Annotated in this window: 59 protein-coding genes and 3 other annotated features (2 of these 62 running past the window's edge); of the genes, 52 read left to right on the top strand and 7 right to left on the bottom strand. The window is 37.5% G+C overall.

Annotation, left to right across the window (positions count from 1 at the left end; all coding sequences use genetic code 11):
• From LT143_RS06035 to LT143_RS06025, 3 genes are all read left to right on the top strand, one after another.
• Positions 1 to 448: the 3' portion of a metal-dependent hydrolase gene (locus LT143_RS06035; RefSeq protein WP_246941189.1), read on the top strand. Its footprint begins 230 nt before the window's first position; the window shows 448 of its 678 coding nt (coding positions 231–678); its start codon lies off the left edge, out of view; its stop codon occupies positions 446 to 448.
• Between the two features lie 91 nt (positions 449 to 539).
• Complete coding sequence (locus LT143_RS06030; RefSeq protein ID WP_246941185.1) at positions 540 to 794, top strand: hypothetical protein; 255 nt, start codon at positions 540 to 542, stop codon at positions 792 to 794.
• Positions 795 to 864: 70 nt separating this feature from the next.
• Entirely contained in the window at positions 865 to 2,178 is a 1,314-nt protein-coding gene (locus LT143_RS06025; RefSeq protein WP_246941182.1) for a DRTGG domain-containing protein, read from the top strand.
• A 68-nt stretch (positions 2,179 to 2,246) separates the two neighbouring features.
• On the opposite strand, the gene LT143_RS06020 is transcribed toward LT143_RS06025, so the two are convergent.
• Positions 2,247 to 2,546 (bottom strand): YtpI family protein, encoded by a 300-nt coding sequence (locus tag LT143_RS06020; protein WP_246941179.1) that lies wholly within the window; start codon positions 2,544 to 2,546, stop codon positions 2,247 to 2,249.
• Positions 2,547 to 2,811: 265 nt separating this feature from the next.
• On the opposite strand from LT143_RS06020, the gene LT143_RS06015 reads away from it, so the two are divergent.
• Positions 2,812 to 3,750, top strand: a complete 939-nt coding sequence (locus tag LT143_RS06015) for a DHH family phosphoesterase (RefSeq protein WP_246941176.1) — start codon at positions 2,812 to 2,814, stop codon at positions 3,748 to 3,750.
• Between the two features lie 65 nt (positions 3,751 to 3,815).
• Here LT143_RS06015 and LT143_RS06010 read toward each other — a convergent pair whose 3' ends face one another.
• The 3 genes from LT143_RS06010 to LT143_RS06000 all read right to left on the bottom strand — a co-directional run bounded on the left by LT143_RS06010 (position 3,816) and on the right by LT143_RS06000 (position 4,969).
• A complete protein-coding gene (locus LT143_RS06010; RefSeq protein ID WP_246941173.1) occupies positions 3,816 to 4,010 on the bottom strand; it encodes a YtzJ family protein in 195 nt (64 codons plus the stop codon).
• Positions 4,011 to 4,118: 108 nt separating this feature from the next.
• Complete coding sequence (gene ytrI / locus LT143_RS06005) at positions 4,119 to 4,631, bottom strand: sporulation membrane protein YtrI (protein ID WP_246941171.1); 513 nt, start codon at positions 4,629 to 4,631, stop codon at positions 4,119 to 4,121.
• A complete protein-coding gene (locus LT143_RS06000) occupies positions 4,628 to 4,969 on the bottom strand; it encodes a YtrH family sporulation protein (RefSeq protein ID WP_246941167.1) in 342 nt (113 codons plus the stop codon). Before LT143_RS06000 ends, ytrI begins: the two co-directional genes overlap by 4 nt.
• A 461-nt stretch (positions 4,970 to 5,430) precedes the next feature.
• Here LT143_RS06000 and dnaE point away from each other — a divergent pair, with 461 nt between their 5' ends.
• The 10 genes from dnaE to LT143_RS05950 all read left to right on the top strand — a co-directional run bounded on the left by dnaE (position 5,431) and on the right by LT143_RS05950 (position 17,796).
• Complete coding sequence (gene dnaE / locus LT143_RS05995; protein ID WP_246941164.1) at positions 5,431 to 8,778, top strand: DNA polymerase III subunit alpha; 3,348 nt, start codon at positions 5,431 to 5,433, stop codon at positions 8,776 to 8,778.
• Between the two features lie 96 nt (positions 8,779 to 8,874).
• A complete protein-coding gene (gene ystJ / locus LT143_RS05990) occupies positions 8,875 to 10,116 on the top strand; it encodes an NADP-dependent malic enzyme (protein ID WP_246941161.1) in 1,242 nt (413 codons plus the stop codon).
• Positions 10,117 to 10,125: 9 nt separating this feature from the next.
• Positions 10,126 to 10,749 (top strand): FadR/GntR family transcriptional regulator, encoded by a 624-nt coding sequence (locus LT143_RS05985; RefSeq protein ID WP_246941158.1) that lies wholly within the window; start codon positions 10,126 to 10,128, stop codon positions 10,747 to 10,749.
• A 69-nt stretch (positions 10,750 to 10,818) separates the two neighbouring features.
• Positions 10,819 to 11,682, top strand: coding sequence for an acetyl-CoA carboxylase, carboxyltransferase subunit beta (accD, locus tag LT143_RS05980; RefSeq protein WP_246941155.1), 864 nt, complete (start codon positions 10,819 to 10,821; stop codon positions 11,680 to 11,682).
• Positions 11,676 to 12,653 carry an acetyl-CoA carboxylase carboxyl transferase subunit alpha gene (gene accA, locus LT143_RS05975; protein WP_246941152.1) on the top strand — a complete coding sequence of 326 codons (978 nt, stop codon included), beginning with the start codon at positions 11,676 to 11,678 and terminating at the stop codon, positions 12,651 to 12,653. Before accD ends, accA begins: the two co-directional genes overlap by 7 nt.
• Before the next feature lie 319 nt (positions 12,654 to 12,972).
• Positions 12,973 to 13,932 carry a 6-phosphofructokinase gene (pfkA, locus tag LT143_RS05970; RefSeq protein WP_246941149.1) on the top strand — a complete coding sequence of 320 codons (960 nt, stop codon included), beginning with the start codon at positions 12,973 to 12,975 and terminating at the stop codon, positions 13,930 to 13,932.
• Positions 13,933 to 13,965: 33 nt separating this feature from the next.
• Positions 13,966 to 15,720, top strand: a complete 1,755-nt coding sequence (pyk, locus tag LT143_RS05965) for a pyruvate kinase (RefSeq protein ID WP_246941146.1) — start codon at positions 13,966 to 13,968, stop codon at positions 15,718 to 15,720.
• A gap of 290 nt (positions 15,721 to 16,010) precedes the next feature.
• A complete protein-coding gene (locus tag LT143_RS05960; protein WP_246941143.1) occupies positions 16,011 to 16,400 on the top strand; it encodes an FxsA family protein in 390 nt (129 codons plus the stop codon).
• A gap of 41 nt (positions 16,401 to 16,441) precedes the next feature.
• Positions 16,442 to 16,699, top strand: coding sequence for a hypothetical protein (locus LT143_RS05955; RefSeq protein ID WP_246941140.1), 258 nt, complete (start codon positions 16,442 to 16,444; stop codon positions 16,697 to 16,699).
• Between the two features lie 125 nt (positions 16,700 to 16,824).
• Positions 16,825 to 17,796, top strand: a complete 972-nt coding sequence (locus LT143_RS05950; RefSeq protein ID WP_246941137.1) for a nuclease-related domain-containing protein — start codon at positions 16,825 to 16,827, stop codon at positions 17,794 to 17,796.
• A 44-nt stretch (positions 17,797 to 17,840) separates the two neighbouring features.
• Here the strand turns inward: LT143_RS05950 and ytvI are convergent, their stop codons facing one another.
• Positions 17,841 to 18,959 (bottom strand): sporulation integral membrane protein YtvI, encoded by a 1,119-nt coding sequence (gene ytvI / locus LT143_RS05945; RefSeq protein WP_246941134.1) that lies wholly within the window; start codon positions 18,957 to 18,959, stop codon positions 17,841 to 17,843.
• 479 nt (positions 18,960 to 19,438) lie between these two features.
• Here ytvI and LT143_RS05940 point away from each other — a divergent pair, with 479 nt between their 5' ends.
• From LT143_RS05940 to LT143_RS05795, 30 genes are all read left to right on the top strand, one after another.
• Positions 19,439 to 19,897, top strand: coding sequence for a DUF441 domain-containing protein (locus LT143_RS05940; RefSeq protein ID WP_246941131.1), 459 nt, complete (start codon positions 19,439 to 19,441; stop codon positions 19,895 to 19,897).
• A gap of 287 nt (positions 19,898 to 20,184) precedes the next feature.
• On the top strand, positions 20,185 to 21,303 hold the full coding sequence (citZ, locus tag LT143_RS05935) for a citrate synthase (RefSeq protein WP_246941128.1): 1,119 nt from the start codon (positions 20,185 to 20,187) through the stop codon (positions 21,301 to 21,303).
• Positions 21,304 to 21,382: 79 nt separating this feature from the next.
• On the top strand, positions 21,383 to 22,654 hold the full coding sequence (gene icd, locus LT143_RS05930; RefSeq protein ID WP_246941125.1) for an NADP-dependent isocitrate dehydrogenase: 1,272 nt from the start codon (positions 21,383 to 21,385) through the stop codon (positions 22,652 to 22,654).
• A 69-nt stretch (positions 22,655 to 22,723) separates the two neighbouring features.
• Entirely contained in the window at positions 22,724 to 23,662 is a 939-nt protein-coding gene (gene mdh, locus LT143_RS05925; RefSeq protein ID WP_246941122.1) for a malate dehydrogenase, read from the top strand.
• Between the two features lie 89 nt (positions 23,663 to 23,751).
• Positions 23,752 to 24,228: a MaoC/PaaZ C-terminal domain-containing protein gene (locus LT143_RS05920; RefSeq protein ID WP_246941119.1), complete on the top strand. Its 477-nt coding sequence runs from the start codon at positions 23,752 to 23,754 to the stop codon at positions 24,226 to 24,228.
• 227 nt (positions 24,229 to 24,455) lie between these two features.
• On the top strand, positions 24,456 to 25,244 hold the full coding sequence (locus LT143_RS05915; RefSeq protein ID WP_246941116.1) for a hypothetical protein: 789 nt from the start codon (positions 24,456 to 24,458) through the stop codon (positions 25,242 to 25,244).
• Between the two features lie 4 nt (positions 25,245 to 25,248).
• Positions 25,249 to 25,707 (top strand): hypothetical protein, encoded by a 459-nt coding sequence (locus LT143_RS05910; RefSeq protein WP_246941113.1) that lies wholly within the window; start codon positions 25,249 to 25,251, stop codon positions 25,705 to 25,707.
• 129 nt (positions 25,708 to 25,836) lie between these two features.
• On the top strand, positions 25,837 to 26,556 hold the full coding sequence (locus tag LT143_RS05905) for a response regulator transcription factor (RefSeq protein WP_246941110.1): 720 nt from the start codon (positions 25,837 to 25,839) through the stop codon (positions 26,554 to 26,556).
• Positions 26,549 to 28,300, top strand: coding sequence for a two-component system histidine kinase PnpS (gene pnpS, locus LT143_RS05900; RefSeq protein WP_246941107.1), 1,752 nt, complete (start codon positions 26,549 to 26,551; stop codon positions 28,298 to 28,300). The genes LT143_RS05905 and pnpS overlap by 8 nt, the downstream gene beginning before the upstream one ends.
• Positions 28,301 to 28,560: 260 nt before the next feature.
• Positions 28,561 to 31,191 carry a DNA polymerase I gene (gene polA / locus LT143_RS05895; protein WP_246941104.1) on the top strand — a complete coding sequence of 877 codons (2,631 nt, stop codon included), beginning with the start codon at positions 28,561 to 28,563 and terminating at the stop codon, positions 31,189 to 31,191.
• 17 nt (positions 31,192 to 31,208) lie between these two features.
• Positions 31,209 to 32,033 (top strand): DNA-formamidopyrimidine glycosylase, encoded by an 825-nt coding sequence (gene mutM / locus LT143_RS05890; RefSeq protein ID WP_246941101.1) that lies wholly within the window; start codon positions 31,209 to 31,211, stop codon positions 32,031 to 32,033.
• A 194-nt stretch (positions 32,034 to 32,227) separates the two neighbouring features.
• The gene (gene ytaF / locus LT143_RS05885) at positions 32,228 to 32,863 is read left to right on the top strand and encodes a sporulation membrane protein YtaF (RefSeq protein ID WP_246941099.1); all 636 of its coding nucleotides are present in this window, start codon (positions 32,228 to 32,230) and stop codon (positions 32,861 to 32,863) included.
• A gap of 11 nt (positions 32,864 to 32,874) precedes the next feature.
• Positions 32,875 to 33,474 (top strand): dephospho-CoA kinase, encoded by a 600-nt coding sequence (gene coaE / locus LT143_RS05880; RefSeq protein WP_246941097.1) that lies wholly within the window; start codon positions 32,875 to 32,877, stop codon positions 33,472 to 33,474.
• Positions 33,475 to 33,692: 218 nt separating this feature from the next.
• Positions 33,693 to 34,724 carry a glyceraldehyde-3-phosphate dehydrogenase gene (locus LT143_RS05875; protein ID WP_246941095.1) on the top strand — a complete coding sequence of 344 codons (1,032 nt, stop codon included), beginning with the start codon at positions 33,693 to 33,695 and terminating at the stop codon, positions 34,722 to 34,724.
• Between the two features lie 378 nt (positions 34,725 to 35,102).
• Complete coding sequence (gene speD / locus LT143_RS05870; RefSeq protein ID WP_246941093.1) at positions 35,103 to 35,483, top strand: adenosylmethionine decarboxylase; 381 nt, start codon at positions 35,103 to 35,105, stop codon at positions 35,481 to 35,483.
• 88 nt (positions 35,484 to 35,571) lie between these two features.
• Positions 35,572 to 35,955, top strand: coding sequence for a cytosolic protein (locus LT143_RS05865; RefSeq protein WP_246941090.1), 384 nt, complete (start codon positions 35,572 to 35,574; stop codon positions 35,953 to 35,955).
• Positions 35,956 to 36,062: 107 nt separating this feature from the next.
• Positions 36,063 to 36,521 (top strand): transcriptional regulator NrdR, encoded by a 459-nt coding sequence (gene nrdR / locus LT143_RS05860; protein ID WP_246941534.1) that lies wholly within the window; start codon positions 36,063 to 36,065, stop codon positions 36,519 to 36,521.
• 127 nt (positions 36,522 to 36,648) lie between these two features.
• A complete protein-coding gene (locus LT143_RS05855; RefSeq protein ID WP_246941087.1) occupies positions 36,649 to 38,049 on the top strand; it encodes a replication initiation and membrane attachment family protein in 1,401 nt (466 codons plus the stop codon).
• Between the two features lie 14 nt (positions 38,050 to 38,063).
• A complete protein-coding gene (gene dnaI / locus LT143_RS05850; protein WP_246941084.1) occupies positions 38,064 to 39,005 on the top strand; it encodes a primosomal protein DnaI in 942 nt (313 codons plus the stop codon).
• 127 nt (positions 39,006 to 39,132) lie between these two features.
• Complete coding sequence (locus LT143_RS05845; protein WP_246941081.1) at positions 39,133 to 39,972, top strand: putative sporulation protein YtxC; 840 nt, start codon at positions 39,133 to 39,135, stop codon at positions 39,970 to 39,972.
• Between the two features lie 121 nt (positions 39,973 to 40,093).
• Positions 40,094 to 40,325: a binding site (T-box leader), on the top strand.
• 296 nt (positions 40,326 to 40,621) lie between these two features.
• Positions 40,622 to 42,559, top strand: coding sequence for a threonine--tRNA ligase (gene thrS, locus LT143_RS05840; protein ID WP_246941078.1), 1,938 nt, complete (start codon positions 40,622 to 40,624; stop codon positions 42,557 to 42,559).
• A 57-nt stretch (positions 42,560 to 42,616) separates the two neighbouring features.
• Positions 42,617 to 42,760, top strand: a sequence feature (ribosomal protein L20 leader region).
• Positions 42,761 to 42,778: 18 nt separating this feature from the next.
• Positions 42,779 to 43,297: a translation initiation factor IF-3 gene (infC, locus tag LT143_RS05835; protein WP_246941532.1), complete on the top strand. Its 519-nt coding sequence runs from the start codon at positions 42,779 to 42,781 to the stop codon at positions 43,295 to 43,297.
• Positions 43,298 to 43,318: 21 nt separating this feature from the next.
• A complete protein-coding gene (gene rpmI / locus LT143_RS05830; RefSeq protein WP_149218201.1) occupies positions 43,319 to 43,516 on the top strand; it encodes a 50S ribosomal protein L35 in 198 nt (65 codons plus the stop codon).
• Positions 43,517 to 43,620: 104 nt separating this feature from the next.
• Positions 43,621 to 43,977, top strand: a complete 357-nt coding sequence (gene rplT, locus LT143_RS05825) for a 50S ribosomal protein L20 (protein ID WP_246941075.1) — start codon at positions 43,621 to 43,623, stop codon at positions 43,975 to 43,977.
• Between the two features lie 336 nt (positions 43,978 to 44,313).
• Positions 44,314 to 44,493, top strand: coding sequence for a hypothetical protein (locus LT143_RS05820; RefSeq protein ID WP_246941072.1), 180 nt, complete (start codon positions 44,314 to 44,316; stop codon positions 44,491 to 44,493).
• A gap of 63 nt (positions 44,494 to 44,556) precedes the next feature.
• Positions 44,557 to 44,826 (top strand): DUF1294 domain-containing protein, encoded by a 270-nt coding sequence (locus LT143_RS05815; protein ID WP_246941069.1) that lies wholly within the window; start codon positions 44,557 to 44,559, stop codon positions 44,824 to 44,826.
• Positions 44,827 to 44,894: 68 nt separating this feature from the next.
• Positions 44,895 to 45,470, top strand: coding sequence for a TVP38/TMEM64 family protein (locus LT143_RS05810; protein ID WP_246941066.1), 576 nt, complete (start codon positions 44,895 to 44,897; stop codon positions 45,468 to 45,470).
• A gap of 193 nt (positions 45,471 to 45,663) precedes the next feature.
• A complete protein-coding gene (locus LT143_RS05805; protein WP_246941064.1) occupies positions 45,664 to 46,395 on the top strand; it encodes a lysophospholipid acyltransferase family protein in 732 nt (243 codons plus the stop codon).
• Between the two features lie 91 nt (positions 46,396 to 46,486).
• Positions 46,487 to 46,981 (top strand): dUTP diphosphatase, encoded by a 495-nt coding sequence (locus LT143_RS05800; protein WP_246941060.1) that lies wholly within the window; start codon positions 46,487 to 46,489, stop codon positions 46,979 to 46,981.
• Between the two features lie 72 nt (positions 46,982 to 47,053).
• Positions 47,054 to 48,142, top strand: a complete 1,089-nt coding sequence (locus tag LT143_RS05795; protein ID WP_246941057.1) for a M42 family metallopeptidase — start codon at positions 47,054 to 47,056, stop codon at positions 48,140 to 48,142.
• 226 nt (positions 48,143 to 48,368) lie between these two features.
• On the opposite strand, the gene LT143_RS05790 is transcribed toward LT143_RS05795, so the two are convergent.
• Entirely contained in the window at positions 48,369 to 49,541 is a 1,173-nt protein-coding gene (locus LT143_RS05790) for an FAD-dependent oxidoreductase (RefSeq protein ID WP_246941054.1), read from the bottom strand.
• Between the two features lie 223 nt (positions 49,542 to 49,764).
• Here LT143_RS05790 and LT143_RS05785 point away from each other — a divergent pair, with 223 nt between their 5' ends.
• On the top strand, positions 49,765 to 50,118 hold the full coding sequence (locus tag LT143_RS05785; protein ID WP_246941051.1) for a hypothetical protein: 354 nt from the start codon (positions 49,765 to 49,767) through the stop codon (positions 50,116 to 50,118).
• A 176-nt stretch (positions 50,119 to 50,294) separates the two neighbouring features.
• Complete coding sequence (locus LT143_RS05780; RefSeq protein WP_246941048.1) at positions 50,295 to 50,603, top strand: DUF3784 domain-containing protein; 309 nt, start codon at positions 50,295 to 50,297, stop codon at positions 50,601 to 50,603.
• 55 nt (positions 50,604 to 50,658) lie between these two features.
• Here the strand turns inward: LT143_RS05780 and sspI are convergent, their stop codons facing one another.
• Positions 50,659 to 50,865: a small acid-soluble spore protein SspI gene (sspI, locus tag LT143_RS05775; protein WP_246941045.1), complete on the bottom strand. Its 207-nt coding sequence runs from the start codon at positions 50,863 to 50,865 to the stop codon at positions 50,659 to 50,661.
• 321 nt (positions 50,866 to 51,186) lie between these two features.
• On the opposite strand from sspI, the gene LT143_RS05770 reads away from it, so the two are divergent.
• The 6 genes from LT143_RS05770 to LT143_RS05745 all read left to right on the top strand — a co-directional run.
• On the top strand, positions 51,187 to 51,939 hold the full coding sequence (locus tag LT143_RS05770; protein ID WP_246941041.1) for a TrmH family RNA methyltransferase: 753 nt from the start codon (positions 51,187 to 51,189) through the stop codon (positions 51,937 to 51,939).
• Between the two features lie 102 nt (positions 51,940 to 52,041).
• Positions 52,042 to 52,755: a YwaF family protein gene (locus tag LT143_RS05765; protein WP_336296591.1), complete on the top strand. Its 714-nt coding sequence runs from the start codon at positions 52,042 to 52,044 to the stop codon at positions 52,753 to 52,755.
• 63 nt (positions 52,756 to 52,818) lie between these two features.
• Positions 52,819 to 53,062 (top strand) — a binding site (T-box leader).
• Between the two features lie 67 nt (positions 53,063 to 53,129).
• Positions 53,130 to 54,164 (top strand): phenylalanine--tRNA ligase subunit alpha, encoded by a 1,035-nt coding sequence (gene pheS / locus LT143_RS05760; RefSeq protein ID WP_246941038.1) that lies wholly within the window; start codon positions 53,130 to 53,132, stop codon positions 54,162 to 54,164.
• 15 nt (positions 54,165 to 54,179) lie between these two features.
• Positions 54,180 to 56,597, top strand: coding sequence for a phenylalanine--tRNA ligase subunit beta (pheT, locus tag LT143_RS05755; RefSeq protein ID WP_246941035.1), 2,418 nt, complete (start codon positions 54,180 to 54,182; stop codon positions 56,595 to 56,597).
• 135 nt (positions 56,598 to 56,732) lie between these two features.
• Positions 56,733 to 57,272, top strand: a complete 540-nt coding sequence (locus LT143_RS05750; protein ID WP_246941528.1) for a GNAT family N-acetyltransferase — start codon at positions 56,733 to 56,735, stop codon at positions 57,270 to 57,272.
• An 81-nt stretch (positions 57,273 to 57,353) separates the two neighbouring features.
• Positions 57,354 to 57,671: the 5' portion of a GNAT family N-acetyltransferase gene (locus tag LT143_RS05745; protein ID WP_246941032.1), read on the top strand. Its footprint extends 129 nt past the window's final position; 318 of the gene's 447 nt are visible here — the first part of the coding sequence; it begins with the start codon at positions 57,354 to 57,356; its stop codon lies beyond the right edge, outside the window.

The raw sequence follows: 57,671 nt of genomic DNA, 5'->3' as shown, positions 1-57,671 counted from the left end.
TCTAAGCAAGAGAGAGCTTCGTGTGCATCCTATGCATATAGGCGGGGCCTATCAGTTTGATTTTGGAAAAGTAAAATTAACTCCTGCTTTTCATGGTTCTGCTTATGAAGAAGATGGACAAATGCATTACACGGGAATGCCAAGTGGGATTTTACTAAGTATTGATGGTAAAACGGTTTATCATGCTGGAGATACTGCTTTATTTTCTGATATGAAACTAATTGGTGAACGAAACCAAATAGATGTTGCGTTCCTCCCAATTGGTGATAATTTCACGATGGGACCAGAAGACGCAGTATTGGCAGCAAAATGGATACAAGCAAGAAAGATCGTTCCTATGCACTACAATACATTCCCAGTCATTAAACAAGACCCAGTCGCCTTCATAAATCAATTAGAAGCGGGTGTTGGGCAAGTATTAGAGCCTGGAGAATCAATTGAACTGTAATAATTTTTGAGAAGCAAATGTGAGCCATTTGCTTCTCTTTTTTTGTGTTCTTGCATACATATGAATGAAACAAGCTATAGGAGGGAAGAAGATGAGAAATCGTTTAATGCTTTGTCTATTAATCTGTGGTGTGCTCATGTATTATGCGGTTCCGAGATTGACCATTCACTTTTCCGGACTAGACGGCATCTTCGCTTTTTCTTGGTTTATGCTAGCCTTCTTAGTCATTGGAGGAAATCTTGCAGGGTTCTTATATACGGCCAAGAAGGAAAAGAAGAAACGTAAACAAGGGTTCAGAAGACTTACAAACTCACAAAAAGCACGTCGTTATCTTACGCAGCATTGAACCAATCACCTTTCACCTTTATAATATAAGGAACAGTAGTTGTTCCGATGAAAGGTGAAGGGTGAAAAAATTGGCGACAAAGCACGAGCAAATTTTACAATACATAAATGATTTAGAGGTAGGGTATAAGATTTCTGTTAGACAGATTGCCAAAGACCTAAACGTGAGTGAAGGTACGGCTTACCGTGCGATCAAAGAAGCAGAGAATAAAGGATTTGTTAGCTCAATTGAACGAGTAGGCACGATTCGAATCGAAAAAAAGAAAAAAGAAAATATTGAGAAACTTACATTTGCCGAGGTTGTTAATATTGTAGATGGGACCGTTCTCGGTGGTAGAGAGGGACTGTTTAAGACACTCAACAAGTTTGTCATTGGTGCGATGAAGCTTGAGGCAATGATGAAATATACTGGAGCAGGAAATTTATTAATCGTCGGAAATCGAACGAACGCGCATAAGCTAGCTATTGAGGCCGGCGCAGCAGTATTGATTACTGGTGGTTTTGATACAGATGATGAAGTGAAAAAACTTGCCGATGAATTAAAACTTCCGATTATCTCTACGAGTTATGATACGTTTACTGTCGCAACAATGATTAACCGTGCCATCTATGACCAGTTGATAAAAAAAGAAATTGTAGTCGTTGAAGATATCCTAACTCCCATTGAGGAAACGGCCTTTTTAACTATTCATGATACAGTGGGAGATTGGTACAAGGTAAATGAAAGTACAAATCATAGTCGTTTTCCGGTTGTAGATGAACAACTTAAAGTGCACGGTATGGTCACAGGTAAGGATGTCCTAGGTGTAGAGAATGCTACTCTTATCGAGAAAATCATGACGAAGAATCCAATTACCGTGAATGAAAAGACATCCGTTGCTTCGTCAGCCCACATGATGATTTGGGAAGGTATAGAGGTGCTTCCAGTTGTTGATGAATATAATAAGCTTAAAGGTATTATTAGTCGTCAGGATGTACTAAAGGCCCTTCAGGTCATACAAAGGCAGCCACAAGTGGGACAAACCCTTGATGATAGTGTAATCAATCAATTTATTGAAGTAGTGAATGCAAAAGGTGAGGAAGTCTTTCAATGTGAAGTCACACCACAAATGACCAATCATATCGGAACCATTTCCTATGGAGTATTTACAACACTAGTTACGGAAGCGGGAAGTCGAGCATTACGTTCCTACAAAAAAGGTGAACTAGTTGTAGAGAATATTACAATCTATTTCATCAAACCAGTCCAGATTGACAGTGTTATAGAAATTCGTCCCAATGTACTAGAGGTTGGACGAAAGTTTGGTAAGGTGGATATTTCCGTTTACAACCAGGGTGCAATCGTTGGAAAAGCTATGATGATGGTACAATTAATTGATCGATAACAGCAGCTTCTGCTCAATTTAATGAGTACTATATAGTCAAACTAAAAAGCTGGTCAACTGACCAGCTTCTAGTTTTTGTTTTGAGCTTCTTCTGCTACACGAGGTAGGTAAAAGCGGTAGGATTTTATTCCAGCCCAGACGCTTCCGCCACCTACGGCTAAAAAAACGATCCCTACTATGATCGAAACCTTCGAAGGCTCTACAATCATTTGGTTTAGAGCAAAAGCCACTATAAATACTCCTAAGGCAATGCTAGATTTTGCTGAGACCCAATTTCTATACATCACTTCTTTTGCTCGAAAAAATCGAATCTTAAAATAAGCATAGAAGGATAATGATAAAATAATTAGAATAACTAATGTAGGCATATTTTTCCTCCAATTGAATTCCTTATACTATACTATTTTAATCCTAATGTGGGCATAATTCCACCATTAGTCATATTGGAAATATTTTTAAGGCTCTTTTCTAAAACTCTGTTGCTTTTTTAATCTATAATTCAAAGTTAAGCTTGTTTTAATTGATAAAATGACATATTAGTCATTTAGAAAACCGCGACTAAAAATCAAGCCTTTGGGATATCTACGAAGCGAGAATTTACGAAAAGAGCCATTTTTTAAAGAGGTGATAAAAATGAAGGAGCAAATTTTAGAAGCCATAGAACGATTTGATACAATTGTCATTCATAGGCATGTTCGACCTGATCCAGACGCATATGGTTCACAATGCGGTTTGGCAGAGGTATTGAAAGCATCGTACCCTAAGAAAGAAATTTTTGTGGTAGGGAAAGGCGAGGAATCTTTAGCTCACTTATATAACATGGATGTAGTCACCGATGAAGTGTATCAAGATGCGCTCGTCATTGTATGTGACACAGCGAATCAAGAAAGAATTTGTGATGAGCGCTACAAGCTAGGCAGTGTATTAATAAAAATTGACCATCATCCTAATGAAGACCCGTACGGTGATCTATTATGGGTTGATACCACGGCAAGTTCTGTAAGTGAAATGATTTATGAATTTTATCTTTATGGAAAGACTAAGGGACTGGTTCTAACACAAGAGGGTGCACGATTAATTTATGCAGGTATTGTAGGAGATACTGGGCGCTTCTTATTTCCAAGTACGAATACAAGAACGTTTAAATATGCAAGTGAATTGGTCGAGTTTGGCTTTGATTTGCCAACATTATATAATGGTTTATATACAACAAAGTTAAATGTAGCACATCTTTCAGGATACATACTACAGAGTTTCACTCTTTCTGACCAAGGGGTGGCATCCGTTTTTCTTACAAAGGATGTGCTTCAGAAGTTTGATGTGACACCAACAGATGCCTCACAACTAGTAGGGGCGTTAGGTCATATTGAAGGAATCATAACGTGGGTCTTCTTTGTAGAGGAAGAGGATCAAATTCGCGTAAGGCTACGCTCCAAAGGACCAACTATTAATATAGTTGCTGCTAAGTATAGAGGCGGAGGTCACCCTTTGGCAGCTGGTGCTTCCATTTATTCTTGGGAGGAAGCAAAACAAGTGATACATGATTTAGAAGAGTTATGTACTCCGAAATAAACAGGGTCCAAGAGTGGCCCTTCCCCTGTTAAAACGGAAGGTGCTAACAGCACGGGGAAATAATTTTAAGCATTAGCTTTTTTTACAGAAGGAATAAACCAAAAGCCTTTGTCAGTTTCATCCACATACACTTCAATGTTACGAATGAGTAATTCTTTCTTTAACATGAGTGCTACCTCTTTTGTTTCTGCATAAGCGGAATAACCGGCCATAATCTGTTGAAGCTTTTCTCGCATAAGCTGCTTTCTGTTAATAATCATATAGCTACACCCCCACAAATAGTTAACAGCATTTACCATTACCCTTATTTTATACAAAATGGGTGGGGGTTGCTATACTTTTCTGAATATTTCATAAAATATACAAATTTAGCTCTCATCATTGAACTTCATTGTAATATCTATCTCAAGAGTTTCATAAAGCACGTAAATACCTCGTACTTCAAGTCGATATTGCTTATCATCAATGGTGAAGACTCGATTTTCAACGGCTCTTTTAATTAGTTCTCTGCTTTCATAAATCTTGGTAATATCCTTGGCAATAAGGTGATTGACCTCTTGTTTGACAAGTGTTTCTAGTTGATAAGTTCGAAATTTATCCATTTTATATTTATCCCCATTGGTGAGGGTGACGTCAATTTCTTGTAAAGTAAGTCCTTTTTGATTTTCTTCATTTAGCTTTTTATAATCCTCTTGCCAGATTTGAATGTCTTTCTTTAAGTCTTTTATTTCTTCAGCCTGTTTTGAAATCCAAAGAATTTGCGTATCCTGATAGGTCCCATACATATAGGCGAATATGATCCAGCTTATGATTGCCCCAATTACACCACCTGCAAAGAAACGCTGCCAACTTCCTTTTTCGTAATAGGGTGGAATTCTCATAGATTACCATCCGTTTGGGCTAGCCAATGAATGATTAGGGAACCGGTCTGAGCACCGCCGGTTGCAGAACAAATAATAAACAGTTGCTTGACGATATCACGTGTATTAGCATCGAAGAGTCCTTTTTCGAAGCTATAAAATGCTTCAAAGGAACCACCGATTGCCGCGACTATTGCCCAAATTTTCAAGTTACCAGCAAGTCTGACCATGGTCAAAAGTGGTGGATTCCCAACAAAGAACGCGCCTAAACCACCGACAATACAGCCTCCTAGAATGACCCCAAGAGAAATAAAATAACTACTAAAGAACAAAACATAGAAGCCCTCTCTAACACCCATGCGATTACCCCTTTCTGTTACAATATATGGACAGACATAGGGAAGTATGTTTTGATTTGAACTTTAAGATTCAACTATAATAGAAAAGCAGATGTCCCCCGATCAGTTCCGACAAGCAAATGTTCCTCGGATTATAAAAAGGGTGATTTTTCCTTTTAATGATCCGAGGGTTATTTGACTCGAGGAACTGGGGACAGCTGCTAGACAAGAAAAGCAGATGTCCCCCGATCAGTTCCGACAAGCAAATGTTCCTCGGATAATAAAAAGGGTGATTTTTCCTTTTAATGATCCGAGGGTTATTTGACTCGAGGAACTGGGGACAGCTGCTAGACAAAAGAAAAGCAGATGTCTTCATGGAGCATCACTACTTGAAATCTTTAAGCAAGCCAAAATCTCGGCATAAGAATACATAATAAAGTTATAATGACTCTAAAATAGAAGGCGATTGAAGGTGAGAATACATGGACTTTGTTCATCTACAAGTGAAAAGCTCATACAGTTTATTATCAAGTAGCTGCAAAATAGAGGACCTTGTCCAAGCGGCTGTTGAAATGGGATATACGTCATTAGCCATTACTGATGACAATAACCTTTACGGAGCTATTCCTTTTTATAAAGAATGCTTGAAAAAAGGAATTAAGCCCATTATTGGTTTAACAGTTTCTGTATATGAGGACGAACACGAACAAAAAGTCTTCCCTTTAGTTTTGTTAGCAAAGAACTATAAAGGCTATCAAAATCTAATGAAAATTAGCAGTGTTGTACAAACAATGGGACGTAAGGCCGTATTAAAAAAATGGTTAGCAGCTTACAAGGAAGGTGTTTTTGCCATAACTCCTGGAATTCAAGGTGAAATTGAGGAATCCATCTTACAACAAGATATAGATCGAGCTAAAAACATTGCCGCACAGTTTAAGTCCATTTACGGTAGTTCTTTTTTCTTATCTCTTCAATTTCATCGAACAGAAGAAGAACGACTAATCGAAGATCCTATTAAAGAAATAAGCAAGGAACTGGGCATCTCACTAGTTGCTACTAATGATGTTCATTATTTAGTTCAAGAAGATTCATTTGTTCATGAGTGTTTAGTAGCGATTAAAAACGGAGAAAAAATGTCAGACTCTACTAGAGAAAAGCTACCATCAAATGAATACTACTTTAAATCAAAAGAAGAGATCAATGATATTTTTGCGAGTCAACAAGAGGCACTTCAGAACACATGTAGAATTGCCCATGAGTGTGAGATTACCATTCCTCTTAACCAACGCTTTTTACCAAAGTATCCCCTGCCAGAGTCTGAACGTGCCGATGAGTATTTAGAGCGGTTATGTGTAGAAGGCTTGAAAGACCGAGGTTTAGACAAGCCAGAGTATCATAAAAGGCTAACGTATGAACTCCAAATTATAAAACAGATGGAATTTAGTGATTATTTTTTAATTGTCTGGGATTTCATGAAATATGCTCATGATCAAGGAATTTTAACAGGACCTGGGCGTGGTTCTGCAGCAGGTTCATTAGTTGCTTACGCGTTAAAGATTACGAATGTAGATCCAATCCAATATCAACTCTTATTCGAGCGATTCTTAAACCCTGAAAGGATCTCGATGCCCGATATTGATATTGACTTTCCAGACGACAGAAGAGATGAAGTAATCCAATATGTAACTCAAAAGTATGGCTCTCTTCATGTTGCTCAGATTATCACGTTTGGAACACTCTCGACTAAGGCTGTCTTGCGTGATGTTGGCAGAGTGTTGGGAATCTCTCCAAAAGAGGCAGATGCCATTGCTAGGAAGATACCTTCTAGATTAGGAATTACATTAAGAGAAGCTTATCAAGAATCACAAGCCTTTCAAACACATATTCAGCAATCTAGTGTGACCCAAAAACTGTTCGAGGTTGCACTTAAGCTCGAAGGTATTCCAAGGCATACATCCACACATGCAGCAGGAGTCATTATTAGTGAAAAGCCTTTGACTGAATTGGTTCCCATCCAAGACGGATCCCAAGGTGTTTACTTAACTCAATATTCTATGGAAATTCTTGAAGAGATGGGTCTATTAAAAATGGACTTCTTGGGGCTAAGAAATCTGACAATCTTGCAACGGATACTAGACTCTATCAAGTGGGAAAAGAAAGTAAAGCTTGAACTAGAAGATTTTCCTTTGGATGATGAAAAGACATTCGCTTTACTTGGTAAGGGTGACACAACTGGAGTATTCCAGTTAGAGTCCTCAGGTATGAGGAGTGTGCTTCAACGCCTAAAGCCGACACATTTTGAGGACATTGTCGCAGTTAATGCTTTATACCGTCCTGGTCCAATGGAAAACATTCCTGTTTATATTGAAAACAAGCATCGACGGATAACTTATCCGCATCCAGATCTTGCGGACATATTACGAAGTACAAACGGTGTTATTGTTTATCAGGAGCAAATTATGCAAATTGCCTCTTTGATGGCAGGTTTTTCATTAGGGGAAGCAGATTTATTAAGAAGAGCAGTAAGTAAGAAAAAGGCGGATGTCTTACAGGCCGAACGAGAGCATTTTGTTAAAGGAAGCTTAGAAGTAGGTTATACAGAGTTGGTAGCTAATGAAGTGTATGATCTAATTGTAAAATTTGCAAACTATGGCTTCAATAGAAGTCACGCCGTAGCATATAGTATGGTTGCCTATCATCTTGCTTATTTAAAAGCAAATTTCCCCTTATATTTTACAGCAGCGTTATTAACGAGCGTAATTGGAAATGATGATAAAATCGCTCAATATATTCGAGAAGCCAAAAGCAAACAAATAAAAGTTTTACCGCCTTCAATAAATGCTAGTTTTTATGGTTTTCAAGTTTATCAACAGTCTATTCGTTTTAGCTTAGCTGCTATTAAAAGTGTAGGTGGCCAAACGGTAAAAAAGATTATAGCAGAAAGAAAATCGCGTCCATTTGACGATTTGTTCGATTTCTGTGTTCGGGTCCTACCAAATAGAAAAACAGTAGAATCGCTTATTTTTGCAGGATGCCTTGACGAATTTGGACAAGAACGCTCGACTTTACTTGCTAGCATTGATGTCGCTCTAGATTATGCTGAACTTGTAAAACCATCTAGCGGGGATCAATTAGATTTTTCCTTTGAAGAAGAACTATTGTTGAAACCTCAGTATATTCAAATGGAACCTTTTAAAGATGAGGAGAAATTACAATTTGAGATGGAGGCATTGGGTCTCTATTTATCAACTCATCCTGTCGCTGCTTATGAAAAATATTGGAGAGAATATGATCCTGTTACCATTCAAGTGGCAAAAGAGAACTATATTAATAAGAAGGTAACCATTGTTGCTTTAGTAGGTAGTGAACGTACGATACGAACTAAAAAAGGAGAGCAAATGTCCTTTCTTGTGTTAAATGATGAGAGTGGGGAACTAGAAGGTACCGTTTTCCCTACGACGTACCGGGAATACCATACACATCTTACAGTAGGTTCTCTTTTATTATTATCAGGTAAAGTGGACGTAAGAAATGGAGAGCCACAATTTATTGTCCAAAAGGTCCAAACGATGGAAGAGCTAAAAGGAACCTACCGAGAAAAAAGCCTATTTATTAAAATTGAACCGGGTCTTGAGAACCAAAATAAATTAGAAGAATTAAAACAGCTATTTACTGAATATCATGGTAATACAGAGGTTGTCCTATATTATGTAGAAACGAAAAAAACGATTAGGCTTCCGCAACCTTATCATGTTAACCCGGTAAACGAGTGCTTAGAAAAAATTAAAGAAGTGATAGGCGACAAAAATGTGGTATTAAAAGCCTATTAGTTCTTTACATATCGCTAAAATTTGTTATTATTGTAAAATAGTCAGCGTGGTCAGACCACTTTTTGATCACGTATGAAATAATAGGAGAGTGAGAGTATGTCTACTTTAAGGGAAGAGGCATTACATATCCATCGAATTCATAAAGGGAAGCTAGAGTCTAATTCAAAAGTTCCAGTAAGAAATGCAAAAGATCTTAGTCTTGCTTATTCACCTGGTGTAGCAGAACCTTGTAAAGCTATATACGACGATAAGAGTAAAGTGTATGAATACACAATGAAAGGGAATATGGTGGCAGTTGTTTCCGATGGAACGGCAGTATTAGGTTTAGGTAATATTGGACCTGAAGCTGCATTACCAGTTATGGAAGGAAAGGCTGTGCTCTTTAAAAGCTTTGCAGGTGTAGATGCTTTCCCTATCTGTCTTGACACAACGGACGTTGAAAAAATTATCGAAACAGTGAAACTATTAGAACCAACTTTTGGTGGTGTAAATTTAGAAGATATTGCAGCACCTAATTGCTTTGTTATAGAAGAAAGACTTAAGAAAGAAACGAATATTCCTATCTTTCACGATGACCAACACGGAACAGCTATTGTGACGGTAGCGGGTCTTGTTAATGCATTAAAATTAGTTGGCAAGAGCATGTCAGAAATTAAGGTCGTGGCAAATGGTGCTGGTGCCGCTGGAATTGCTATTATAAAACTACTTTACTCTTACGGAGTACGTGACATCGTTATGTGTGATTCTAAAGGTGCGATTTATGAAGGGCGTCCTTTTGGAATGAACAGTGTGAAAGAGGAAGTAGCTAAATACACAAACCGAAATAAAGTAGATGGTACTCTAGCAGATGCTATGAAAAATGCAGACGTATTTATTGGTGTTTCTGTAGAGGGTGCTTTAACAAAAGAAATGGTAAGTGAGATGAACCAGGATCCAATCATCTTTGCCATGGCAAATCCAAATCCAGAAATTATGCCAGATGATGCAAAAGAAGCAGGGGCAAGAGTTATTGGTACAGGAAGATCTGATTTTCCTAACCAGGTTAATAATGTACTCGCATTTCCAGGAATCTTTAGAGGAGCTCTTGATGTAAGAGCGACTCATATTAATGAACAAATGAAAATTGCGGCTGTAGAAGCTATAGCAGATTTAATTACAGAAGCTGAACTAAAAGATGATTATGTCATCCCTGCTCCATTCGACCCTCGAGTAGCGCCTGCAGTAGCTGCTGCAGTTGCGAGAGCTGCGATGGAAACAGGTGTTGCTAGAATTGAAGTTGATCCAGAAGAAGTTGCCGAGAAGACAAGACAGCTTGCGATTATCGGAAAAGGTGAGTGAGTATAAACTGTGTCCATTCCACAGTCAAAAGTTTATATTGAAACAATTAAACAAATTCATACTATTATTCAAACAGACGCTCTTGAACCGGGAGCTAAACTTCCATCGGAAAGGGAACTTTCTGAACGCCTAGGTGTCGGAAGGTCCTCGGTTAGGGAAGCTTTACGAGCTCTAGAACTACTAGGCTTAATAGAGACAAGAAGAGGCGAGGGTACATTTGTAAAAGACTTCGGAGGTCATCATTTAGTTGAACTCATCGGTAGCTTTATTCTTCGAAATGAGAAGGCCAAAGATGATTTGCTTGAAACAAAACAAATCATTGAAGAACAAGGAATTCGAATGGCCTGTGAAGAATGTTCTATAGAGAAGCTTCATCAGCTGAAATTATTGCTACAAAAACAGCCTAAAATGGCTATAGAGGAGTTTGCAAGACAACTGCTTATTCTGACCAATAATCGACTATTATTAAAGATTTGGCTGCTGCTCTCTGAATATGCAAATAGCTCGACGAATCATGCGAGTGAAATGGATAATGCCATCTTTGAAAGTATTGTAGAGTCAATCGAGGCGGGTAAGATCAAGAATGCTTTGCAGGAATATAGAAATATAACCATTTTCCGTAACGACTGCTAATAAAGCAGAAATAATTCAACCATTCATAGATAAATATTCAACTCTCACTAACGTTAAGGGGGGAAAAACATGTTAAAAGATTTGTTCACGAAAAAGAAGAAATATGCAACGATTCCTTCAGAACAAAGCAAACAAGAGGTACCTGAAGGAATTATGACGAAATGTCCAAGTTGTAAAAAGATTATGTACACGAAAGAATTGAACAAGAATTTAAGAGTTTGTATGCACTGTGATTACCATTATCCTATGACAGCTTTTGAGAGAGTTGAGAGTTTATTAGACGAAGGTACGTTTAGAGAATATGACAAGGATATGATTTCAGAGAATCCATTAGGTTTTCCTGATTACTTAAGTAAACTAGAAAAAGACAGACAAAAAACAGGATTAAACGAGGCGGTATTGACGGGTGAGGGAACGATGAACGGCCATCAGCTAGCTATCGCTGTCATGGACTCTTCCTTCCGTATGGCCAGCATGGGTTCAGCTGTAGGAGAAAAGATAGCCAGAGCGATTGAACGCGCGATGGATAAAAGAATTCCGTTTGTTATTTTCACAGCATCAGGTGGAGCTCGTATGCAAGAAGGGGTATTAAGCCTAATGCAGATGGCTAAAATAAGCGCGGTTTTAAAAAGATTTAGCGATCAAGGATTGCTTTATATATCAGTGATGACTCATCCAACTACAGGTGGAGTCACAGCAAGCTTTGCTTCGGTCGGCGATTATAACTTTGCGGAGCCCCGTGCTCTAATCGGATTCGCTGGAAGAAGAATCATAGAACAAACCATTCGTGAGGATCTTCCTGAGGATTTCCAGACGGCAGAGTTTCTATTAAAACATGGTCAATTAGATGCTGTTATTCACAGACTAGATATGAAGGAAACGTTAAGTAATATTCTAGATATTCATGAACCGGGAGGGAAGCTAGAGTGTTAGGAGAATTAGAGTTTGAGCGACCGGTGACCGAGCTAAAAAAGAAAATTGCTGAATTAAGAGAGTTTACGAAAAATGCTGACGTTGATCTTTCTAGTGAAATTGAAAAGCTAGAAGCTAGGTTAGAAAAGCTAGAAAGCGAAGTTTATGGTAACTTAAAACCTTGGGATCGAGTTCAAATTGCAAGACATCCAGCGCGTCCTACGACACTTGATTATATAAATCATTTGTTTACAGGGTTCTTTGAATGCCATGGTGACAGGTTCTATGGTGACGATGAAGCGATCGTTTCTGGAGTTGCTAAGTATCATGGATTGCCTGTAACGGTAATTGGGCACCAACGTGGCCGTGATACAAAGGAAAATCTTCGACGAAACTTTGGTATGCCACATCCAGATGGGTATCGCAAAGCTTTACGTTTAATGAAGCAAGCTGAGAAGTTTAATCGTCCTATTATCTGCTTCTTAGATACAAAGGGTGCTTTCCCTGGAAAAACCGCAGAAGAAAGAGGACAAGGAGAAGCCATTGCCAAAAATCTATTTGAGATGGCAGGCTTAACCGTTCCAGTTATCTGTATTGTTATAGGTGAAGGTGCTAGTGGTGGAGCGTTAGCTATTGGTGTAGGAAACCATGTATTTATGCTTGAAAATTCATGGTATTCGGTAATTTCTCCAGAAGGTGCTGCTGCACTATTATGGAAAGATGCCGGCTTAGCCAAAAAGGCTGCTGAAACAATGAAAATCACAGCTCCAGATCTAAAGGAACTTGGAGTTGTCGATGACATCATTCCGGAAGTTAAGGGTGGTGCACATCGACAAGTCGGAGAACAAGCGCGTCTTGTAGATGACTACTTAAAGAAATCCTTACAGGAATTAACGACACTTAGCAAAGAACAACTTGTCAAACATCGATATGACAAGTATAGAGTCCTTGGGGAATATTCGTTTATTAACGAAACCGTTGTGACTCCATAATGAAAAATATGCATTTCCATACTTAATGGAAATGCATATTTTATTTCATTAAATAAGTCATACTAATCCCCTGAAAACGTCTGCTTAATTATCCTAAAATGATAAAAACTTTGTTAAGGGTAACCTATTGAGGAAAGTTTTTCCTATATTGGTTGAACAAATCTCCAAGCTATTGTTTTGTTGTATTCTTCATGCTATTTTAATTACGGTGGAATGAAAGCAATACCTTCTATCACATACTACACTTATGATTTCTTCATTATTGATACATATTAATACTATTTCCATATGCAGTTATAAAAGGTTATGAGGTGACAGAATGAAAAAAATTGGAGTACTTACAAGTGGTGGAGATTCACCAGGAATGAACGCGGCTGTCCGTGCTGTCGTTAGAAAGGCTATTTTCCATGATGTTGAGGTGTATGGGATTTACCAAGGGTATTCTGGATTAATGGCAGGACAAATCAAGAAATTAGAATTGGGCTCTGTAGGAGACATTATTCATCGTGGTGGTACAGTCCTGTATTCAGCCAGGTCAGAAGAGTTCAAAACAGAAGAAGGCCAGAAAAAAGGAATTGAACAACTTAATAAATTTGGAATAGAAGGTATTGTTGTTATTGGTGGAGATGGTTCATATCGCGGAGCAGAAAAGCTAACGCAGCATGGTTTTCCTTGCATAGGGGTACCAGGTACCATTGATAATGATATCCCAGGCACTGATTTTACGATTGGCTTTGATACGGCTTTGAATACAGTTATTGATTCTATTGATAAAATTCGGGATACAGCTACTTCTCATGAACGTACCTATATTATTGAGGTAATGGGTCGCCATGCTGGAGATATTGCTTTATGGGCGGGTCTTGCAGGTGGAGCAGAGACGATTTTAATACCAGAAGCTGACTACAAAATGGACGAGGTCATTGCTCGTTTAGAAAGAGGACATGAACGTGGTAAGCGTCATAGTATCATTGTCGTAGCGGAAGGTGTAGGAAGTGCAGTAGACATTGGTAAGCAGATTGAGTCTTCATTAAATATTGAAACTCGTGTAAGTATTTTGGGACATATTCAACGTGGGGGTTCTCCGACTGCTGCCGATCGCGTATTAGCAAGTAGACTAGGAGCAAAAGCGGTTGAACTTTTAATGGAGGGTAAAGCAGGACGTGCAGTTGGTATTAAGAATAATCAGCTTGTGGATTTCTCAATTTCTGAGGCTCTTGCACAGAAGCATGAAGTGGACTTATCTATGTATCAACTATCAACAGAGCTTTCTATTTAATAGTAACAAGATACTCTAAAAGGACGTGTAAAAATGAGGAAAACAAAGATTGTTTGTACGATTGGACCAGCGAGTGAAACGGTGGAAAAGCTTGTTCAGTTAATTGAGGCTGGTATGAATGTAGCAAGATTAAACTTCTCTCATGGTGATTTCGAGGAACACGGTGCACGTATTCAAAACATACGTGAAGCGGCAAAGCAAACAGGTAAGACGGTAGGGATTTTATTAGATACAAAGGGACCTGAGATTAGAACCCATACATTCGAAAATGGCTCTGCCGAACTCGTAGCTGGAGAAAAGGTTACACTTTCTATGGAAGAAGTAGTGGGAACAGCTTCTCGCTTTTCTATTTCCTATCCAGGTTTAATTCATGACGTTAAAGAAGGATCGCGCATTCTTCTTGATGACGGTCTAATTGAACTAAAAGTTATTGGAATAGGTAACAAAGAAATACATACTGAAATACAAAACAGTGGAACAATTAAAAATAAAAAAGGTGTAAACGTACCAAACGTAAAGGTAAACCTTCCTGGTATGACAGATAAGGATGCTAACGATATCCGTTTTGGAATAGAGCAGGGCGTAGATTTTATTGCAGCTTCATTCGTACGTCGTGCTTCAGATGTATTAGAGATTCGTGAATTACTAGAAGAGAATCAAGCGTCTCATATTCACATCGTACCAAAGATTGAAAACCAAGAGGGTGTCGATAATATTGAGGAAATCCTAGAGGTTTCAGACGGACTAATGGTAGCTCGTGGAGATTTAGGTGTTGAGATTCCTGCAGAAGAAGTACCTTTAGTACAAAAAGAGTTAATTAAAAGATGTAATGCACTAGGAAAGCCTGTCATCACGGCTACTCAAATGTTAGATTCTATGCAAAGAAACCCTCGTCCGACACGTGCAGAAGCAAGTGATGTAGCGAATGCTATCTTTGATGGAACAGATGCAATCATGTTATCAGGAGAAACAGCTGCGGGTAGCTATCCAGTAGAAGCTGTTAAAACGATGCATAATATTGCGTCTCGTGCAGAGCAAGCCTTACATTATAAAGACATTTTACAAAACAGAAGTCGTATTAGTGGGACAACTATTACAGACGCGATTGGGCAGTCGGTTGCTCATACAGCTTTAAACTTAAATGTATCGGCTATTGTCACTCCGACGGAAAGCGGTCATACTGCACGTATGATTTCTAAGTACCGTCCGAAAGCTCCGATTATTGCGGTGACCTCAGAGGAAGGTGTATCAAGAAAGCTTGCTTTAGTTTGGGGAGTAACTGCTCAAATTGGTGAAAAAGCAACGACTACTGATGACATGCTTGAAATCTCTGTTCAAGAGTCTATTAACTCAGGCCTTGTTAAATATGGTGAGACAATTGTCATCACAGCAGGTGTCCCAGTAGGTGAATCTGGTACAACGAATATTATGAAGGTACATGTTGTAGGTGATATCATTACAAAAGGACAAGGGATCGGCCGTAAAACGGCATTCGGTAAAGTGGTCATTGCCCATAGCGGAGAAGAAGCTAACCAAAAAATGAAGCAAGGGGCAGTGCTCGTTACAAACAGTACCGACCGTGACATGATGGAAGCTCTTGAAAAAGCATCTGCTCTAATCACAGAAGAAGGTGGCCTAACTAGTCACGCTGCGGTCGTAGGACTAAGCCTCGGAATTCCTGTTATTGTTGGGGTAGAAGGAGCAACCACTCTTCTAAAAGATGGGCAAGATGTAACTGTTGACGCTTCTAGAGGCGCAATTTATAGTGGCCATGCAAGTGTTTTGTAATGAAAACCGAAAATGTATGATATAGTGAAGAGAGGGGAGTTGTCCCTCTCTTTTTTACTATTGGCTGTTTTTTGTAAAAATTGTTGCTTTCGTAAAAATCCCAAAAGCCGGATTTTTACATGTTAAGACAAAATCTCTGCTATAAATTTAGGAAGTTGCTCTTTTCTAAGCTTTAAAAAATCAGTTTAATCATATTATATTTGGCGAAATTGCTGAAATATAAGATTGAAAAGCAACAAAGTTTTAGAAAAGAGCCTTACTATTTTACTAAGCAAGGTGGGAGGACAAATATGTTTAGACTTTTACTTGCTCTAATTATTATCGTTCCTGCGTTGGAAATTGGCCTTTTGATTCTTTCTGGTAAAACTTTTGGTGTGGCGGTCACTATTCTATTAATCATTAGTACAGGCGTTCTTGGAGCCTGGTTAGCGAAAAAACAAGGCCTCCGTGCGATACAGGCTGTGCAACTGCAAATCTCAAGAGGTCAAGTCCCAGGTGATGCTATTATTGACGGGCTTTGCATCCTAGTAGGGGGAGTCGTGCTACTAACCCCTGGCTTCATCACAGATGCAATCGGATTTATCCTGCTTTTCCCGCAAACAAGAGCATGGGTGAAACCATTTATTGTGAACATGATCCGTGCAATGATTGACCGAAATACAATTACAATTATTAGGTGATAGGTTGGGTAGTGAGTCCTCTGTTGGGAGGGCTTTTTTGTTTGGGGTGTAAAAGAGCTAGTCGCAAGAAACCAGGCCCAAGCGGCAAGAAAAATAACAAAGTCGCAAGAAAAAGTGATGAAGTCGCAAGTAAAAGGTCGAATCGCAAGAAACCAGGCCCAACCGGCAAGAAAAATAACAAAGTCGCAAGAAAAAGTGATGAAGTCGCAAGTAAAAGGTCGAGTCGCAAGAAACCAGGCCCAAGCGGCAAGAAAAATAAAAAAGTCGCAAGAAAATTTATTGAAGTCGCAAACAAATGAGCCAGCCCGTAAGAAAGTACGTCAAAACGACACATTTTGTAAAATACGAAAAAAAATCTAACTAGAGGCAGGGTTTCAGCTTAAAAAAATGAATTACTATTTATCAAAAAAAAAGGAGTGAATTCATGATAATTAAAGAAAGAAAGACACCTATTGAAATACTTAGATTAGAAGCCTTGTTAAGAAGAATACCTAAGAATCACCCTAAGATACATCATATTGAGGAGTCTCTTAAGAAGAGAAAGGCGGGTTACCAAGGAGAAGTCTCACTGAATTATTTCTTAGATTACCTCCCAGATGATGAATATTTAATCATAAACAATCTGAGACTATATGATGGAAAGAGGTACTTCCAAATTGACTGTGTAATACTATCACAAGCTTTTATTCTCATTCTTGAAGTGAAAAATTTATTAGGTACGTTAGTGTTTGATACTGAGTTTAATCAAATGATAAGAATTATTAATGATAAAGAAGAAGCATTCCCGGATCCTATACTGCAAGTGGAAAGACAAAAGGAAAATCTAAAAAACTGGATTTCTCTTCAAGGTATACCCGCGCTCCCCATTGAAACCCTCGTACTGATAAGTAATCCTCACACTATCATAAAAACGCCCACTCAGTCTGGTCAATTATCTAGAAAGGTAATTCATAGTGCAAATCTACCTAAAAAAGTAGAATATCTTAATAAGAAATATAACCAAGAAAAGATTTCAATGAAGGAGCTCAAAAAATTATCCAGATTATTCTTAAGAAAACATGAATTACAATATTCTAATTTACTAGAACATTATTTAATTCTTGAAAACGAATTATTGACTGGAGTACATTGTATGAACTGTTTTAGCCTTAAAATGAAACGGAATTATGGAAGCTGGATTTGTACAATTTGTGGGTATAAAAGTAAGGATGCTCATGTTGCGTCATTAAGAGACTATGCTCTATTAATAAGACCAATAGTTACGAATCAAAAAGCAAGAAGGTTTTTAGAGTTGGAATCAATCACTATAGCCTCAAGAATACTTTCCTCTATGAAAATTCAGCATTTAGGTAATTTTAAAGGCAGAATATACGAATTACACAGTTTACTGGAATAAACAAAAAAAAGAGCCTCCCCAGACTCTTCTTTCTCCCCTCTATTTTACACTATCTTTTTTCCAATAATATAATTCCAAATATCTCGAAACACGTTTGCGGTATGTAATGTCTTCCCGATGACTAGCGTAACTGGACCGATAATGAGTCCAAGAAATCCAAATAACTTAAAACCTACAAACAGTGCTACTAATGTGGCTAGAGGATCTAATCCAATACTTGATGACAGTATTTTGGGCTCCATGATTTGTCTTTGGACAATGACAATGATATAAAGCACGAGTAGACCAATGGTAAAGGCGACATCACCCGTAAAAAAGGAGTATATGACCCATGGTACAAAAATAAGTCCCGTCCCTAAATAGGGTAATATATCAACAATTCCTATTAGTAATGCAACGGTAATGGCATACTCTACTCTTAAAAATAGTAATCCAATTAATACAATGACTGTTGTAATGGAAATGAGTGTTGCCTGTGCTTTAATAAAACCGAATAATGCTTTACGCAAATCAATAAATACTGATTTTCCACTTTCACGAGCTTTTTTTGGCATAAGTTTGGAAAACCGTTCGTTTAGTTTTTCCCAATCTTTGCTAATAAAAAATGTAGCTAATAGAGCAAAGATGATAACAGTTGCTGCATTTGGGATCCAGGCAACGGCTTTTGGAATACTTGTTAAGATACTTTCAAGTACTTCTCTTCCCGATTGAATGACATTGGCAGCAAAGGACTCAATATTAGAACTAATGGTTTCCTTTTGGCTCGGATCAAGATTTTCAAATGTGTTAGCTAATTGGTTATAAAGCGGGATAATTTGTGCGGAAAAATACTGCTCAATATACGTTACGAGTTTCTCAAAGTGCTCTGGGACATTCACTGCTAGATAATTTGAACCGTTAATAATTTCTGCAATCAATAGGGTTAGCAATCCAGCAATCACTGCAAACACTAGAACTAACACGATAAACACACCCAAGTATCTAGGCATTTTTATCTTCTTTTCTAAAATATTTACAAGTGGATTAATCATATAAGCGATCACTAAGGCAATAATAAATGGGTATGTAATCGTTGATAAAAAGTAGCAAGCTAGAAAGCCTCCGACTAGTATAGCCACTACAAGTAAGAAACGTAATATTTGGTAAACAAGCCTATAGTTCAAGCACGAACCTCCTTACATTTCGGATATAGTAATATTTTACAATGAGCATAGTGTGAAATAAAGTAATATCCTTCTTTCCTAGAAAAATAACTTCTTGTTGTATAAGCTCTTTTCGTTCTCGACAGTTCAGTAGTCAGTGCTCTAGATGCCATTTTATCATTTAGAATAAATTAAACTTCAGATAAAGTAGTCTAAAAGCAACAAAGTTTTAGAAAATAGCCTTTACAAAAGGCTAATTTTGTAAAGAATGTTGCTTCCGTAAAAATCCCAAAAGCCGGATTTTTACTCGGTAGTACATGTCTAGTGCTTTAGATAGAGATAGTTGCTATTTTCTAAACGATAAATATGCCATTTTATCGTTTAGAATAAGCTAATCTTCAGATAAAGTAGTCTAAAAAGAAACAAAGTTTTAGAAAATAGCCTTTACAAAAAAAGAATATGGTAACATGAAATGGTTTCGTTTGAAGGGAAGTGAGTACATGTTAACACAGCCATATTTGTTTCTTGGAATACTTTTAGTCATTGGATTTTTGGCTAAAAATCAGTCATTAATGATTGCGGTGGCCTTCTTATTACTCATTAAAATTGTTGGAATTGGAGATAAACTGTTTCCTCAAATACAAGGAAAGGGAATAAACTGGGGTGTAACCATTATTACGATTGCTGTTCTAGTTCCCATTGCGACAGGGGAGATTGGGTTTAAGCAGTTGTTTGATTCTCTTAAGTCACCTTATGCATGGATTGCACTTATATCTGGTGTCATTGTCGCCCTCATCGCAAGAAATGGGATTACATTATTAAGTACAGAGCCTCATATTACGGCAGCATTAGTTCTCGGAACCATACTAGCAGTAGCTGTATTTAAAGGAGTTGCAGTAGGCCCGCTTATAGGTGCAGGTATAACGTACTTTGCCATAAAAATGGTGGATTTGTTGTAAAACAAACATATAAAGCTTAAGTGATAGAGAAAAACATCTTAAAATAGTTTAGTGTAATAATATTTTATTTCATGAATTTCCTTATATTGATTCACAAAAATTACTAAATTGTTTATAATTAAAGGGTGTTTATAGTTTCTATCATTATTAGAATCATCCTTCCTCGTATCTTAATAAACTGTTCGTTAGCAGTTTGTAAGATATTTTTACATCGATAAAATGTAAGCATTTACTTTAGAAAAGAGACTGGGATGGAAAAAAATAACTAGCCAAAAGGAGAGGTTATTATGACAGCAACACGTGGTCTTGAAGGCGTTGTGGCAGCAACTTCGTCTATTAGTTCTATCATTGATGATGTTCTTACTTACTCGGGGTACAATATTGACGAACTTGCAGAGAATGCCAGCTTTGAAGAAGTTGTGTATTTATTATGGCATGGTAAGTTACCTAATCAATCAGAATTAGACGAACTTACGAAACAACTAGCTGAAAATGCAGCACTACCACAAGGGGTGCTAGATTCATTTACTACATATCCTATTGATAAGGTACATCCAATGGGAGCACTTCGTACGGCTGTGTCACTTCTAGGTCTTTATGATGAAGAAGCAGACGTTATGGATGAGCAAGCAAATTACCGCAAAGCAATTCGCTTACAAGCGAAACTCCCAACAATTGTTGCAGCTTTCTCACGTATCCGTAAGGGATTAGAGCCAGTAGCACCACGCACTGACCTTGGTTTTGCTGCAAACTTTGTTTACATGCTAAATGGAGAAGAGCCAGACGCTATTGCTATTGAAGCATTAAATAAAGCATTGGTTCTCCACGCTGACCATGAATTAAATGCTTCAACATTCACAGCTCGTGTATGTGTAGCAACGTTAGCCGATGTGTATTCTGGTGTTGTTTCTGCTATTGGCGCGCTAAAAGGCCCACTTCACGGTGGTGCTAATGAGCAAGTTATGAAAATGCTTTCTGAGATTGGTGAAGTTTCTAATGTAGAAGCTTACATTACTGAAAAAATGAATAATAAAGAAAAAATTATGGGCTTTGGACACCGTGTGTATCAAAGTGGAGATCCGCGTGCAAAGCATCTTAAGAAAATGTCTAAAGAATTAACAGCATTGACTGGTGAGCCTAAGTGGTATGATATGTCAGTTAAAATTGAAGAGATGGTTACAGGTCAAAAAGGTATTCCTGCTAATGTTGACTTCTACTCTGCATCCATGTACCATAGCCTTGGAATCGACCATGATTTATTTACACCAATCTTTGCAGTAAGTCGTGTTTCAGGCTGGTTAGCTCATATCCTTGAGCAATACCAAAATAACCGTATTATCCGCCCACGTGCTGATTATACAGGTCCTGGAAAACAAGCATATATTCCAATTGAACAACGTGCATAAGATCTAATCGTTTATCATGAATGTAGCTAGAGCAATATACTCTAGCTACAACAATTACAACTAATGGGGGTATTAAGCAATGACTCAAGGTCAAAAAATTACAGTATCAAACGGCACACTAAACGTACCAAACAATCCAATTATTCCTTTCATTGAAGGAGATGGAATTGGTCCTGATATCTGGGCTGCAGCTTCTAAAGTATTAGATGCAGCTGTTGAAAAAGCTTACAATGGTGAGAAGAAGATCGAATGGAAAGAAGTACTTGCTGGTGAAAAAGCATTTAACCAAACTGGTTCTTGGTTACCAGACGAAACGTTAGATGTAATCCGTGAATACATAATCGCAATCAAAGGACCTCTTACAACTCCAATTGGTGGAGGTTTCCGTTCATTAAACGTTGCTCTTCGTCAAGAGCTAGACCTATTTACTTGCTTACGCCCAGTACGTTACTTCCAAGGTGTTCCATCACCGGTTAAACGTCCTGAAGCAACAGATATGGTTGTTTTCCGTGAAAACACAGAAGATATCTATGCAGGTATTGAGTACAAGATGGGTTCTGAAGAAGTTCAAAAGCTAATTAACTTCCTTCAAACTGAACTTGGTGTGAATAAGATCCGTTTCCCTGAAACTTCTGGTCTTGGAATTAAGCCAGTATCTGAAGAAGGGACTAAGCGTTTAGTGCGTGCGGCAATCAACTATGCAATTAACGAAGGCCGTAAGTCAGTAACACTTGTTCATAAAGGCAACATCATGAAATTTACTGAAGGTGCATTCAAGAACTGGGGCTATGAATTAGCAGAGCAAGAGTTTGGAGATAAAGTATTTACTTGGGCTCAATACGACCGCATCGTAGAAGAGCAAGGTAAAGATGCTGCAAACAAAGCACAAGCTGATGCTGAAGCTGCTGGTAAAATCATCGTTAAGGATTCAATCGCTGATATCTTCTTACAACAAATCTTAACTCGTCCAGACGAGTTTGATGTTGTAGCTACAATGAACTTAAACGGAGACTATATTTCAGATGCACTAGCTGCACAAGTTGGTGGAATTGGAATTGCTCCAGGTGCAAACATTAACTACGAAACTGGTCACGCAATCTTTGAAGCTACTCATGGTACAGCTCCAAAGTATGCTGGATTAGATAAAGTAAATCCATCTTCAGTTCTATTATCAGGTGTATTAATGCTAGAACACCTTGGTTGGCATGAAGCTGCTAAATTAATTATGGACTCTGTAGAAAAGACAATTGCTTCTAAAGTTGTAACTTATGACTTTGCTCGTCTAATGGACGGGGCTACTGAAGTAAAATGTTCAGAGTTTGGTAATGCTCTAATTGAAAATATGGCTTAATGAAAAGTTGCTACCTCTGTCTTAGAGGTAGCATTCTTCATACGAAAGAACACAAGGGAGGATTTTAAGATGGCGATCAAGCGTAGAAAGATTTCTGTAATTGGCGCAGGTTTCACTGGAGCAACAACAGCATTAATGGCAGCTCAAAAAGAGCTTGGTGATGTGGTTTTAGTTGACATTCCTAACCTTGAAAATCCGACTAAAGGGAAAGCATTAGATATGCTTGAAGCAAGCCCAGTACAAGGATTTGATGCAAATATTATTGGTACTTCCGATTATGCTGATACAGCAAACTCTGATATCGTAGTGATAACTGCAGGGATTGCTCGTAAGCCAGGTATGAGTCGTGACGATCTTGTTAATACAAATGCTAAAATCATGAAGAGTGTTACTCAAGAAATTGTAAAACACTCATCTGAGAGCATTATCATTGTATTAACTAACCCAGTTGATGCCATGACATACACTGTATTCAAAGAGTCGGGCTTCCCTAAGAACCGAGTGATTGGTCAATCAGGTGTTTTAGATACGGCTCGTTTCCGTACTTTCGTAGCGCAAGAATTAAACCTTTCTGTTAAGGATGTAACAGGTTTCGTATTAGGTGGTCACGGTGATGATATGGTACCACTTGTACGTTACTCGTATGCTGGAGGCATTCCTCTTGAAACATTAATACCAAAAGATCGACTAGAAAAGATAGTTGAACGTACTCGAAAAGGTGGCGGAGAAATTGTCAACCTATTAGGAAATGGTAGTGCCTATTACGCACCTGCTGCTTCTTTAGTAGAGATGATTGAAGCCATACTAAAAGATCAAAAGCGTGTTCTACCAACCATTGCTTATTTAGAAGGTGAGTACGGATTTAGTGACTTATACTTGGGTGTCCCAACTATTATTGGTGGTGACGGATTAGAAAAAGTCATTGAGCTAGATTTACTAGAAGAAGAAAAGCAAGCTCTTGCAAAATCTGCCGCTTCTGTAAAGAGTGTAATGGCAGTATTACCTTAAAAAAGGGGATTGTACCCCCTTTTTTCTTCATTTATCATGTAAACGGTTTCATAATTATAGTATTAGCGATAAAGGTAGGAGGGGATGTTATGTTATTAGGAAAGAAAAGAAAGCCAGGTCGGAAAATAGGGGAAATGAGTGTTGGTGAGAAATTAACACTTACTGAGAAGATAGAGGATAAAGATTTATTACTATACTTGGGGTTAACAAATGATTCTAATCCTCTTTTTATACAACATGATTATGCATCACAAACACCATTTAAGAAACCTATTGTACCGAGTATTATGCTCACTGGTATTATCACTGCGGCAGTATCTAAGTATTTACCAGGGCCGGGTAGTACCATTAATGAACAACAGATAAAATTTATTAAACCAGTCTACCACTACGCAACTATAAAATTCTTATTTGAGATTACTGCCATAGATGTCAAGCATAATGAAGTTGAAATGTATATAGAGGCTGTTGATGAAGAGCAAGATGTCGTCCTAAATGGAAAGCTAAAAATCGCTCCACCATATCTAGTAGAAACGTTTACAGGATCTGCTCTAGAGAATTTTTAAATAGACCAACATCTTATAAATGGCTCTCTTAAAACAAAATGATCGTATATACAGACTCTACCTGGAAAAGACTTAGCCTAGTGCTAGGTCTTTTCTGATTTCTATGAGAATAGCCAACTTGAATTTGAAACATAACCACCGTAAATATTGTACTTTCTAAAGAGAATAGTAACGATAAACAAAGAGAAGAATAAGTGAAAATATGATAACTTTTAGGTGAGCTCCATATGGACAATTATACAAGTGACAACACCGCAAGAAGATACCGAGCACATGTTAGTATTCTAGGGACCACACAAATTCATTTGAGGAATCCTTATATCATTGGCTGGTGGAGTGCTGCGTTTCCAGGCTTTGGTCATCTCCTGCTTTCAAAATACATACGAGGCTTTGTTCTGTTTATTTGGGAAGTGGTAGTTAATATCAATGCAAATATTAACACAGCCATGGTCTATTCGTTTCAAGGGAAAATTGATTTAGCTAAAGAAGTTTTGGATACAAGATGGTTATTGATTTATATCCCTGTCTATCTGTTTGCAATTTGGGATAGTTACAGGACGACTGTTGATTTGAATAAGGTTTGTATTCTAGCTGAACGAGAGAATCATAAATTTAATTCATTTAGTATAGGTGCGATGGAGATTAATTATCTAGACAGGCGTGAGCCAGCAATGGCTGTAATGTGGTCTATGTTCACACCAGGTCTTGGGCAACTATATATTCATAGAATTATCTCTGCGTTTTTTGTTGTTGTATGGTTGGTTGTCTTTTTTTACTATTCACATGGTCTTGAAGCTATTTCTTTATTATTTTTAGGTAAGATAAAAGAATCAACTGAAGTCTTGGAAATGAAATGGTTATTATTTTTCCCCTCGGTATACGGGTTTTCAGCCTATGATGCCTATATAAATAGTGTTGAAAATAATAAACTGTATGATAAAGAACAACGGAAATACTTAACAGAAAATTACCAATCTTCCCGATTTCAAATTAGAAGGGGACAAAAAGTGAAGTGATTCTATGCAAATATTCTCAACTTTTGAAAATACAATTAACCTCGAATTAGCAATTAAAACACTAGAGAAACATGGAGTACAACAAGAATCTATTTTTGCGGTTCCACTTGACAATCGTCAGGAAGATAGAAGATTTTTTGATACGATTAGTAGTGCAGATGGGGTGTCGGTTGTTGATATAGGGATGGCGCTAGGTACAGCATTTTCGGTGATTGGAGCGAGTATAGGTTTTGAACTTGCGTGGGGACCTATATATTGGGGGCTAATTGGAGCGTTTGTAGGGTTTATGCTAGGATTAGCCATCCGGCTATATATCGAAGTGGTCTATAAGAAGAAGAAGCGAGTATTAAAAGGGAAGCACTCCGAGGTCATCCTTATTATTGATTGCCCCAATTCAATGTCTGAACTTGTAGAAGAGATATTATGGGGGCATTATGCCATGGGTGTAGCGAAGATTAAGTAGTTAATTAAGAAGTAGAATTTCATGCATAGAAAAGACAAAAAGCTTTTTGTCCTAACATTTTCATAGTAAGATGAGAGTAGATATAGAGACGTGGTTGAAGGGGAATAAAGGATAAGGGTTGTGTGAGTGATGAACAAAAAGGTACTTGTAGTGGATGATGAACAATCAATTGTTACATTACTGCAATACAATTTACAACAGGCCGGTTTTGACGTTATTACAGCCGCTGACGGAGAAGCAGGAATGAACTTGGCGAAGGAAGAGCAACCAGATATTATGGTGCTTGATTTAATGCTTCCTAAAATGGACGGAATTGAAGTGTGTAAACAACTTCGTCAAGAACGGATGATGACGCCTATTTTAATGCTAACAGCTAAGGATGACGAATTTGATAAAGTATTGGGTCTTGAACTTGGAGCAGATGACTATATGACTAAGCCGTTCAGTCCTAGAGAGGTAGTTGCGAGGGTTAAGGCTATTTTGAGAAGGACTCAAACCTTGCAGGAATCGGAGGCAGTCGAGCGAGAAGTTGGAGATAAGATGGTAGTAGCAGAATTGACTGTCTTTCCTGAGCGATACGAAGCGTATTTTCGAGATACTCAATTAGAGCTAACACCAAAAGAATTTGAGTTACTCGTTTATCTAGCACGCCATAAAGGTCGAGTTTTAACTAGGGATCAATTATTGAGTGCTGTTTGGAATTATGACTTTGCAGGGGATACTCGAATTGTAGACGTTCATATTAGTCATTTGCGAGAGAAGATTGAGGTTGATACGAAAAAGCCAATTTACATAAAAACAATTAGGGGACTAGGTTATAAGCTTGAGGAGCCTAAACGGGATGAATAAATTCCGTTCAAGATTAATCTTTGGGTTTATCAGCCTTATTCTGATAGTCCTGCTCGGATTAGGAATTATCCTTGGGCAAATTTTTAAAAGCTTTTATACCAATACGTTTATACAAAGGCTAGAGAAAGAAGCCACGTTAGTGACGATGCTTTTTGAAGAAAACGGGATTAAAAGTAAGTCTTCACAGGATCAGATCAAGAAGATCGGAGAGGCTCTAGATGCCCGTATTACTATATTGGATACAAATAGAGATATTTTATCTGACTCTAAAACTTCTCCATCATTAATCTCAGAACAAATAAAGAAGAATTATAAATCCATCATAAAGGACAATAACAATAAAGCCTTTCATATAATCGATGAGGAAAAAGAACAACTTTATTATGTAGTTCCGATTCAAGATCAAAACTTAGAAGAAGGCTATTTAATACTGAGTGTTCCTGTTGACTCTTTAAAAAAGACCAATCAGCAGATTTGGGGCTTACTAGTAAGTAGTCTTGGCTTGGCTTTTATCGTCATCTATATAATTGGCATTCGCATAACGAAACACTATATACGTCCAATTGAAGCTGCTACAAAAGTGGCGATAGAACTAGCCAAAGGGAATTATAAAGCGAGAACATTTGAAGAAAACTTGGATGAAACAGGAATGTTAAGTCAGTCTATAAATGTGCTCGCACGAAATCTGCAGGATATGGTTCAAGCTCAAGAAATGCAGCAGGATCGATTAACGACACTAATCGAGAATATGGGTAGTGGTTTAATTCTTATTGATGGAAGAGGGTATATCAACCTAATTAATCGCTCCTATAAAGAGATATTTCAAGTAAATCCGGTCGATTTTTTATATAGCCTTTATTACGAGGCCATTAAGCATAAAGAAATCATTTCATTAGTAGAAGAAATCTTTATGACTGAAGTGAAAGTACGAAGGCAAATGCTACTATCATTGGAGAAAGAAAAGAAACATTTTGAAGTCTATGGTGCTCCTATCATTGGGATGAACGATGAATGGAAAGGAATTGTTCTTGTTTTCCATGATATCTCTGAAATAAAAAAGCTAGAGCAAGTACGTAAAGATTTCGTCGTAAATGTTTCGCATGAACTTAAAACGCCGATTACTTCAATAAAGGGATTCTCGGAAACTCTACTGGATGGTGCCATGAAGGATGAGCAGATTTTAGAGAATTTCCTAAGCATTATTCTAAAGGAAAGTGATCGACTGCAAAGTTTAATTCAAGATCTCTTAGATTTATCGAAAATGGAGCAAGCTGGTTTCTCTATTAATTGGCAGCAGGTAAACGTTACGGAAGTCCTTGAGGAAGTCATTGTGATGCTAACAGCCAAAGCTGTCGACAAAGGGATTAATCTCGAGTTTGATGTAAAGCATCCTGTCTATATAAAGGGAGACTTATACCGAGTTAAACAAGTTTTTATTAATTTAATTAATAATGCGATTGCTTATACGACCCATGGTAAGGTAAGCATCACCATCGAAGAAAGAGAGAACGAGATTTCTATACTGGTTTCAGATACGGGCGTTGGGATTTCAGAGGATGAATTGCCTCGAATCTTTGAACGTTTTTACCGTGTAGATAAAGCTAGGACCCGTAATTCCGGAGGAACAGGACTTGGTCTTGCCATCGTGAAGCACTTAGTAGAGGCTCATCACGGTTCTATTCTAGTCACGAGTAAGCAGGGGGAAGGGTCTACTTTTACAGTGAAATTTAATAGAAAATCGTAAATAGAGAAAAATTTACAATTGCTTAACAATACGTATATTCTCTCTTAACATATGTCTTCTATTATTAGGTAGAAGACCCCTTCATCCAGATTTGTGGAAAGGCAAGAGCGTTGATGCTCTTGCCTATTTTTTTTGCAATGCTTTCTAACAATATAAGTAGGCAATTTTCCTTTCGTTTTCAACTCATGATAAAATAAAACTATGAAACGTTAGTAGATAATAAATGGGATGATTACAATAGGTTAGAAGGAGGAAATTTGATGAGTGAAAAGATTGTTTTGATAGATGGAAATAGTTTAGCTTACCGTGCATTCTTTGCCTTACCATTATTAAGCAATGATAAGGGAATCCATACAAACGCTGTATATGGTTTTACGATGATCTTAATGAGGATCCTTGAGGAAGAAAAACCAAGTCATATTCTTGTTGCATTTGACGCAGGTAAGACGACCTTTAGGCATTCTACTTTTCAGGAGTATAAAGGGGGAAGACAGAAAACTCCACCCGAACTTTCAGAACAGATGCCATTTATTCGCGAGCTTTTGGATGCCTATAAAATTAAACGTTATGAGCTTGTCAACTATGAGGCGGATGATATTATTGGAACTCTATCAAAGCTGGCTGAAACGAATGATGCAAAAATCAAGGTAATTACAGGAGACAAGGATTTACTTCAACTAGTTTCTGATAAGACGACTGTGGATATTACTCGTAAAGGTATTACTGAAGTAGATTCTTATACTCCCGCCTTCTTACATGAAAAGTTAGGTATCTCATCCGATCAAGTAATTGATATGAAAGGTCTAATGGGTGATACTTCCGATAATATTCCTGGAGTGCCTGGAGTAGGCGAGAAAACGGCGATTAAATTACTGAAGGAGTTCAATACGATTGAAAATCTATATGAACACCTCGATGAAGTTAGTGGGAAAAAGTTAAAAGAAAAACTGGAAGAAAATAAAGAAAGTGCTTTTATGAGTAAAGAGTTAGCAACCATTTACCGTGAGGCACCTATTGAAGTAAGTATTGAAGACATTCATTATGAAGGTTTCGATGAACAGGCGGTCGTTTCCTTATTTAAAGAGCTGAAATTCCAGTCATTATTAGACAAAATGAATATATCCCAAGTAGATGAAGTTGTAGAAATGAAGGACTTATCCTACGAAACAGTGGACCAAATACATAAAGAAATGTTAACTACAGAAGCTACGCTACTAGTAGAAGTGATGGACGATCATTATCATCAGGCGGATATTCAAGGAATTGCGATTGTGAATGAAAACGGTCGTTATTTTGTACCAACTGAGGTTGCGCTTTCTTCTTCTGAATTCAAAGAGTGGGCAAAAGACGAATCTGCGAAGAAAACAGTTTATGATGCAAAAAAAGCAATGGTTGCCCTTAAGTGTAAAGATGTTGAGTTAAAAGGAATTGAGTTTGATTTACTAATTGCTTCATATATATTAAATTCATCTGAAGCAACAGATGATTTAGCTACGATTGCAAGAAATAAGGGCTATTACGATGTCCAAACAGATGAGGCTGTTTACGGAAAAGGTGCGAAAAGAAGTGTCCCTTCCGATGAACGATTAAGTGAACATCTAATTAGAAAAGCTGAAGCCTTACATAATCTTCGCGAACAATTTGAGAAAGAATTACAGCAAAATCAGCAATTAGAGTTATACCAAGAGCTTGAGCTTCCGTTAGCTTTTATTTTAGCTGAGATGGAATATACAGGTGTAAAAGTCGATGAGCAAAGACTGAAGGATATGCAGCAGGAACTTTCTAAGCGATTAGAAGAGCTAGAAAAAGAAATTTATGAATTAGCTGGAGAATCCTTTAACATTAACTCACCTAAACAGCTTGGTGTTATCTTATTTGAAAAGTTAAATTTACCAGCTATTAAGAAAACTAAGACTGGCTATTCGACTTCAGCAGATGTCCTAGAGAAACTAGAAAGCGAACATGCCATTATTCCAGCAATCTTAACTTATCGCCAGCTTGGTAAATTAAATTCTACTTATTTAGAAGGTCTTTTAAAAGTAATTAATAAGGAAACGAAAAAGGTTCATACAAGATTTAATCAGGCTCTTACTCAAACAGGTAGACTGAGTTCAACAGACCCTAATCTACAGAATATACCTATTCGTTTAGAAGAAGGGCGAAAAATAAGGCAGGCTTTTGTCCCTTCTGAAGAGGGATGGATCGTGTTCGCTGCGGATTACTCACAAATTGAGTTGCGTGTTCTAGCTCATATTGCAGGTGATGAGAAGCTTATTGATGCTTTCCAAAATGATATGGATATTCATACGAAGACAGCTATGGATGTGTTTAACGTAGAGGCCGGTGAAGTCACCTCTGACATGAGAAGACAGGCAAAGGCTGTTAACTTTGGAATTGTCTATGGAATTAGTGATTATGGGTTATCACAAGGTCTTGGTATTACCCGAAAAGAAGCGGGAGCGTTCATTGAGAAATATTTAGAAAGTTTCCCAGGGGTTCAGGAATATATGAGCGACATCGTGCACGAAGCAAAACAAAACGGCTTTGTTAGTACATTAATGCAAAGAAGACGCTATATTCCTGATATAACAAGCAGGAACTTTAATTTACGTAGTTTTGCGGAACGAACAGCGATGAATACACCGATTCAGGGAAGTGCAGCAGACATCATAAAAAAAGCTATGATTGATCTAGCAGATGCACTAAAAGAAGAAGGGCTCCAAGCAAGACTTCTCCTTCAGGTACATGATGAATTGATTGTAGAGGCACCTGAAGAAGAAATTGAGAAATTAAAAGAATTAGTTCCAAGAGTGATGGAGCATGCCTTAGAACTAAAAGTACCTTTAAAAGTTGATTATGCATATGGACCGACCTGGTATGACGCAAAATAGAATAAGGAAGTGACGAGATGCCTGAATTACCAGAGGTGGAGACAGTAAGGCGAACATTATTAAAGCTTGTTCAAGGGAAGACCTTCAAGGAAGTACATGTCTTCTGGCCAAAAATGGTAAAGCATCCTGAACAAGTAGAACAGTTTACAGATGCCTTAATCGGACAGACCATTCATGATGTAGGGAGAAGAGGTAAATTTATAAAGTTTTTACTAGATGACTATGTCCTTGTTTCTCATTTAAGAATGGAAGGTCGATATGGGCTTTATGAGATCAATGAGCCATATGATCAACATACTCATGTTTTGTTTACGTTCACAGATGGAACACAGCTCAGGTATAAGGATGTCAGGAAATTTGGAACTATGCACTTATTCAAGGCCGGCGATGAATTACAAAAGGAACCATTAGCTAAGCTTGGCCCTGAACCATTCTCACCTGACTTTACTGTGAAGTTTTTAAAGGAACGCCTCCAAAAAACAAATCGAAAAATAAAGGTAGCCTTATTAGATCAAGAATTAGTGGTTGGTCTAGGTAACATATATGTAGATGAAGCCTTATTTCGGGCAGGAATTCATCCTGAACGAACGGCCAGTTCACTAACTTCAAGAGAAGTCACTAAGTTGCATAAAGAGATTGTGGATACATTGCAGGAAGCAGTGGACAAGGGGGGAAGTACCATTCGCTCCTATGTAAATACGCAAGGGGAAATTGGTATGTTTCAGCTTGAGCTTTATGTTTATGGACGAAAAGGTGAACTTTGTAAGAAATGTGATACTCCTATAGAAAAATATGTTGTTGGAGGTAGGGGGACACATATTTGTCCAAAGTGTCAAAAATAGCTGAAGTGGAAATTTCTAAAGCACTGACCACTGACCACTGAACGATTGTGTAAAAATCAGGCTTTTTGGATTTGTTACGAAAGCAACAATCTATACGAAAACAACCATATAAAAAAAACATAACGAGATATATTTAACACTGGATGGGCTCTTTCCATATAATAACGTAGCAAAAATGGAAGGAGCTTTAAACCATGTTTCAATATCTTTCACTCATAATGCTAGCATTTGCAGTTAGCCTTGATAGCTTCAGTGTTGGTTTTACTTATGGTCTTAGAAAAATGAAAATTCCATTACGCTCAATCTTCATCATTGCACTTTGTTCAGCGCTAACCTTAATGCTTGCAATGGGAGTCGGTAGCTTAATTGCAGCAGTGTTATCACCTGACTGGGCTGAGAGAGTTGGGGGAATTGTGTTAGTTGGAATAGGCGCATGGGTTTTATATCAATTTTTCAGACCAGAAAAGGAGCAGGATGAACTGAAGAGTCAAAAGATGCTTATGAAGCTAGAAATTAAGTCTCTTGGAATTGTGATTCACATACTAAGAAAGCCGATGGAAGCAGACATTGACCGCTCGGGTGCTATCACGGGAATAGAGGCTTTCTTGTTAGGCGCTGCTTTGTCTCTTGATGCTTTTGGTGCTGGAATAGGAGCTGCCTTGCTTGGGTATTCTCCTTACATGATGGCAGCTGCTGTCGCTATCATGAGTTCTGTGTTTTTATATATTGGAATTAAGAGCGGACAACTGCTATCTCATAGTAAATGGGTGCAGAAATTCTCTTTTCTACCAGGACTTTTACTTATTATGATTGGGATCTGGAAACTATAGTTGGAGGAATTATGGGGATCATTATCGGATTAACAGGTGGAATAGCTAGTGGAAAAAGTACAGTGGCCAACATGATTCGGGAATACGGTATCCCAATCGTTGACGCGGACCTAATTGCAAGAGAAGTTGTACAAATAGGCAGACCAGCTTATAAAGAAATTGTTGAGACTTTCGGTGAATCAGTACTCCTTGAGGATGGTAGTATTGACCGGGTGACATTAGGATCTATTGTTTTTAATAATGAAGAACAACGTAAGCGACTTAACGAAATTGTTCATCCAGCCGTCCGAAAAGAAATGATGGACCAGAAGGAACAATTTCTTCAAGCAGGTGCCAACGCAGTAGTATTAGATATTCCTTTATTGTTTGAGAGTAAGCTTACCTATATGGTTGAAAAAACAATTGTCGTTTTCGTTGATTCTTCGACGCAGTTAAAACGCTTAATGGAAAGAAATCAATTTTCAGTCGAAGAGGCAGAGGCGAGGATTAACTCTCAAATGCCCCTCATCAAGAAAAAGGAACTTGCTGATCAGGTTATTGATAATAATGGAACAATAGATAAAACCAAAAAACAATTAGAGCACATTCTAACGATATGGAATCTTATATAAGCTTACCAAACGGTAGGCTTTTTCTTATTTTTGTATTCATATCTTTGCATGTTTAGTATATAAATTACATACAAATAAGTACTTAGTATAGCTTAATTAAAAAATATACAATTTTTTTAAGAAAGAATAAAAAATATAATCACATATGCGAATCTTTATGTTATACTAATTGTAAGATAACTAATAAAAAGTATAACATATATGGAGGAGAAACAGACATGAGAGGAAGAATAGCAATCAACGGGTTTGGCCGTATTGGAAGAATGGTTTTCAGACAGGCAATCCAAGAGGACAAATTAGAGATTGTTGCCATTAACGCAAGCTATCCAGCAGAAACATTAGCTCATTTAATTAAGTATGACACGATTCATGGCAAATTCGATGGAGATGTCATTGCGGTAGAAGGCGCCTTAATTGTAAACGGACACAAAATCAAGTTGTTAAGTTCAAGAGATCCATTAGAATTACCTTGGAAAGAGCTAAATATTGATATTGTTATAGAAGCTACAGGTAAGTTTAACTCCAAAGAAAAAGCGATGCTGCATGTTGAAGCAGGAGCTAAGCGTGTTGTCTTAACTGCACCAGGCAAAGAAGAAGATGTTACAATTGTTATGGGTGTAAACGATAGCGAGCTAAATTTAGAACAACATTATGTCATCTCTAACGCTTCTTGTACGACAAATTGTTTAGCACCAGTTGCTAAGGTTTTAGATGAGCAATTTGGAATAGAAAATGGCTTAATGACAACTGTTCACTCCTATACAAATGATCAAAAAAATATAGATAATCCACATAAGGATCTAAGACGTGCTAGAGCATGTGGGCAATCTATTATTCCAACGACAACTGGAGCTGCAAAAGCTTTAGCAAAAGTTCTTCCAAGTCTTCAAGGGAAACTTCATGGTATGGCACTTCGTGTTCCAACACCTAATGTTTCCTTGGTTGACTTAGTTGTGGACTTAAAACGTGATGTAACGATAGATGAAATTAATGAAGCCTTCATGACAGCATCTAAGGGGTCTTTAAGAGGAATCTTAGATGTTACAATGGATCCTTTAGTATCAATTGACTTTAACACGAATCCACATTCGGCTATAGTTGATGGTTTATCGACAATGGTAATGGGGAATAGAAAAGTTAAGGTGTTAGCATGGTATGATAATGAATGGGGTTACTCAACAAGAGTTGTGGAGTTAACGGCATTAGTTTCTAGTCAATTACAAAAGCTTAAAGAAGTATCGGCTTGTTAAAAAATTTTGACACCTGATTATTTCAGGTGTTTTTTTTCGTCCGGAAAATCAGCAACGCGTTTAATAGAGCCTTAACTTATCTTAGAAAACATCGATGGACAGGCTTTTTATCCGCTAATCATGAATATTGAATACAAGTAAGGAAAGAGTATGTAAGGACCTATTTATTCAATTGATGAAAAAAATAGTAATTCATAGGTTGCAAAAATGATTTAAACAAAGTATACTATTTTTCGTGAACTTCTTAACTATTGCTTCGGTGATGTGGCTACTTAAAGGGTTAGGACCTCTTAGGACTAACTTTCCCCCGTGGTAGTTAGGCATACCATATGCGAAAGAATTCATGTACACCTAAAATTTCTAAAGGGGGAAACAAAATTGGATACAATGGGTAGACACGTAATCTCCGAATTATGGGGTTGCGACTTCGAAAAATTGAACGACATGAATTATATTGAGGAAACATTTGTAAATGCAGCATTAAAGTCTGGTGCTGAAGTTCGTGAGGTAGCATTCCACAAATTTGCTCCACAAGGAGTAAGTGGTGTAGTTATTATTTCTGAATCACACTTAACGATTCACAGCTTCCCAGAGCATGGCTATGCAAGTATTGATGTATATACTTGTGGTCATTTAGATCCTAACATTGCGGCTGACTATATAGCTGAGGCACTTGGTGCACAAACTCGTGAAAATATTGAGATTCCACGTGGTATGGGTCCTGTTCAAGTGAAGCAAGCAAAGGTTAAAGCACTATAAGAAAACGAGCGTAAAAGAGGTGTAAATAACACCTCTTTTTTTACTACCTACACGTACAAAATAACTTACATAATAAGAGGTGAAATATATGGGCTTTCAAACGGTAAAGCAATATTTTTCGAAGTATTGCGAAACAAGTGATCATCATGTGGATCCATTTTTAAAAACGCACTATTATAAAACTTCAAAAGCAAATGCAATGAAAGCGATAGAAGAGGTCATTACGGAATTACCTGGTCATACGGTTACTTCAATATCCCACGACCGTGGCGAACTGAGCCTGCAGATTACATCTCCTCAAAAAGCCTTTGTCGTCATCTCAGTCATTTCAGTTAGACCAATTGAAACTGCCATAGATTTCTCTGTATCTTATGAGGGATTATTCAACCTAGGGTATAGTCGAAACGTTGTAATCAGATTATATCAGAACCTTGACCAAAAACTTGTTAGATTTGGTAATGGGAAGGCATAGATTAATCTTCCGTTTTTACTTGTCTAATTTTGAAGTTTTATATAAGATTAAGATAACGAATGATCATGATTTTTGACGGATCACTAAGAAGCTTTGGAGTTGATATGATGAAATGTCCTAGCTGTCAGCATAATGGAACCAGAGTCCTTGATTCGCGGCCAGTAGATGATGGAAAATCAATTAGAAGACGCCGTGAATGCGAAGAATGCCAATATCGATTCACCACTTTCGAAAAGGTTGAGGAAATGCCGCTGATCGTTGTAAAAAAAGAAGGTACACGTGAGGAATTCAGTCGTGAGAAAATCCTTCGTGGGCTCATTAAAGCTTGTGAGAAACGTCCGGTACCCTTACAAAAATTAGAAGATATTACTCACGAAGTTGAAGTAGAGCTAAGAAATCAAGGGACTTCGGAAATAAAGAGTGATATGGTTGGAGAAATGGTAATGGATCGGCTAGCCAAAATTGATGACGTGGCATACGTGCGTTTTGCATCAGTGTATAGACAGTTTAAGGATATAAACGTCTTTATTGATGAATTAAAGGATCTCTTAAAAACTAGAAATTAACAATCGAGCTTGGGCACTATATGCTATGAGCTCTTTTTTTCTTATATAAAGGCTTTTTATAAGGCTGTCTTAAAGGATAGAACAACCGTTACGAAACGAAAATGAGCTAAATAGAAAGAGGATGTACATGCAATCTTGGAAAGAAGTACTACCAAAAGATCAATACTTGGTAAAAACGGACGCGGCACTTCATGAATTTGACCGTAGGATTCTTACGTTACTATATCAACCATTGATTGGTCCTCTTAGCTTTTCCTTATACATGTTGCTATGGGGAGAGCTCGAGGTCTATAAGTATTGGGGCTCACCATCTACTCATAAACAACTGATGGAGTCATTACGAACAAACCTAGATCAAATTCTAGTTGCCAGAAAAAAGCTAGAAGGAATTGGGCTTTTAAAAACGTATGTTCAGGAAACCACTGAAGTTAAAAATTTTATATACGAACTAAGGTCACCTTTATCTCCATCTATGTTCTTTGGAACTGATTTTCCTTATGGTGTTCTCTTAAAGCGAGAAATTGGAGAACACAGATTTGATAAAATAAAGAACCTGTTTATGACAAAAGATATAAATAAACAGGAGTTCAGAGACATCTCTCAAACCTTTTCAGATGTTTATCAGACAACAGAGCATGATGATTTTTCACCTAACGAAAGCCGTGAACCTTTTATCGAAAGAGAGGGAACATCAGAAGTAAAGGTTGGGAATATTGACTTTGACGTGGAGTTATTTATTTACGGCCTTTCTGAAAACTTTGTTCCAAGGAAGTTGATTACAGACCAAGTCATTCAGCGAGTGAAATTACTTGCTTATATTTACGGGCTTACGCCACTGGATATGCAAAAAGTAGTGACGGATGCAACATTTGGTGATGAAGATGAACTTGATATAGATGTACTTTCAGAGAGAGCGAAAACTTATTATGAGATAGAGAATTTTGGACGAATGCCAAAACTGTCTGAAAAGATTCAGCCTTTAACACTTCAGACAATGAGATATTTAGAACCGAGAAGTGAAGAAGAGAAAAGAATTAGACATTTCGAAACCACGTCTCCTAAGGATTTTCTCATTGAACTTGCAGGAGGAGCACTCCCGACCAGTACGGATCTCGCTATTGTTGAAAGCATTATGATCAATCAACAAATCATGCCAGGTGTTGTAAATGTGCTTCTTGATTATGTTGTCAATAAGAAGAAAATGAACCTAAATAAAAAATATATAGAAAATACGGCAAGCAATTGGGCAAGACAAAAAATAAAAACAGTTAAAGAAGCGTTAGATCAAATAGCTGATTTTGAAAAGGATGTAGCAGAATATAAGGAAAAGGAACAAAAAACAAAGCAAAATCCAAATGTCGGTCTACGTAAGCCAATCAGAAAAGAAATACTACCTGAATGGATGACAGATCCTGAATATGTAGAAAAAAGAAAACAGGAAACAAACAATCCAACTGATTTAGAGTTAGAACGAAAAAAGCTTAATGACCGGATTCAAAAGTATAAAAATAAAGAAACACCTAAGTAAGGGGGGAAGACAATTTGAAGTCAATAAAAGATACCCTAAATAATATTTCTAATAAAAGTCGTTTTGAAAGTGAGTATGAGCGTTTTAAAGAGGCTGTATTAGGCGATCCGTACGTTAAAGATTTTTTGGAGAAAAATCGACCGTTTCTAAATAAGAAAATTTTTGACAGTGGCATGTTAAAGCTGTATGAGTACAGTACGGCTAGCAAAGAGTGTCAGGACTGTCCAAGTTTGGGTGAATGTAAGAACATAATTAAAGGATATCACCCGCAACTATATTTGAAAAATAAGCAGACCATCGAACTCGAATATTCAAAATGCCCATCAAAGGTACAGCATGACATGCAGAAGGAAATGCAAAATAAAATAAAATCAGTTTATATTCCATCTGATTTATTGAAGGCTTCCATCCACGACATATATGAAGACGATGCAAACCGTTTTCGAATCAAACAGTTAGTATGGGAGTTTATTGAAAGCTATGAGGAAAAGCAGCAAGTAAAGGGCCTATATATAAGTGGCGGTTTTGGAGTAGGTAAAACTTTTATTCTCTGTGCGATTGCCAATGAATTAGCTGCTATAAAAAATACGGAATCAATGATTGTTTATTTCCCTGAATTTATTAGAGAGCTTAAGGGTGTTATGGGAAGTGATGACCTCTTTAATAAAAAGCTAGACGCAGCTAAAAGAACACCGGTTCTAATGCTCGATGATATTGGCGCAGAATCAATGACGAGCTGGATGAGAGATGAAATATTAGGGCCAATCTTGCAGCACCGCATGATGGAAAGACTACCTACGTTCTTCTCCTCCAATCTAAGTATGAAAGAACTTCTAAGACATTATACGTATTCTCAAAAAGGTGAAGAAGAAGGTATAAAAGCACAAAGAATCATGGAACGCATTCGGTTCTTAGCTAGTGAAATCGAATTAATTGATGTAAATCGTCGAGGATAGAGAGGGGGGCAACCCCTTCTTTTTTTTGTTCTTTGCTGCCAAATAACCTTTCTTTTACACAATTATCATTTTTTTCGTTCCCCCTCATATAAATAGAAACAGGTGCCGAAATGGGGGGACAACCAATATGCATATTACATTTGAAAATTCATCAGACCTGACTGAACTGACGCAACTTCTTCAATCACTAACAGGTGCCACCTGTCATGATATGGAAGTCATAACCGAGAACAATACCCTTTACATAAAGATTAATCAAAATGAAGAATTAACGATTCAAACCTACATTGTGCCGGCTTTGGCTAAATTCATTTTAAAGGTGAAGGAGCCTGAATTTATCCGTCACTTATTAGAAACAACTTTCTTTTTTCATGATAAATCTGAACAGCAGCAAATCATTCAAATGCTGTATGCCATTGTAGGTGAAGAAGAAGCTAGCTTTCATCCTCAGCTCCGTGAAGGATATCGCCGGGAAGAAATTTTAACTCAAGCATTAACCATGTTTTTATCACAACATGTCTATTTTTCATTTGAAGCCTTTTTAAAATTTAGATTAAAAGATTACTATAGTCGTTTACTAGATTACATAGAGGTCGCTATTGACGAATATAAGCTAGAACAAGATTATCAAGATTTTATTGAGAGCTTGCGTAAGTACATAGCTACAAAAACGATCACGTCTTTCTCGAGGGTACATGTCGTTTACGAGAATGAGAGATTCCTATTTTATGATGAAAATCTAAAATCGTTTACCTATCATTTAGAACAGTTAGAAGATGATTTTATTTCCATAAAAGGATTTGAAGTAGATCAAGATTTAGTTGCACCTTTACTTTTACTTTGTCCGAAGCAAATCGACTTATATGTTCAAGATTTAGATCAAGGTATGATTCAGACAGTCATTAATATTTTCCAAGAACGAGTCACCATACATCCGTATAAGCGGTTTAGTGAACTCCAGCATTAGTGGCCTCATTTATCTGAAACCCAAAAAATAATAGGAATAGACAACAATAAAAAATATTTAATTATGGTCTTGATTTCTCACTTTTTTCTGCATATAATACTACATAATCGAACTTCATATAAAATCAGTAATGATGAGGATATGGATGATTTTTACGGTTCCCAGAGAGGGAAGGCATGGCTGAAACCTTCCTAACACGAAAGATTACTCTACCACCTCTAAACTTTAGTACAGAACGGAATTTACTCTTATTATGTACTAACGGCTAAAACCGTTATGAAACTTCTAAGCCAAAGTGAGTATTCTGCTTTGGAAAGAAGGGTGGAACCACGAATATTAAACTCGTCCCTTTACATATGGGATGGGTTTTTTTGTTTTTATTTGGTTTCTTGATCAGTTCGGTACAAAACAGATTGTAAAACTTACGGTAGTTAGTCTTTTATCAACGAAATAGTTTGGTAAATCAACGAATTTTCATTTATTTCAACGAACGGCAGTGGGTTGTCAACGAAATTTTTAATTTATCAACGTAACAACCCCATTTATCGACGAAAAGACCTTTCTACCAAAACAACACCAGTAAAAAACTGATTAGACTCTATCCACTAATCAGTTTATATAAATTAAAAATTTAAAGGAGTGAACAAGGATGTCAGAAGTGCTACAGATTACATTTCCAGACGGAGCGGTTAAGGAGTTTCAGAAAGGCACCACAACAGAAGATATCGCGGCATCGATCAGTCCTGGTTTAAGAAAGAAAGCAATTGCAGGGAAATTAGATGGGAACCTTATTGATTTACGTACTCCTATTGAGCAAGATGGAAGTATTGCTATTATCACACAGGATTCTGAAGAAGCGTTAGACGTTTTACGTCATAGTACAGCCCATTTATTAGCACAGGCTGTAAAGCGCTTATACCCTGAAGCAAATGTTAAACTAGGAATCGGTCCAGTCATTGAAAGTGGATTTTATTATGATATTGATATGGACCAACCAATCACTCATGATGATCTTGTGGTGATTGAAAAAGAAATGCAAAAAATCTCAAACGAAAATTTAGAGATTGTTCGTAAGGAAGTTTCCCGCGCGGAAGCACAAGAAATGTATGAAAAGCTTGGTGATGAACTAAAACTCGAGTTACTAGAAGTGATTCCTGAAGGAGAAGCAGTAACTATTTATGAGCAAGGTGAATTCTTTGACCTTTGCCGTGGAGTCCATTTACCGGCAACTGGAAAAATTAAAGAGTTTAAGCTGTTAAGCGTTGCAGGAGCATACTGGCGCGGTGACAGCAAGAATAAAATGCTTCAACGTATTTATGGAACTGCCTTCTTTAAGAAAGAAGAGCTAGCTGAGCATCTACGTTTACTAGAAGAAGCTAAAGAAAGAGATCATCGTAAATTAGGTAAAGAATTAGATCTATTTACTAACTCTCAAAAAGTTGGGCAAGGATTTCCACTATGGCTTCCAAAAGGAGCAACAATCCGTCGTATAATTGAGCGTTACATTGTAGATAAAGAATTACGCCTAGGGTATGAGCATGTTTATACTCCAGCACTAGGAAGCGTTGAACTATATAAAACTTCCGGTCACTGGGAGCACTACCAAGATGGCATGTTCCCTGTCATGTCAATGGATAATGAAGACTTAGTCTTACGTCCGATGAACTGCCCACACCATATGATGGTGTATAAAAATGATATTCACAGTTATCGTGAACTACCAATTCGTATTGCTGAACTTGGTTTAATGCACCGTTATGAAATGTCAGGAGCATTAACAGGATTACAGCGTGTTCGTGGAATGACTCTAAACGATGCACATATTTTCGTTCGTCCTGATCAAATTAAGGAAGAGTTCATCCGCGTAGTTCGCCTTATCGAGGCAGTGTACAAGGACTTTGGATTTGAGAACTACTCATTCCGTCTATCTTACCGTGACCCAGAAGATAAAGAGAAGTATTTTGATGATGATGCGATGTGGGAAAAAGCACAAGGCATGCTGAAAGAAGCAATGGATGACCTTGAGCTTGAGTATTATGAAGCAGAAGGAGAAGCAGCCTTCTACGGACCTAAGCTCGACGTTCAAGTCCGAACTGCCCTTGGTAAAGATGAGACATTATCAACTGTTCAGTTAGACTTCTTACTTCCTGAACGATTTGATTTAACTTATGTAGGTGAAGATGGAAAGCAACACCGCCCAGTTGTTATTCACCGTGGAGTGGTTTCAACAATGGAACGTTTTGTTGCCTTCTTAATCGAAGAATATAAGGGAGCTTTCCCAACTTGGTTAGCACCAGTCCAAGTACAGGTAATCCCAGTTTCACCTTCCGCTCATCTTGACTATGCAAAAGAAATCCAAGAAAAGCTTCAAGCAGAAGGCATGCGAGTGGAATTAGATTCTCGTGATGAAAAGATTGGCTACAAAATCCGTGAGGCACAAATGCAAAAGATCCCGTATATGCTAGTAGTAGGGGATAATGAGATTCAAGAAAAAGCGGTAAACGTTCGTAGATACGGAAGCCAAGCGTCAGAGACAGTTCCTTTCTCAGACTTTGTTTCTTCAGTACAAGAAGAAATAAAAAAGTAAATAGCTTGACAGTTCCATTTAAGCATGGTAAATTTGTTAAGGTAATTAAATAAGCGATTATTTAAGTAGAAGCACCCGCTTCTCACCTGATTGGCACATTACGTAGTTAACAGGTTACAACGAAAAGATTCTTTATGTATATGTAATATACATTTCGTTTAAGTGTGGGTGTTATGAAAACACCCACACTTTTTTATTGACTATTATCGGAGGTGGCTTATTATTAGCAAGGACATGATGGTTAATGAAGGCATTCGTGCACGTGAAGTTCGTTTGATTGGAGCAAATGGTGACCAACTTGGTATCAAGTCTCGTCAGGAAGCACTAGAAATTGCACAGAATGTAAATCTTGACTTAGTTATGGTTGCACCAACTGCAAAACCGCCAGTATGTCGTATTATGGACTACGGTAAGTTCAAGTTTGAGCAACAAAAGAAAGACAAAGAGGCTCGTAAGAACCAAAAAATTATTAACATCAAGGAAGTTCGTCTAAGCCCGACAATTGACGAGCATGACTTTAATACGAAACTTAGAAATGCAATTAAGTTCCTTGAAAAAGGTGACAAAGTAAAAGCATCTATTCGTTTCAAAGGTCGTGCAATCACTCATAAGGAGATTGGACAACGCGTACTTGACCGCTTCTCTGAGGCATGTAAGGAAGTTAGTTCTGTGGAATCACATCCAAAAATGGACGGCCGAAGCATGTTTTTAGTACTAGCACCAAAAAACGATAATTAAAAAGTTGAGGAGGAACTCCCTATGCCTAAAATGAAAACTCATAGAGGTTCAGCTAAGCGTTTTAAGAAAACTGGATCTGGTAAGCTTAAGCGTTCACACGCTTACACAAGTCACTTATTCTCTAACAAGTCTCAAAAGCAAAAGCGTAAGCTTCGTAAAGCTGCATTAGTAAGCAGCGGAGATTACAAGCGCATCCGCTTTATGATTGGTAGCAAGTAATTAAAAAACAAGGATATCACTCAGGGCATTCGTGTCAGAGCAAGAATCCTAGCAAACATTTAAAAATGAAAACTTTCAGGATCGATATATAGGAGGGAAACAAAATGCCAAGAGTTAAAGGTGGTACAGTAACTCGTAAGCGTCGTAAACGCGTTTTAAAGTTAGCAAAAGGTTATTATGGTTCAAAACATACATTATTTAAAGTAGCAAAACAACAAGTAATGAAGTCTTTCAACTATGCATTCCGTGACCGTCGTCAAAAGAAGCGTGACTTCCGTAAATTATGGATTACACGTATCAACGCGGCTGCACGTATCAATGGTCTTTCTTACAGCCGTTTAATGCATGGCTTAAAGGTAGCTGGTATTGAAGTTAACCGTAAAATGCTTGCTGACCTAGCTGTTCATGACGAAAAAGCATTTGCTGAATTAGCAGCTGTTGCAAAGTCAAACTTAAAATAAGCAATTATTAATAAATAGAGTCATTCTCATTTTTGGGAATGACTTTTTATTATTGTTGAAGAGAAGGTGTTTATTTACAAGGCTCTTTTCTAAAACTTTGTTGCTTTTTTAACCTAATTTTATAATAAACATCCCAACTAATACTATAAGACCGAAGTGATCATTGTTAGAAAAGAGCAACTCTCTCTATTTAAAGCACTGACCAGTGTACTATCGAGTAAAATCCGGCTTCCTGAGATTTTTACGAAAGCAACAATCTATACGAAAAGACCCATTTACAAAGTGGCAAGAAAATAGTTAGTTTTGGCAAGAAAAAGAGGAAATTCGCAAGTAAACATGTTGAAGTGGCAAGAAAAAAGTATGGTCGCAAGAAAATCTAATGAAGTGGCAAGAAACAAGACAGAGGTCGCAAGAAAATCTAATAAAGTGGCAAGAATTAAGGCAAAAGTCGCAAGAAAAACCTATAAAGTGACTATAAGCACCAACGCTCCACATGTAAACTGCATCATAACTTGAATTCTATCCACAAAAAATTAAGAATTACATAGCAAATAGTTAAAGAAAGTGGGAACTGTAACGATGATATTTCTTATTAGTTATATATTGTTCATTAACATCATTTCTTACATTATGATGTACCAAGATAAGCAAAAAGCAACAAAAAGAGAGTGGAGGATTCCAGAGAGTACTTTATGGATCATAGCTTATTTAGGTGGATCTGTGGGTATTTGGTTGGGAATGAAAAGATTTCGCCATAAGACGAAGCATCGCTCGTTTAAAATTGGGGTACCAATACTCGTCATTTTACATATCATTTTTTACATGTATCTACTGCAGGAATTGTCATAACTGCTCGTACGAATGTATATATTTGAAAGAAGTTTGCCCATAGGTCATCACATCCAGGAGGAATCATCATGAATGAGAAGATGACAATGCTATTTGCTTTTTTAGAATCTAGTGGGATCTGGGCTCCAGTTGTATTTCTACTATTTCATAGTTTTAGGCAGTTTTTATTTATACCTGTTACCGTTTTGTGTATAGTAGGGGGAATCCTTTTTGGGAGCATTTTAGGTACTGTTTACTCTCTAATTGGATTAACGGTTTCTTGCATCATGTTCTACTTCTTTTATCAATCAATGCCAAAAACATTTACAAAGATTAAGAGAATGAAGGAAAAGTGGCTAGGAGATCGCGTAACCTTGACCGTCGGGCAAATTGCAATACTACGTTGTGTTCCCTTTATGCAGTATCATCTTCTATCGTTAATAATGCTGGAAAGAAAAAGAAATTTTTTTAGCTTTACGAAGCAGTCTCTCCTGACTAATATTCCAGTAGCCATTGTCTATACGTACTTTGGACAAACGATTCGAAACTTATCTCCTACCGTAATCGTCTTCACACTTTTTTTCTTCACCCTTCTTTTTTATCTGTTTCGAGAAAAACAAATTAAGATTAAATGGAAAGATTTTTTTGTAGAGAAAGCTAGCTAATACTTTCCCCATAAAGTCCAAGGTGAGTTAACCTGTAGAAATAGGATGCTAAATCTTTTGATTTAGGATCCTATTTTTTTATTTAATGTTATGTAAGTAATGATGGACAAAGGTCCCTTGTTTAAGGCACTATATAAAAAGATTAATCATTTTCATAGGTGCTTTAAAGGCATTTTAGAACGGAGAGCAAGTAATGTTACGAACAATTTATGGATTTAGTTATATGTGGATTTATTTAGTCTTTTCAATTCCTACCTTAAGAAAGTGGCAGAGGAGTTCCTTCGAACGTACTTCTGTTCAAGAGAGGGACCAACTTGTACATGCCTTGCCAAAAAGGTGGGCAAAGGGTGTTGTGAAAACAACCGGAGCGAGGATTTCTGTAAAAGGGGAAGAGCACATTCCTGATGGGCCCGTTCTTTTTGTTGCCAATCATCAAGGTAATTTCGATATTCCTTTATTGATTGGATTTGTTAAGAAGCCATTAGGTTTCATCTCGAAGATTGAAGTGAAGAAATTACCAATCATTGCAGGCTGGATGGAAGTTCTTCCATGTATTTTTATGGACCGAAAAGATCGAAGACAATCAGTTAGAGCGATTCAAGAAGGAGCAGAACTCTTGAAGAAAGGCCACTCCATGGTTATTTTTCCAGAAGGTACTAGAAGTAAAGGTGAACCTGTTGCCCCATTTAAATCAGGTAGCTTTAGACTTGCCACAAAATCTGGTGTACCGATCGTGCCAATCACCATTAATGGATCCTACCGATTATTTGAAGAAAAGGGATTTCTTTTTCAACCAGGTGATGTTACCATTACAATCCATCCAGCTATTTATAAAGACGAATATGATAATTGGGACATAAATGAATTAGCCAGAATAGTAGAAGAAAAAGTATCTTCTGAATTGGATATTGTTCAGAATGTGTAAAAAAACGATGGAACAATTAAATTTAGGAGAAACGGTAAGGTAACCTTATTAGCTTTACTGAATTTTTGATTATTATAGTGGAGGTGTCAATATGAACTTAACACGTTTATTTGAAATGCAGCAGATACTGGATGAGAGGATTCAACGGGATCATCAGTTAGAAAATGAGGATCTTTTTGAAAGGAAGGTATTGGCTTTATTAGTAGAGTTAGGTGAGCTAGCAAACGAAACACGTTGTTTTAAGTTTTGGAGTAAGAAGCCCTCTTCTTCCCAAGATGTCATTTTAGAAGAGTTTGTTGACGGCGTTCATTTTATCTTGTCTCTTGGAATAGAATTAAAGGTTCACCATGAGATTAATCATGTAGATGTTGTAGCAGCTTCTCACCAAGATGTAAATAAACTTTTTACCGATGTATATCGAGTAATCCTTTCTTTAAAAGAGAATCCTACAAAGGAATTATATTTGCAGTTGCTTTCTGTATATTGGGGCTTAGGACAAGCATTATCTTTTAATCCCGAGGAGATTGAAAAAGCCTATTTAGAAAAAAACTTGATCAACCACGAAAGACAAAATTCAGGGTATTAGTCAGATTATTTTGTACATTTATTTCGGAATCCGATATAATAAAAGGGCATACATAATTAGGGGGTAAGATAGATGACTAAACAATTAGACGAAACGTTGACGATGTTGAAAGACTTAACGGATGCAAAAGGAATCCCTGGAAACGAAAGAGAACCTAGAGATGTAATGAAAAAATATATAGAGCCTTTCGCAGATGAAGTGACAACAGACGGTTTAGGTAGCTTGATTGCGAAAAAAGTAGGAGATGCAAACGGTCCGAAAATCATGGTTGCTGGCCACTTAGATGAAGTAGGATTTATGATAACGCAAATTGATGACAGAGGATTTTTACGTTTTCAAACAGTAGGAGGCTGGTGGTCACAAGTTATGCTAGCTCAACGTGTAACGATTGTGACACGTAAGGGAGACGTAACCGGAATTATTGGTTCGAAGCCACCTCATATTCTACCTCCTGAGGCACGTAAGAAGCCAGTTGAAATTAAAGATATGTTCATTGATATCGGTGCGTCAAGTCGTGAAGAAGCGATGGAATTTGGTGTCCGACCTGGTGATCAAGTTGTTCCGTATTTTGAGTTCACAGTAATGAATAATGAAAAGATGCTGCTAGCAAAAGCATGGGATAACCGTATCGGCTGTGCGATAGCGATTGATGTTCTAAAAAATCTTAAAGGCGAAAATCACCCTAACATTGTCTATGGAGTAGGTACGGTTCAAGAAGAAGTCGGACTAAGAGGTGCTAAAACAGCGGCTCAAACCATCCAACCGGATATTGGATTTGGGGTAGATGTAGGTATTGCTGGTGATACACCAGGTGTTTCTGATAAAGAAGCGCTTAGCAAAATGGGGAAGGGTCCTCAGATTATTCTTTATGATGCTTCTATGGTATCCCACAAAGGTCTACGTGACTTCGTAACGGATACTGCAGATGAGCTTGGAATTCCTTATCAATTCGAGTCGATTGCTGGTGGTGGCACAGATGCTGGTGCCATGCATATGACGGCAAATGGTGTGCCTTCTCTTGCCATTACAGTTGCCACTCGTTACATTCACTCACATGCGGCAATGTTACACCGTGATGATTATGAGAATGCGGTTAAGCTTATTACTGAAGTGATTAAACGTCTTGACACAGAGAAAGTGAGAGAAATTACGTATCTATAAAGAATTGTTTCTTTAAGTTTATAATCTAATGGGCTAAAGAGCATACCAATAGTAGGTTGGTATGCTCTTTTCATTGTGTTCCCCCGGTATTTAAGGTAGACAACATACCAGTTAAGTGGAAAAGGTACTACTATGGAATCTATAGGCTTGTTTTCAGTACAATTATTCATTCAAAAAGCAAACCTCTTAAAGTTTTTTAATTCGATTATCTTTTCTTTTATAGGAGTTAAATACCCCGAACAATGGCTTCTGCAGCTTTTCTTGCCCCAGCTACGTTTCTTGCCGTTGGGCCTATCTCCAATTCAGCTAATGCACCTGCAACATACAGGTTGGGACCCCATTGTAGTTGATGATTAACGATTGGATAGCCGCATTCTGAGCATTTTAATTGTTGTGCATGTATTAATGGCTGTAGTAGTTGTTTTCCTGGTAATGATTGATCGAAGCCTGTAGTCAGTAATAATGTAGTGGTACTTAAAGTCGGAAGAGCCTCTGAAAGATAGAGATCAATTTTGCCAAGATGGTAATCTGCCTTCTGTACTTGGCCATTTTGGATGATTAATCTTTTTTCACGAACAGCCGTTTTAACTTTTACGTACAGTTCACGAGTAATGGATCCTCGATTTCGAGCTTGCACAATCATTTGTCTTCGCTCTTTAAAATCAGTCGTATGATGAAATGCTCTCATATATTTGGGACCTAACCAGCCTGGATTACTGTCAAAGTCAAATAGTCGAAATGGATGTCTTTTTAGAAGTGTAACCTCACCTGGAAAAATTTGTGCTAAATGAAGGGCAGTATGTACGGCAGTAATTCCCCCACCAACAACTGTTACAGGAGGTTTAATAGTGTGTAAGCTTTCCAATGTCTCATCAAAGATATGGAAAACCTGTGCTTCATTATGTTCCTTAAGAGTTTTTGCCCAACCTGGCCACTTTGGTTGTTCGCTTAAACCTAGAGCTAATATAACATTCCTACTTTTAACTTGTTGAGAATGATTTACTTGAACAATCCAATGTATACCTTCCTTGCTAATATCTGTAACATATCCTTTTGACCAGCATTCCTTTAATCGGTTAGTTTGTATGACTTCCTCACAATGCTCATTGAAAATTTCAAGGTTAGGTCTTTTGTATCTACCGTAAAAAGCTGTTTCTTCATGTCTCTTTTTTCTTACAAACTTCTGTAGACTAAATGGATCCACATCAATATGATGAATAAACGGAGAACGTAGAAAGGGCATGTTTATTTTTCTCGTGCAAACTTTCCAATTAGTTAATGGCTCATCATGAGGGTCAATAATCATTAGGTTATCAATAGTAACCTTTTTAGATCCTACTAAGTAAGAGGCGACAGTTATGCCCTGAATCCCCCCACCAATTATAATCCAATCTAACATGATGTCATACCTTCCTTGTTGATATATAAAACGTAATGATTACGTTTTATATATCATAATAGATAATAAATAATTTAGCAACTATGTTAGTTAAACTAAAGTTTGACAAATGATTTGTGTAATATTATATTTTAAATCGTAAAGATTACGCTTTATATTATATTTAGTAAAAACTAATTTTAGAATTTGTATTCTAACATTAACTGTTGATGAGGGATTTGAGATGAATGAAAAAATAATAGATATTTTTGAAAGAGAGATCGTAGCTTCACTTCCGCTGGTCAAAAGAAAGGTCTATCAATTTATTGAAAATGCAGAAGAAGAATTAGCAATGAAAAGTGATACAAGGGAAGAGTTCTTATCCCTGTTAAAACTATATTCTCCATATAAACAGGCAGCACAACAATTTAATTTCTCTCTTGAAGATCTGTATAAGATGATGATAGAGATTGAAACAGAGATCAATTCAGTATTAGATAAAAAGTTAGAAAATTATCAATGGATTGATTTTACAGAGCTTATGTTCAAAGATAATGAAGCAGAAAGATTGTATTTTTTATGTACGTTCAAGGATTAAGGGTTTCCTGTGCTACAAAGGTTTAGAAAAGAGCCTTCTTAATTAACAATTAATAAAAAAATCGAGTATGAAAATCGCAATGATTCTCATACTCGATTTTTTTGTTGGATAAAGGTCGAAACCTTTCTCTTCATAATTCGTAAAGAAAATATGGGTGTTTGAAGAGGAGGGGTGGAATGGTTGTACAACTAATGATGATTGGACTATTCATTGTGTTAGGAATCATACTGTCTTATGGAAAAGGATCATTTTTGATTGCGGGTTATAATACGATGCCAAAAGAAGAAAAAGAAAAATATGATACAGTTGCTTTGTGTAAATTTATGGGAAAAATGATGTTTGCTTTATCTTTTAGTATGGGGCTGTGGGTCTTTAGCGAAGTATTTGAAGCACAGTGGTTGTTTATTGTGGGTCTTCTATTATTTATAGGTACGTGCCTTTTTATCGTTATATATTCTAATACAGGAGACAGGTTTAAGAAGTAGTGGTCTACTTAAATAAATAGACGAGAAGAAGTACATCTTCTCGTCTTACAACGTGCTATTTTAAAGCTTGCTCTAGAGTCGATAACATTTCTTGCTTGTTATCTTGTGATGAATTCTGCCAAATTACCTCAAATAATACCCCTAAACCTGGAAGCATTTTTTCCTCGCCGCTTTGAATGGCATCTAAAATGGTGTCTTGAAGCTCCTGTTGGTTATTACCTTGTACATTTGTAATAATAGCATTACGTAAATTTAAGTTCATGTGGTCCACCTCTTATGACAATTTTGATTTATAGTGATAGTTTCTTCAGTGACGCTTTAATTATGTATGGAGATTAAGATATAATGTGTGTCATACATATACGAAGGCTCTTTTCTAAAACTTTGTTGCTTTTCAATCTTATATTTCAGCAATTTCGCCATATTTAATACGGTTAAGCTGATTTTTTAAAGATTAGAAAAGAGCAACTCTCTAGATTTAAAGTAAAGACTTTGTACTACCAAGTAAAAATCCGGCTTTTGGGATTTTTACGAAAGCAACAATCTATACGAAAACAGCCTATACGAAAAAGGAATGGGATAAATGAAACGGATTGAATCAAAGAAAAATCCACAGGTGAAACAGTGGAAAAAGCTTCAGACAAAAAAAGAAAGAGATAAAACGGACTTATTTATAATAGAGGGAGCGCACTTAGTAGAGGAGGCTCTTAAATATACAGGAATTGTTGTTGAATTACTATATGCAGAGAGCTTTCAGCTCCCTTATAGCTGGAACTTAGATGGAATAGATCTTTTCCTTGTGACAGATGATATTCTACATGAAATTGGTGATACAGAAACTCCTCAAGGCGTTGCAGCTATCTGTAGGAAGCCTAATGTTACGCTAGATAATGATCTTTCTTCCGCCCTATTAATTGATGCCGTACAAGATCCTGGTAATCTTGGTACTTTAATCCGAACGGCAGATGCTGCTGGGATTGATCAGATAATAATCGGAGATGGAACGGTAGATATTTTTAACAGTAAGGTTTTGCGGGCATCACAAGGGTCCATCTTTCATATACCTATTAGTAGAGGTAATTTAAGTGAGTGGATCGAAAAACTGAAAAGTTCTGGACATGCCGTTTATGGTACTTCCCTTGAAGGAGCAGAACCATATCAGCAAGTACATCATGCTGGACCGTTTGCACTAATCGTAGGGAATGAAGGGCGTGGTGTACAGAAAGAACTACTTTCCCAAACCACACAAAATCTATATATACCCATATACGGTAAAGCCGAATCCTTGAATGTCACGATTGCAGCTGGTATTTTGCTCTATTATTTAAGAGGATAGTCAAACACAAACACTTTAGTTTATTAACGCATCGGGGGACAGGCCCCCGATGCGTTAGTGTATTAAAGTGTTGCGATTAATGGACAAATGAAAGGTGGGATGATGTTGTTAGCATTTTTTGGAATGAAAGCAGATCCATTTGTTGCCTTTTCTCTATCGCATATTAGTATGCTACTTTTATTTGGTTTTTTGGCAGTCCTTCTTTATTCGTACCGCGAGGCAATACGTAGGAACAAGAAGGGTGTCCGGTATGCTTTGATTGGTACACTTCTGCTATGTGAGATTTCTTTATACACGTGGTATGTGAAAACAGGCATCTGGGATCCTTATGACACACTCCCACTTCAGCTTTGCTCCATTTCTCTACTTCTTTGTATTTATATGCTAATCATGAACAGTTATCGGGTTTTTGAGGTTACGTATTTTTTTGGACTGGCTGGTGCCATTCAAGCTTTGATTACGCCTGAATTATTTTATGATTTTCCACATTATCGCTATTTTCATTTTTTTATTGGTCATATTGCCATCATGTTATCCTGCCTTTATATGGTCTGGATTGAGAAGGTGCAGCCCACATTTGCATCGATTTGGAGAGCATTATTTGTATTGAATGGTATGGCGGTTTTTGTATTTATCGTTAATAAGTGGACGGGTGGAAATTATATGTTCCTTGCTAGAAAGCCTTCTAATCCAAGTCTTTTGGATTACTTAGGTCCCTATCCGTATTATATTTTAACGCTAGAAGCAGTGGCGGTCTTCTTTTTTACTTTGCTATATCTTCCTTTCTGGTTTAAAGAAAAAAAGAGAAAAGGCTAATATGACTTGTTTTTATGAACACTTTCCTGTACTATCATATAATATAAAAATACATATTAGATTTTAAAAACATTGATAGAGAGTAGTAGCTTATCCATCACCATATAGGGAGAAGGTGTCGTAGACTGAAAGCACCTTTATGGCAGACATAAGTGAATTCACCTCTTGAGTTGACACTTGGACCGATTCTCCTATTTAGGAATTCGTAAAGGTGCTCCGGTGAAGAGCCGTTATGACAATGAAGAGACTAAAAACATCTGTTTTTAGTAATTAGGGTGGTACCGCGATATAAGACCTCGTCCCTTTTATGGGATGAGGTCTTTTTGTATGCGAAAAAATGACGTACGCGTCTTTAAGAATAAGGAGGATTAGCGATGCAAGAACGATTAAGAGAGCTTCAGGAAGAAGCCCTACAGCAAATTGAAGCTACACAAGATCTGAAGGAACTAAACCAAATTCGTGTCAACTATTTAGGTAAAAAAGGTCCCATAACAGAAGTATTAAAAGGGATGGGGAAGCTTCCTGCTGAGGAACGTCCGATTGTTGGTGAAGTAGCCAATAAAGTAAGAGAAGCTATTTCTACAGCCATTGAACAAAAATTAGAGTCTTTAGAGAAAGCAGAGGTAGAAAAAAAGCTTGCTTCTCAGAAGATTGATGTTACTTTACCAGGTAGACCGGTACGAAAAGGAAACCATCACCCTCTTACAGCTATTGTAGAAGAAATTGAAGACCTTTTTATCGGAATGGGTTATACCATTGCAGAAGGGCCAGAAGTAGAGAGCGACTATTATAATTTTGAAGCGTTGAACCTGCCAAAGGGCCATCCAGCACGTGATATGCAAGACTCTTTCTATATTTCAGAAGAGACGTTATTACGTACACAAACTTCACCAATTCAAGTAAGAACATTAGAAAAGCATCAAGGTAAAGGGCCAGTTAAGATTATTTGTCCTGGTAAAGTGTATCGTCGTGATAATGATGATGCCACTCACTCTCATCAGTTTACTCAAATTGAAGGGTTAGTTGTAGATGAAAATATCCGAATGAGTGACTTAAAAGGAACATTAACTGTATTTGCACAGAAAATGTTTGGAGCGGATCGTAAAATTCGTTTAAGACCAAGTTTCTTCCCATTTACAGAACCGTCGGTTGAAATGGACATTTCATGTAAAATTTGTAATGGAGAAGGCTGTAATGTGTGTAAAGGTACAGGTTGGATTGAAATTCTAGGTGCCGGAATGGTTCATCCGAATGTACTAGAGATGGCTGGTTTTGATTCTAAGAAATACACTGGTTTTGCATTTGGAATGGGACCAGAACGTATTGCCATGTTAAAGTACGGTATTGAAGATATCCGTAATTTCTATATAAATGATCGTCGTTTCATTGAACAATTTAAACGAGCGTAAGAGGAGGGAAAAACCATGTTTGTATCCTATAAATGGTTAAGTGAATATGTAGATGTAACAGGTGTGACAGCTCATGAGCTTGCTGAATTAATCACAAAGAGTGGAATTGAAGTAGAAGGCGTAGAAGTGCTCAACAAGGGAATTAGCGGTGTCGTTGTTGGACATGTACTTGAATGTGAACAGCATCCAAATGCTGATAAGCTAAATAAATGTTTAGTTGATTTAGGTCAAGGTGAGCCTGTTCAAATTATCTGCGGTGCATCTAATGTAGCAAAAGGACAGAAAGTAGCTGTCGCGACAGTTGGAGCCGTGTTACCGGGTAACTTCAAAATTAAGAAAGCAAAACTTCGTGGAGAAGAATCGAACGGTATGATTTGTTCTTTACAGGAGTTAGGGGTAGAAGGAAAGCTTGTTCCTAAAGAGTTCTCTGAAGGCATTTATGTTTTCCCTCATGAAGTTGAGGCTGGAGAAGATGCTCTGCTTAATTTAAACCTAGATGACCAAATTTTGGAGTTAAGCTTAACACCAAACCGTGCAGATTGCCTCAATATGTTAGGTGTGGCGTATGAGGTAGCGGCAATTTTAGATCGTGAAGTGAAGTTTCCTACGATTGAGTTTCAAGAAGGAAGTGAAAATGCTTCAGATTATATTACGGTAAACGTAGAAGCAAACGAAGACAATCCACTATATGTGGCTAAAATTGTGAAAGATGTAAAAGTTGGTCCTTCACCATATTGGATGCAGAGCCGCCTAATGGCAGCGGGGATCCGTCCAATTAGTAATATTGTTGATATTACAAACTATATCCTATTAGAATATGGACAACCTCTTCATGCTTTTGATTATGACAGAATTGGTTCAAAAGAAATTTTAGTACGAAGAGCAAAAGCGGGAGAAAAGATTGTCACATTAGATGATGTGGAACGTACAGCAAGTGAAGACCATCTTTTAATAACGAATGGTCAGGAACCTCTTGCTCTTGCTGGAGTAATGGGCGGAGCAACATCTGAGGTTCATGCCGATACAAGAAATGTGTTAATCGAGTCAGCTTATTTTGCAAGTGGAACGATTCGTAAGGCGTCAAAAGAACATGGACTTCGTAGTGAAGCGAGTGCTCGTTATGAAAAGGGTATTGATCCAAAGCGTACTCATGAAGCTGCTGAACGTGCTGCACAGCTTATGGCTGAATACGCGGGAGGAACGGTGTTACAAGGAAGTGTTGAAGTGAATACCCTTACCCTTGACCCGGCTGTTGTCACGATTACACTCGACCGAATTAACCGAGTAATTGGAACAGAACTTACAAGTGAAACGGTTGCTGATATTTTCAGACGACTAAAATTTGAATATAGCGAAGATAATGGAGAATTTACCATCACCGTTCCTACTCGTCGTGGTGATATTACGATTGAAGAGGATATTGTGGAAGAGGTAGCAAGACTGTATGGTTATGACCATCTTCCAGTTACATTGCCAGCAGGTGAGCAAACTCCTGGAAGCTTAACAGTCCGCCAAAAGCTTCGTCGACAAATTCGTCGTTACTTTGAGGGAGCAGGTCTATATCAAGCGACTACTTACTCATTAACAAGTAAGGAAAAAGTTCATCGCTTTCTAAATAAAGAAGAGCGCTTAGAGCCAGTGGAACTTTTAATGCCTATGAGTGAGGATCGTAGTGTACTTCGTTTAAGCCTTGTATCTCATTTGACTGATGTATTGAAATATAATCTTCACCGTCAAGTGGATCAGCTTGGATTTTATGAAGTAGGTTCAGTCTTTATTCCGTCTAAAAAAGGTGAGCTTCCTAATGAAGTTGAACGCATAGCTGGTGCTGTGACTGGCTTATGGCATGCACATTTATGGCAAGGTGAAAAGAAACCTGTTGATTTTTACGTAGTAAAAGGTATTTTAGATGGGCTATTTGACTCCATCGGTGTAGATCAGGTTGAATACCAAGCAGCAGAAAGAAATGACCTACACCCAGGACGCACGGCGCACCTATTTGTGGAAGGTGATTATATAGGCTATATCGGTCAAGTTCATCCTTCTACACAAAAAGAACTTGATCTTCAAGAAACGTATGTGTTCGAATTATCTTTAGATAAGCTGGCCACTCTTGTTGGAGAAAAAGTAGATTATCATCCTGTCCCTCGATACCCATCTATCTCTCGTGATATCGCGTTAGTAGTGGACAAAGAGATTACAGCGGGAGACATTCAAAAGATTATAGTAGCAGCAGGAGGAACACTCCTTAAGGATGTTCACGCCTTTGATCTATATGAAGGGGAGAAAATGGAAGAAGGTAAGAAATCAATTGCTTTCTCCTTACGATATTTCGACCCAGAACGTACGCTAACAGATGATGTTGTCGTACCAACACATGATAAAGTACTAGCAGCTGTTGAAGAAAAAACTGGAGCTGTACTAAGAGGATAATGAAAATTTTTAGACCTATTGGGATTCCAATAGGTCTTTGTTTTATTTACAATTAAAGGAAGGGCCAATTCGACAAGTGCCTGTCACCTGTCGAATTGGGCACCTTTTGAATTGGAATTTAGGAGGCGAGAATTGATGATCAAATTAGAGTATTTTAATCAAGATGATTTCCATCAGCTAAAAAGTTGGGTAACTTCTCCGGAATTTAACGTGCAATGGAGCGGGGATTATTTTCAGTTCCCATTAGAAGATGAGCAGTTAAGTAAATATATAAAAGGGGTCAATACGCCAGAGTCCAATACATATATTTTTAAGGTTATAGATATAGAATCAGGTACAAGCATCGGTCATATTGCTTTATCTAAAATAGATCGTAAGCACCTATCAGCTAGAGTAGGAAAGGTACTTGTTGGAGATCCAAGCTATAGAGGTAAAGGTATTGGTGAGCAGATGATAAGAGAGGTACTTCACTTCGCGTTTGATCAGTTACAGCTACATAGAGTGTGCCTTGGGGTGTTTGATTTTAATGAAGGGGCCATTGCCTGCTATGAGAAGGCTGGTTTTCAGAAGGAAGGCCTGTTACGAGATTATCGGAAAGTTGGTCAAGAGTATTGGAGTATTTGGGAAATGAGTATCCTTGAAGATGAATGGAGATCACAAAAAGCTGAAATATAAATAGTTTCTAAGAGTTAATGAAGGAATCAACTGTTACTAAGAGAAATATTCCTTCAAGTAACCACAACAAGGAGGAACTACATGAACATAGTAATCAGAGAAGCAAAATTGGAAGATTGGGAAGAGGTATGGTGGTTACTCTTCAAAAGAGGAGCAACAGATGATCAAGCTTTAGCTAGAGAACGAATTATGAAGATAAGTAGCGATCCTACTCATTATTTACCCATTGCTTTACAAAATGAAAAGGCGATAGGTTATGGGTGGGTCCAGAGTTATGGCCCACATTTGCGAAGCGGACAGATTCTTCATCGTTTCCATGATCTATATGTTTTACCAGAGTATCGTAACAATGGAATAGCACAAGCATTGTTCACATCAGTGAAGACATGGTCAGAGCAA

This window comes from Bacillus pinisoli (assembly GCF_023036475.1).
Taxonomy (GTDB): Bacteria; Bacillota; Bacilli; order Bacillales; family SA4; genus Bacillus_BS; species Bacillus_BS pinisoli.
The sequence above is the reverse complement of the archived record's forward strand: the minus strand, read 5'-3'. Positions and strand labels throughout refer to the sequence as shown.

Bases quoted from the DNA above. Each gene is read 5' to 3' on its own strand.
- dnaE (WP_246941164.1), top strand. From the start codon at position 5,431: ATGGACTTTGTTCATCTACAAGTGAAAAGCTCATACAGTTTATTATCA.
- LT143_RS05820 (WP_246941072.1), top strand. From the start codon at position 44,314: ATGTTGAAGTGGCAAGAAAAAAGTATGGTCGCAAGAAAATCTAATGAA.
- ytaF (WP_246941099.1), top strand. From the start codon at position 32,228: ATGTTTCAATATCTTTCACTCATAATGCTAGCATTTGCAGTTAGCCTT.
- LT143_RS05765 (WP_336296591.1), top strand. From the start codon at position 52,042: ATGTTGTTAGCATTTTTTGGAATGAAAGCAGATCCATTTGTTGCCTTT.
- LT143_RS06010 (WP_246941173.1), bottom strand. From the start codon at position 4,010: ATGATTATTAACAGAAAGCAGCTTATGCGAGAAAAGCTTCAACAGATT.
- LT143_RS05940 (WP_246941131.1), top strand. From the start codon at position 19,439: ATGTTAACACAGCCATATTTGTTTCTTGGAATACTTTTAGTCATTGGA.
- LT143_RS05800 (WP_246941060.1), top strand. From the start codon at position 46,487: ATGAACTTAACACGTTTATTTGAAATGCAGCAGATACTGGATGAGAGG.
- rpmI (WP_149218201.1), top strand. From the start codon at position 43,319: ATGCCTAAAATGAAAACTCATAGAGGTTCAGCTAAGCGTTTTAAGAAA.
- pyk (WP_246941146.1), top strand. From the start codon at position 13,966: ATGAGGAAAACAAAGATTGTTTGTACGATTGGACCAGCGAGTGAAACG.
- ytrI (WP_246941171.1), bottom strand. From the start codon at position 4,631: ATGAGAATTCCACCCTATTACGAAAAAGGAAGTTGGCAGCGTTTCTTT.
- LT143_RS05750 (WP_246941528.1), top strand. From the start codon at position 56,733: ATGATCAAATTAGAGTATTTTAATCAAGATGATTTCCATCAGCTAAAA.
- thrS (WP_246941078.1), top strand. From the start codon at position 40,622: ATGTCAGAAGTGCTACAGATTACATTTCCAGACGGAGCGGTTAAGGAG.
- rplT (WP_246941075.1), top strand. From the start codon at position 43,621: ATGCCAAGAGTTAAAGGTGGTACAGTAACTCGTAAGCGTCGTAAACGC.
- pheS (WP_246941038.1), top strand. From the start codon at position 53,130: ATGCAAGAACGATTAAGAGAGCTTCAGGAAGAAGCCCTACAGCAAATT.
- citZ (WP_246941128.1), top strand. From the start codon at position 20,185: ATGACAGCAACACGTGGTCTTGAAGGCGTTGTGGCAGCAACTTCGTCT.
- LT143_RS05770 (WP_246941041.1), top strand. From the start codon at position 51,187: ATGAAACGGATTGAATCAAAGAAAAATCCACAGGTGAAACAGTGGAAA.
- LT143_RS05855 (WP_246941087.1), top strand. From the start codon at position 36,649: ATGCAATCTTGGAAAGAAGTACTACCAAAAGATCAATACTTGGTAAAA.
- LT143_RS05810 (WP_246941066.1), top strand. From the start codon at position 44,895: ATGAATGAGAAGATGACAATGCTATTTGCTTTTTTAGAATCTAGTGGG.
- mutM (WP_246941101.1), top strand. From the start codon at position 31,209: ATGCCTGAATTACCAGAGGTGGAGACAGTAAGGCGAACATTATTAAAG.
- LT143_RS05915 (WP_246941116.1), top strand. From the start codon at position 24,456: ATGGACAATTATACAAGTGACAACACCGCAAGAAGATACCGAGCACAT.
- LT143_RS05920 (WP_246941119.1), top strand. From the start codon at position 23,752: ATGTTATTAGGAAAGAAAAGAAAGCCAGGTCGGAAAATAGGGGAAATG.
- icd (WP_246941125.1), top strand. From the start codon at position 21,383: ATGACTCAAGGTCAAAAAATTACAGTATCAAACGGCACACTAAACGTA.
- LT143_RS06000 (WP_246941167.1), bottom strand. From the start codon at position 4,969: ATGGGTGTTAGAGAGGGCTTCTATGTTTTGTTCTTTAGTAGTTATTTT.
- LT143_RS05845 (WP_246941081.1), top strand. From the start codon at position 39,133: ATGCATATTACATTTGAAAATTCATCAGACCTGACTGAACTGACGCAA.
- pheT (WP_246941035.1), top strand. From the start codon at position 54,180: ATGTTTGTATCCTATAAATGGTTAAGTGAATATGTAGATGTAACAGGT.
- pnpS (WP_246941107.1), top strand. From the start codon at position 26,549: ATGAATAAATTCCGTTCAAGATTAATCTTTGGGTTTATCAGCCTTATT.
- LT143_RS05780 (WP_246941048.1), top strand. From the start codon at position 50,295: ATGGTTGTACAACTAATGATGATTGGACTATTCATTGTGTTAGGAATC.
- LT143_RS05805 (WP_246941064.1), top strand. From the start codon at position 45,664: ATGTTACGAACAATTTATGGATTTAGTTATATGTGGATTTATTTAGTC.
- polA (WP_246941104.1), top strand. From the start codon at position 28,561: ATGAGTGAAAAGATTGTTTTGATAGATGGAAATAGTTTAGCTTACCGT.
- pfkA (WP_246941149.1), top strand. From the start codon at position 12,973: ATGAAAAAAATTGGAGTACTTACAAGTGGTGGAGATTCACCAGGAATG.
- LT143_RS05905 (WP_246941110.1), top strand. From the start codon at position 25,837: ATGAACAAAAAGGTACTTGTAGTGGATGATGAACAATCAATTGTTACA.
- coaE (WP_246941097.1), top strand. From the start codon at position 32,875: ATGGGGATCATTATCGGATTAACAGGTGGAATAGCTAGTGGAAAAAGT.
- LT143_RS06020 (WP_246941179.1), bottom strand. From the start codon at position 2,546: ATGCCTACATTAGTTATTCTAATTATTTTATCATTATCCTTCTATGCT.
- nrdR (WP_246941534.1), top strand. From the start codon at position 36,063: ATGAAATGTCCTAGCTGTCAGCATAATGGAACCAGAGTCCTTGATTCG.
- LT143_RS06015 (WP_246941176.1), top strand. From the start codon at position 2,812: ATGAAGGAGCAAATTTTAGAAGCCATAGAACGATTTGATACAATTGTC.
- ystJ (WP_246941161.1), top strand. From the start codon at position 8,875: ATGTCTACTTTAAGGGAAGAGGCATTACATATCCATCGAATTCATAAA.
- LT143_RS05910 (WP_246941113.1), top strand. From the start codon at position 25,249: ATGCAAATATTCTCAACTTTTGAAAATACAATTAACCTCGAATTAGCA.
- LT143_RS05865 (WP_246941090.1), top strand. From the start codon at position 35,572: ATGGGCTTTCAAACGGTAAAGCAATATTTTTCGAAGTATTGCGAAACA.
- mdh (WP_246941122.1), top strand. From the start codon at position 22,724: ATGGCGATCAAGCGTAGAAAGATTTCTGTAATTGGCGCAGGTTTCACT.
- LT143_RS05960 (WP_246941143.1), top strand. From the start codon at position 16,011: ATGTTTAGACTTTTACTTGCTCTAATTATTATCGTTCCTGCGTTGGAA.
- sspI (WP_246941045.1), bottom strand. From the start codon at position 50,865: ATGAACTTAAATTTACGTAATGCTATTATTACAAATGTACAAGGTAAT.
- accD (WP_246941155.1), top strand. From the start codon at position 10,819: ATGTTAAAAGATTTGTTCACGAAAAAGAAGAAATATGCAACGATTCCT.
- LT143_RS05815 (WP_246941069.1), top strand. From the start codon at position 44,557: ATGATATTTCTTATTAGTTATATATTGTTCATTAACATCATTTCTTAC.
- LT143_RS05795 (WP_246941057.1), top strand. From the start codon at position 47,054: ATGACTAAACAATTAGACGAAACGTTGACGATGTTGAAAGACTTAACG.
- LT143_RS05790 (WP_246941054.1), bottom strand. From the start codon at position 49,541: ATGTTAGATTGGATTATAATTGGTGGGGGGATTCAGGGCATAACTGTC.
- LT143_RS05875 (WP_246941095.1), top strand. From the start codon at position 33,693: ATGAGAGGAAGAATAGCAATCAACGGGTTTGGCCGTATTGGAAGAATG.
- LT143_RS06030 (WP_246941185.1), top strand. From the start codon at position 540: ATGAGAAATCGTTTAATGCTTTGTCTATTAATCTGTGGTGTGCTCATG.
- LT143_RS05785 (WP_246941051.1), top strand. From the start codon at position 49,765: ATGAATGAAAAAATAATAGATATTTTTGAAAGAGAGATCGTAGCTTCA.
- LT143_RS05950 (WP_246941137.1), top strand. From the start codon at position 16,825: ATGATAATTAAAGAAAGAAAGACACCTATTGAAATACTTAGATTAGAA.